52 protein-coding genes and 1 tRNA gene (2 of these 53 running past the window's edge) are annotated in these 57,671 nt (G+C 44.0%); 26 read left to right on the plus strand and 27 right to left on the minus strand.

Annotated elements, in window-relative coordinates:
- Window positions 1-118: the end of a 2,3,4,5-tetrahydropyridine-2,6-dicarboxylate N-succinyltransferase gene (locus MJ612_RS04195; RefSeq protein WP_187029739.1), read on the plus strand. The gene continues 695 nt to the left of window position 1, outside the view; only the last 118 of its 813 coding nucleotides appear in the window; the start codon falls outside the window, past its left edge; the stop codon is at window positions 116-118.
- Window positions 119-230: 112 nt separating this feature from the next.
- Here MJ612_RS04195 and MJ612_RS04200 read toward each other — a convergent pair whose 3' ends face one another.
- Window positions 231-623: a VOC family protein gene (locus MJ612_RS04200; RefSeq protein ID WP_187029742.1), complete on the minus strand. Its 393-nt coding sequence runs from the start codon at window positions 621-623 to the stop codon at window positions 231-233.
- Window position 624: 1 nt separating this feature from the next.
- Window positions 625-1,518: a 3-hydroxyacyl-CoA dehydrogenase family protein gene (locus MJ612_RS04205; RefSeq protein ID WP_187029744.1), complete on the minus strand. Its 894-nt coding sequence runs from the start codon at window positions 1,516-1,518 to the stop codon at window positions 625-627.
- Between the two features lie 415 nt (window positions 1,519-1,933).
- Between MJ612_RS04205 and MJ612_RS04210 the strand changes: the two genes are divergently transcribed.
- Together MJ612_RS04210 and MJ612_RS04215 are read left to right on the plus strand one after the other, a co-directional pair.
- The gene (locus MJ612_RS04210) at window positions 1,934-2,086 is read left to right on the plus strand and encodes a lmo0937 family membrane protein (RefSeq protein ID WP_162426218.1); all 153 of its coding nucleotides are present in this window, start codon (window positions 1,934-1,936) and stop codon (window positions 2,084-2,086) included.
- A gap of 66 nt (window positions 2,087-2,152) precedes the next feature.
- Window positions 2,153-2,302, plus strand: coding sequence for a lmo0937 family membrane protein (locus MJ612_RS04215; RefSeq protein ID WP_162345496.1), 150 nt, complete (start codon window positions 2,153-2,155; stop codon window positions 2,300-2,302).
- A gap of 82 nt (window positions 2,303-2,384) precedes the next feature.
- On the opposite strand, the gene MJ612_RS04220 is transcribed toward MJ612_RS04215, so the two are convergent.
- Together MJ612_RS04220 and MJ612_RS04225 are read right to left on the minus strand one after the other, a co-directional pair.
- Window positions 2,385-3,104 (minus strand): hypothetical protein, encoded by a 720-nt coding sequence (locus tag MJ612_RS04220; RefSeq protein ID WP_187029746.1) that lies wholly within the window; start codon window positions 3,102-3,104, stop codon window positions 2,385-2,387.
- A gap of 7 nt (window positions 3,105-3,111) precedes the next feature.
- Window positions 3,112-4,737: an ABC-F family ATP-binding cassette domain-containing protein gene (locus MJ612_RS04225; protein WP_187029748.1), complete on the minus strand. Its 1,626-nt coding sequence runs from the start codon at window positions 4,735-4,737 to the stop codon at window positions 3,112-3,114.
- A gap of 331 nt (window positions 4,738-5,068) precedes the next feature.
- Here MJ612_RS04225 and MJ612_RS04230 point away from each other — a divergent pair, with 331 nt between their 5' ends.
- Both MJ612_RS04230 and MJ612_RS04235 read left to right on the plus strand, forming a co-directional pair.
- Complete coding sequence (locus tag MJ612_RS04230) at window positions 5,069-5,539, plus strand: DUF4199 domain-containing protein (RefSeq protein WP_187029750.1); 471 nt, start codon at window positions 5,069-5,071, stop codon at window positions 5,537-5,539.
- A gap of 36 nt (window positions 5,540-5,575) precedes the next feature.
- Complete coding sequence (locus MJ612_RS04235) at window positions 5,576-6,034, plus strand: DUF4199 domain-containing protein (protein ID WP_187029752.1); 459 nt, start codon at window positions 5,576-5,578, stop codon at window positions 6,032-6,034.
- An 86-nt stretch (window positions 6,035-6,120) separates the two neighbouring features.
- On the opposite strand, the gene MJ612_RS04240 is transcribed toward MJ612_RS04235, so the two are convergent.
- Complete coding sequence (locus tag MJ612_RS04240; RefSeq protein ID WP_187029754.1) at window positions 6,121-6,351, minus strand: hypothetical protein; 231 nt, start codon at window positions 6,349-6,351, stop codon at window positions 6,121-6,123.
- A gap of 312 nt (window positions 6,352-6,663) precedes the next feature.
- Here MJ612_RS04240 and MJ612_RS04245 point away from each other — a divergent pair, with 312 nt between their 5' ends.
- Window positions 6,664-7,053 carry a hypothetical protein gene (locus MJ612_RS04245; protein WP_187029756.1) on the plus strand — a complete coding sequence of 130 codons (390 nt, stop codon included), beginning with the start codon at window positions 6,664-6,666 and terminating at the stop codon, window positions 7,051-7,053.
- Between the two features lie 24 nt (window positions 7,054-7,077).
- On the opposite strand, the gene MJ612_RS04250 is transcribed toward MJ612_RS04245, so the two are convergent.
- A complete protein-coding gene (locus MJ612_RS04250) occupies window positions 7,078-7,479 on the minus strand; it encodes a hypothetical protein (protein WP_187029758.1) in 402 nt (133 codons plus the stop codon).
- A gap of 254 nt (window positions 7,480-7,733) precedes the next feature.
- On the opposite strand from MJ612_RS04250, the gene MJ612_RS04255 reads away from it, so the two are divergent.
- Entirely contained in the window at window positions 7,734-8,549 is an 816-nt protein-coding gene (locus MJ612_RS04255) for a murein L,D-transpeptidase catalytic domain family protein (RefSeq protein ID WP_187029760.1), read from the plus strand.
- A gap of 86 nt (window positions 8,550-8,635) precedes the next feature.
- On the opposite strand, the gene MJ612_RS04260 is transcribed toward MJ612_RS04255, so the two are convergent.
- A complete protein-coding gene (locus MJ612_RS04260; RefSeq protein WP_187029762.1) occupies window positions 8,636-8,833 on the minus strand; it encodes a hypothetical protein in 198 nt (65 codons plus the stop codon).
- A 224-nt stretch (window positions 8,834-9,057) separates the two neighbouring features.
- Here MJ612_RS04260 and MJ612_RS04265 point away from each other — a divergent pair, with 224 nt between their 5' ends.
- Together MJ612_RS04265 and MJ612_RS04270 are read left to right on the plus strand one after the other, a co-directional pair.
- The gene (locus MJ612_RS04265) at window positions 9,058-9,867 is read left to right on the plus strand and encodes a M48 family metalloprotease (RefSeq protein WP_187029764.1); all 810 of its coding nucleotides are present in this window, start codon (window positions 9,058-9,060) and stop codon (window positions 9,865-9,867) included.
- A 468-nt stretch (window positions 9,868-10,335) separates the two neighbouring features.
- The gene (locus MJ612_RS04270) at window positions 10,336-11,247 is read left to right on the plus strand and encodes a diacylglycerol/lipid kinase family protein (protein ID WP_187029765.1); all 912 of its coding nucleotides are present in this window, start codon (window positions 10,336-10,338) and stop codon (window positions 11,245-11,247) included.
- Window positions 11,248-11,256: 9 nt separating this feature from the next.
- On the opposite strand, the gene MJ612_RS04275 is transcribed toward MJ612_RS04270, so the two are convergent.
- Window positions 11,257-12,477 (minus strand): metallophosphoesterase family protein, encoded by a 1,221-nt coding sequence (locus MJ612_RS04275; protein WP_187030750.1) that lies wholly within the window; start codon window positions 12,475-12,477, stop codon window positions 11,257-11,259.
- 12 nt (window positions 12,478-12,489) lie between these two features.
- Window positions 12,490-13,125: an LON peptidase substrate-binding domain-containing protein gene (locus MJ612_RS04280; RefSeq protein ID WP_187029767.1), complete on the minus strand. Its 636-nt coding sequence runs from the start codon at window positions 13,123-13,125 to the stop codon at window positions 12,490-12,492.
- A 151-nt stretch (window positions 13,126-13,276) separates the two neighbouring features.
- On the opposite strand from MJ612_RS04280, the gene mtgA reads away from it, so the two are divergent.
- Both mtgA and MJ612_RS04290 read left to right on the plus strand, forming a co-directional pair.
- A complete protein-coding gene (gene mtgA, locus MJ612_RS04285; RefSeq protein ID WP_187029769.1) occupies window positions 13,277-14,014 on the plus strand; it encodes a monofunctional biosynthetic peptidoglycan transglycosylase in 738 nt (245 codons plus the stop codon).
- Window positions 13,998-14,483, plus strand: coding sequence for a YybH family protein (locus MJ612_RS04290; RefSeq protein WP_187029771.1), 486 nt, complete (start codon window positions 13,998-14,000; stop codon window positions 14,481-14,483). The genes mtgA and MJ612_RS04290 overlap by 17 nt, the downstream gene beginning before the upstream one ends.
- 26 nt (window positions 14,484-14,509) lie before the next feature.
- On the opposite strand, the gene MJ612_RS04295 is transcribed toward MJ612_RS04290, so the two are convergent.
- The 6 genes from MJ612_RS04295 to MJ612_RS04320 form a co-directional block, all read right to left on the minus strand.
- The gene (locus tag MJ612_RS04295) at window positions 14,510-14,956 is read right to left on the minus strand and encodes an SRPBCC family protein (protein WP_187029773.1); all 447 of its coding nucleotides are present in this window, start codon (window positions 14,954-14,956) and stop codon (window positions 14,510-14,512) included.
- 37 nt (window positions 14,957-14,993) lie between these two features.
- On the minus strand, window positions 14,994-15,407 hold the full coding sequence (locus MJ612_RS04300; protein ID WP_187029774.1) for a hypothetical protein: 414 nt from the start codon (window positions 15,405-15,407) through the stop codon (window positions 14,994-14,996).
- Window positions 15,408-15,559: 152 nt separating this feature from the next.
- Window positions 15,560-16,702, minus strand: coding sequence for an App1 family protein (locus tag MJ612_RS04305; RefSeq protein ID WP_187029776.1), 1,143 nt, complete (start codon window positions 16,700-16,702; stop codon window positions 15,560-15,562).
- A 54-nt stretch (window positions 16,703-16,756) separates the two neighbouring features.
- A complete protein-coding gene (locus MJ612_RS04310; protein ID WP_187029778.1) occupies window positions 16,757-17,578 on the minus strand; it encodes a M48 family metalloprotease in 822 nt (273 codons plus the stop codon).
- A gap of 186 nt (window positions 17,579-17,764) precedes the next feature.
- A complete protein-coding gene (locus MJ612_RS04315; RefSeq protein WP_187029780.1) occupies window positions 17,765-20,614 on the minus strand; it encodes a M16 family metallopeptidase in 2,850 nt (949 codons plus the stop codon).
- Between the two features lie 84 nt (window positions 20,615-20,698).
- A complete protein-coding gene (locus MJ612_RS04320; RefSeq protein ID WP_187029782.1) occupies window positions 20,699-21,103 on the minus strand; it encodes a hypothetical protein in 405 nt (134 codons plus the stop codon).
- Between the two features lie 136 nt (window positions 21,104-21,239).
- Between MJ612_RS04320 and MJ612_RS04325 the strand changes: the two genes are divergently transcribed.
- The gene (locus tag MJ612_RS04325; RefSeq protein ID WP_187029784.1) at window positions 21,240-22,304 is read left to right on the plus strand and encodes a DNA topoisomerase IB; all 1,065 of its coding nucleotides are present in this window, start codon (window positions 21,240-21,242) and stop codon (window positions 22,302-22,304) included.
- 77 nt (window positions 22,305-22,381) lie between these two features.
- Here MJ612_RS04325 and MJ612_RS04330 read toward each other — a convergent pair whose 3' ends face one another.
- Window positions 22,382-23,941, minus strand: coding sequence for a hypothetical protein (locus MJ612_RS04330; protein WP_187029786.1), 1,560 nt, complete (start codon window positions 23,939-23,941; stop codon window positions 22,382-22,384).
- Between the two features lie 28 nt (window positions 23,942-23,969).
- Window positions 23,970-25,619 (minus strand): glucose-6-phosphate isomerase, encoded by a 1,650-nt coding sequence (pgi, locus tag MJ612_RS04335; protein ID WP_187029788.1) that lies wholly within the window; start codon window positions 25,617-25,619, stop codon window positions 23,970-23,972.
- Window positions 25,620-25,813: 194 nt separating this feature from the next.
- Between pgi and MJ612_RS04340 the strand changes: the two genes are divergently transcribed.
- From MJ612_RS04340 to otsB, 3 genes are all read left to right on the plus strand, one after another.
- Complete coding sequence (locus MJ612_RS04340; RefSeq protein WP_187029790.1) at window positions 25,814-25,999, plus strand: hypothetical protein; 186 nt, start codon at window positions 25,814-25,816, stop codon at window positions 25,997-25,999.
- A gap of 50 nt (window positions 26,000-26,049) precedes the next feature.
- Complete coding sequence (locus tag MJ612_RS04345; RefSeq protein ID WP_187029792.1) at window positions 26,050-28,788, plus strand: cation-translocating P-type ATPase; 2,739 nt, start codon at window positions 26,050-26,052, stop codon at window positions 28,786-28,788.
- 108 nt (window positions 28,789-28,896) lie between these two features.
- Complete coding sequence (gene otsB / locus MJ612_RS04355) at window positions 28,897-29,718, plus strand: trehalose-phosphatase (RefSeq protein WP_250419049.1); 822 nt, start codon at window positions 28,897-28,899, stop codon at window positions 29,716-29,718.
- A 138-nt stretch (window positions 29,719-29,856) separates the two neighbouring features.
- Here otsB and MJ612_RS04360 read toward each other — a convergent pair whose 3' ends face one another.
- Both MJ612_RS04360 and MJ612_RS04365 read right to left on the minus strand, forming a co-directional pair.
- Window positions 29,857-31,362, minus strand: a complete 1,506-nt coding sequence (locus MJ612_RS04360; RefSeq protein ID WP_250419050.1) for an exonuclease domain-containing protein — start codon at window positions 31,360-31,362, stop codon at window positions 29,857-29,859.
- Window positions 31,363-31,423: 61 nt separating this feature from the next.
- A complete protein-coding gene (locus MJ612_RS04365; protein ID WP_187029794.1) occupies window positions 31,424-32,575 on the minus strand; it encodes an AI-2E family transporter in 1,152 nt (383 codons plus the stop codon).
- A 344-nt stretch (window positions 32,576-32,919) separates the two neighbouring features.
- Here MJ612_RS04365 and MJ612_RS04370 point away from each other — a divergent pair, with 344 nt between their 5' ends.
- From MJ612_RS04370 to rplT, 8 genes are all read left to right on the plus strand, one after another.
- Window positions 32,920-34,782 (plus strand): DNA topoisomerase IV subunit B, encoded by a 1,863-nt coding sequence (locus MJ612_RS04370; protein ID WP_187029796.1) that lies wholly within the window; start codon window positions 32,920-32,922, stop codon window positions 34,780-34,782.
- Window positions 34,775-37,528 carry a DNA gyrase/topoisomerase IV subunit A gene (locus MJ612_RS04375; protein ID WP_187029798.1) on the plus strand — a complete coding sequence of 918 codons (2,754 nt, stop codon included), beginning with the start codon at window positions 34,775-34,777 and terminating at the stop codon, window positions 37,526-37,528. The genes MJ612_RS04370 and MJ612_RS04375 overlap by 8 nt, the downstream gene beginning before the upstream one ends.
- 53 nt (window positions 37,529-37,581) lie before the next feature.
- Entirely contained in the window at window positions 37,582-38,367 is a 786-nt protein-coding gene (locus MJ612_RS04380; RefSeq protein WP_250419051.1) for a tetratricopeptide repeat protein, read from the plus strand.
- Window positions 38,368-38,480: 113 nt separating this feature from the next.
- Window positions 38,481-39,587, plus strand: a complete 1,107-nt coding sequence (locus MJ612_RS04385) for a tetratricopeptide repeat protein (RefSeq protein ID WP_187029800.1) — start codon at window positions 38,481-38,483, stop codon at window positions 39,585-39,587.
- Between the two features lie 31 nt (window positions 39,588-39,618).
- Window positions 39,619-41,556 (plus strand): threonine--tRNA ligase, encoded by a 1,938-nt coding sequence (thrS, locus tag MJ612_RS04390; RefSeq protein WP_187029802.1) that lies wholly within the window; start codon window positions 39,619-39,621, stop codon window positions 41,554-41,556.
- 121 nt (window positions 41,557-41,677) lie between these two features.
- Window positions 41,678-42,202: a translation initiation factor IF-3 gene (gene infC / locus MJ612_RS04395; protein ID WP_187029804.1), complete on the plus strand. Its 525-nt coding sequence runs from the start codon at window positions 41,678-41,680 to the stop codon at window positions 42,200-42,202.
- Window positions 42,203-42,225: 23 nt separating this feature from the next.
- A complete protein-coding gene (rpmI, locus tag MJ612_RS04400; RefSeq protein WP_187029806.1) occupies window positions 42,226-42,420 on the plus strand; it encodes a 50S ribosomal protein L35 in 195 nt (64 codons plus the stop codon).
- 95 nt (window positions 42,421-42,515) lie between these two features.
- Window positions 42,516-42,860 carry a 50S ribosomal protein L20 gene (gene rplT, locus MJ612_RS04405; protein WP_162344375.1) on the plus strand — a complete coding sequence of 115 codons (345 nt, stop codon included), beginning with the start codon at window positions 42,516-42,518 and terminating at the stop codon, window positions 42,858-42,860.
- A gap of 128 nt (window positions 42,861-42,988) precedes the next feature.
- Here the strand turns inward: rplT and MJ612_RS04410 are convergent, their stop codons facing one another.
- The 7 genes from MJ612_RS04410 to MJ612_RS04440 form a co-directional block, all read right to left on the minus strand.
- On the minus strand, window positions 42,989-44,254 hold the full coding sequence (locus MJ612_RS04410) for an SdiA-regulated domain-containing protein (protein ID WP_187029808.1): 1,266 nt from the start codon (window positions 44,252-44,254) through the stop codon (window positions 42,989-42,991).
- A 75-nt stretch (window positions 44,255-44,329) separates the two neighbouring features.
- On the minus strand, window positions 44,330-45,604 hold the full coding sequence (locus MJ612_RS04415) for a sensor histidine kinase (protein ID WP_187029810.1): 1,275 nt from the start codon (window positions 45,602-45,604) through the stop codon (window positions 44,330-44,332).
- Window positions 45,601-46,278 (minus strand): response regulator transcription factor, encoded by a 678-nt coding sequence (locus MJ612_RS04420; RefSeq protein ID WP_187029812.1) that lies wholly within the window; start codon window positions 46,276-46,278, stop codon window positions 45,601-45,603. The genes MJ612_RS04415 and MJ612_RS04420 overlap by 4 nt, the downstream gene beginning before the upstream one ends.
- A 75-nt stretch (window positions 46,279-46,353) precedes the next feature.
- The gene (locus MJ612_RS04425) at window positions 46,354-46,881 is read right to left on the minus strand and encodes a GreA/GreB family elongation factor (protein WP_187029814.1); all 528 of its coding nucleotides are present in this window, start codon (window positions 46,879-46,881) and stop codon (window positions 46,354-46,356) included.
- Window positions 46,882-46,925: 44 nt separating this feature from the next.
- Entirely contained in the window at window positions 46,926-48,065 is a 1,140-nt protein-coding gene (locus MJ612_RS04430) for a putative sensor domain DACNV-containing protein (RefSeq protein ID WP_187029816.1), read from the minus strand.
- A 58-nt stretch (window positions 48,066-48,123) separates the two neighbouring features.
- Window positions 48,124-50,469, minus strand: coding sequence for a penicillin-binding protein 1C (pbpC, locus tag MJ612_RS04435; RefSeq protein WP_187029818.1), 2,346 nt, complete (start codon window positions 50,467-50,469; stop codon window positions 48,124-48,126).
- Between the two features lie 47 nt (window positions 50,470-50,516).
- Window positions 50,517-55,940 (minus strand): alpha-2-macroglobulin family protein, encoded by a 5,424-nt coding sequence (locus tag MJ612_RS04440; RefSeq protein ID WP_187029820.1) that lies wholly within the window; start codon window positions 55,938-55,940, stop codon window positions 50,517-50,519.
- Between the two features lie 154 nt (window positions 55,941-56,094).
- Here MJ612_RS04440 and MJ612_RS04445 point away from each other — a divergent pair, with 154 nt between their 5' ends.
- Window positions 56,095-56,616 carry a glycine zipper domain-containing protein gene (locus tag MJ612_RS04445; RefSeq protein WP_187029822.1) on the plus strand — a complete coding sequence of 174 codons (522 nt, stop codon included), beginning with the start codon at window positions 56,095-56,097 and terminating at the stop codon, window positions 56,614-56,616.
- Between the two features lie 118 nt (window positions 56,617-56,734).
- Window positions 56,735-57,190 (plus strand): YybH family protein, encoded by a 456-nt coding sequence (locus tag MJ612_RS04450; RefSeq protein ID WP_187029824.1) that lies wholly within the window; start codon window positions 56,735-56,737, stop codon window positions 57,188-57,190.
- Window positions 57,191-57,373: 183 nt separating this feature from the next.
- Here the strand turns inward: MJ612_RS04450 and MJ612_RS04455 are convergent.
- A tRNA-Met gene (locus MJ612_RS04455) sits at window positions 57,374-57,447 on the minus strand.
- A gap of 136 nt (window positions 57,448-57,583) precedes the next feature.
- On the opposite strand from MJ612_RS04455, the gene MJ612_RS04460 reads away from it, so the two are divergent.
- Window positions 57,584-57,671, plus strand: partial view of an START-like domain-containing protein gene (locus MJ612_RS04460; RefSeq protein ID WP_317233037.1) — the start only. The gene runs 317 nt beyond the window's last position; only the first 88 of its 405 coding nucleotides appear in the window; it begins with the start codon at window positions 57,584-57,586; its stop codon lies off the right edge, out of view.

Genomic DNA, 57,671 nt, shown 5'->3' on the forward strand with positions numbered 1-57,671 from the left:
ATTCCCTGCCGGCGATTTCCAGGTACCTTGTGCCCTGATCATCGGTCAGCGTAAAGAAAGCACTGACCTGAAAACATCATTGAACGATGCACTGCGCGATAACGCTGTAGCAGTTTAGTACAGTGAACAGTTAGCAGTTAACAATTTTTGTAAAAGAAGAAGGCCTTTGCTATAGTAGCAAAGGCCTTCTTTATTTTGTCAGAAACAGATTAAAGTTAACTGATAATTGATTACTGTCTTGAGTGAAAGGCGATTCGGTTGCCTTCGGTATCCAGTACCAAGCACATATAGCCGATTTCTTCGGTGATAATTGTTTTCTCCTTAAGTAACTTTCCACCTGCAGCTTCAACTTTAGCTAGTTCATTTGCTAGATCACCGGAAGGTGAGGAGAAGTAAACAATCGTACCATCAGCTGAAGGTTTGTAAAGGTCTTCGTTCTTCACTAAAGAACCGGATGCTCCCATACCATTGTCGCTCCACGGGAACCAGGCCATTTCTTCGTTTCCAAATTGCTGGCTCTCCAGTTCAAACCCAAACACTGTACTATAAAACTTAATGGCGCGTGGCATGTCGGTAACTGGTATCTCAAACCAGCCAACTACGTTGTTTTTCTCCTGGCTCATTTTAACGCTTCTTAAAACGATCAGCTACTACCAGTTCTTTACTGCCGTGCGTCCAGGAGTAGAAGCCTTGCCCGGTTTTCACACCTTTGTGGCCCGCCTGTACCATGTTTACCAGAAGCGGACATGGCGCATATTTAGGATTACCAAAGCCATCGTGCAGTACATTAAGTATAGATAAACACACATCCAGACCTATAAAGTCGGCCAGTTGCAGCGGGCCCATCGGGTGCGCCATGCCTAACTTCATAATGGTATCAATTTCTTCTACACCCGCTACGCCTTCATATAAACTATAGATCGCTTCGTTGATCATCGGCATCAGGATACGGTTAGCCACAAAACCAGGGTAATCGTTGCACTCTGTTGGCACTTTGCCCAGTTGCAGCGAAATATCCATTATTTGTTGCGTAACTTCATCAGAAGTAGAATAGCCACGAATGATCTCTACCAGCTTCATTACCGGAACCGGGTTCATGAAGTGCATGCCAATTACTTTATCAGGTCTGTCAGTAACAGATGCAATTTTTGTAATTGAGATAGAGGAGGTGTTGCTGGCAAGTATAGCTTCAGGCTTGGTAAAGCTGTTCAGGTCTCGGAAGATCTTCAGTTTAAGGTCTACGTTCTCTGTGGCAGCTTCCACAACAAGGTCAGCTTCTCTTACACCTTCCTGCATATTTGTGAAGGTGGTAATGTTATCTAACGTATGTTTTTTCTGCTCTTCAGTCAGGTTGCCTTTGGCGATAATGCGGTCTAAGTTTTTAGAGATAGTTCCTAAAGCTTTATTCAATGCTTCTTCTGATATATCTACCAGGGCTACCTGGAAACCATTCTGTGCAAAAACATGAGCAATACCGTTGCCCATTGTGCCTGACCCAATTACTGCGACTTTCTTCATAGGTTGTTTAAACGTATAGTTTGGTAATCTATGACAAAGCTAAAATAAAATCTCTTATTCTACAGATATATTCAGTGCAGTCTTAGTATACTTCAATATTGTGTATGATATGGGCTTTTGATAAGGCCAGATATTTAAAACGCAGCGCAATTATTTGAACCAGCTATTGGTAGCATGTTATGGCTATGTTTAAGTAATTATAAGGTGTTTGAGATATAGCTAGTTATGATTTGAAAAGGAAAGTAAGGATTTGGTGGATTAAAGGTTGTAACATTAGTTTATTTTATAAAAAGTGATCGCTCAATACATCCTTTATAATATATATGCGTAAAAGCTTAAACAAAAAAGTACAACTGCTGTGCTTAATCTAGACGTGATAAGGAGCAGTTGCCGATAAACTAAACTGAAAATAACAATGGGAAATTTACTTTATATTATAGCCGTAGTGCTTATAATTTTCTGGCTCATCGGTTTCTTAGGATTCCCGGATGCTGTTGGTGGCATTATTCACGTGTTGCTTGTACTTGCTGTAATAGCTGTGCTGCTGCGACTGATACGGGGAGTCTAACTTCAATTCAGAATAAACGTTAATACTAAAAAAGTACTTTACAACCTACATTAAACAATTAAAACTATGGGAAATTTATTGTATATTATAGCAGTTATCCTTGTGATTTTCTGGCTTATCGGTTTCTTGGGATTCCCTGATGCCGTTGGTGGTCTGATTCACATTCTATTAGTAATCGCCGTTATCATGGTACTGTTACGCCTTATAAGGGGCTAACGGAACATTGATCTATACACACGAAAGTAAAAGGACTGCCCTGTAAGGCAGTCCTTTTTATATTTTATACTCCAATGCTTAATTAACGTCTGAAAGGCAGATTTATACCTGCTCTGATAACCGGATTACTGTAAGGATTAACCGGATCGTCATTTACATTGTAGAGCAACAACAAATCAAAAGAGGCTTTGTCGCTGATACGCTGTCGGTATCCACCTCCAAACATAGGCATTGTCAGGTTTTTGCGGTGTTTCTCATATGTTGAGGGCGACGTTAAGATCAGGTATTCACGGCTTAATACTTCTACTTCGGCATGTGCCAGTAAAGCACCATCTCCAATATCAAAGAGTTCTACTTGCGTAAAAGCACGTCCGCCATAATTATGTAATGAAATACCTCCATCACTTATAAAATGGTAGACAGCACCTGTACCTATACTCAACTTGTCTGTTATTTTATACCCAATTATAGGAAGCAGGGTAATGTTGGTATAACTGCCGAATTGTAAACCAAGGCTACCTCCAAAGTATAGCTTATCTATAAAGTCTTCCTCTTCTTTTATTTCTTCCTGCTGCGCTACAACTTCAGGCTGTTGCTGTACCGGAGGTTTAGGCTGTACCTGTGGTTGTTTTTTAGGTGGTGTATAAACCGGTTGTTCGTTACCCGGAGGGCCGGTAGGCAACGCAGGCTTGCGCTTAACAGTGTCAGGTTCTACCTGTGCCAGCACACTCAGGCTGCAGCACAAAAAAAAGCAAAGTGCCAGCAGGCACTTTGCATAAAGAGGAGTCGTTTTAGCAGACATATAGGTGTTATACCGTTGCTGTTTCGTACATTTTTTTGCGCAGTTCGCGAATATTATCGTCCTGCAGGTACTCTTCGTAAGTCATGCGTTTGTCAATCATACCATTCGGGGTTAACTCTATAATACGATTGGCAATAGTATCCACAAACTGTAAGTCGTGAGAGGAGAACAATACCGTACCATCAAAATCCTTAAGCGAGTTGTTAAGCGCTGTAATAGATTCCAGGTCCAGGTGGTTGGTAGGGTCATCCATTACCAGGAAGTTACCAGACTGCAGCATCATTTTGGAGAACATACAGCGTACTTTCTCACCACCCGATAATACGTTCGCTTTCTTTAACGATTCTTCGCCGGAGAACAACATACGGCCCAGGAAACCACGAATAAAGCTTTCGTCTTTCTCAACAGAGTACTGACGCAGCCAGTCTACCAGGTTTAGGTCCGTATTAAAGAATTCAGCATTATCTTTCGGGAAGAAAGCAGTGTTTATAGTTGTACCCCACTTAAAGTCTCCAGTATCAGGTTTCACTTCACCGGCCAGTATTTTAAAGAACAAGGTAGCGGCAACGTCATTACGACCAAGTATAGCAATCTTATCACCTTTATCCACCATAAAGCTTACATCCGTAAAAATCGGCTGGCCTTCCACAGACTTGCTCAGATTTTCTACCTGCAACAGTTGGTTACCAGCTTCTCGCTCTGGTTTAAAAGCGATATATGGATATTTACGTGATGATGGTTGTATATCATCCACCGTAAGTTTTTCTAGTAATTTAGCACGTGATGTTGCCTGCTTGGATTTTGAAGCGTTAGCGCTGAAACGACGGATAAATTCTTCCAGTTCTTTACGCTTATCTTCTGTCTTCTTGTTGGCATCTGAGCGCTGCTTCAGGGCAAGCTGGCTAGACTCATACCAGAAACTATAGTTACCGGCATACATCTTAATTTTGCCAAAGTCGATATCGGCTACGTGTGTACAAACAGCATCCAGGAAGTGGCGGTCGTGCGATACAACTATAACTGTGTTCGGGAAATTACCCAGGAAGTTTTCAAGCCACATGATCGACTCTGCATCCAGGTTGTTGGTAGGCTCATCTAGTAACAGGATATCCGGGTTACCAAACAAAGCCTGAGCCAATAAAACACGTACTTTTTCGCTACCACTCAAGTCCTTCATCAGGGAGTAGTGCAGGTTCTCGCTAATACCCAGACCGCTCAGGAGTTCAGCTGCTTCGTATTCGGCATTCCAGCCTTCCATGTCGGCAAATTCGCCTTCCAGTTCGGCTGCGCGTTCGCCATCGGCATCAGTAAAATCAGCTTTGGCATAAATGGCATCTTTCTCCTGCATAATGTCGAACAGGCGCTTATGGCCCATAATTACCGTCTGCAGTACTGGAAACTCATCGTAAGCAAAGTGGTTCTGCTTTAAAACGGCTAGTCTTGCTTTGGCTGGTATTTCAACTGAACCAGTGTTAGGCTCAATCTCACCAGATAAAATCTTCAGGAACGTAGATTTACCCGCTCCGTTAGCACCTATCAAACCATAGCAATTGCCAGGTACAAATTTTATACTTACATCTTCAAATAATGTGCGCTTGCCATATCTCAAGCTTACATTGTTAGTACTGATCATGCGTCTTTATTAGAGAATTAAAATTGATTCTTGTTGCAAAACTACAAAATAAAAGCCGGGTTTAATGAAACGTGCGTTCAAGCATTTATGAAAATTGTCTGGCTGCAGGAAGGTAAATGATTTTATGCCAGTCTGTTCTGCTTTACGCGCTAAAAATTTTGCTTCAAATCACAACGTCGCTTATAGTTCTATAGTATATAGTTTAAATAATATTCAGTTGAGTGCACAAAGGTAGTGCTTAAATCGCCAGCTGGCGTTCTTTTCATAACCATTTCTGCAACTAAACTGTTCATTATAAGATGAGTATTGTATATAAATAAAACCGCGTAATATGGCAACTGGAAAAATATCTTATCAGAATGTGTCGATCAAATATGGCATCCTGGTTGGAATTGCACACATTGTTTACTTTTTGATAATGGGTGTTCTTGGATTACATGATGTTATTGAACTCTCTTTTATAAGTGGTCTTTTCCTGGTTATAGGTATCATAATTGCAATTTCAAAATTCAAGCGTTTAAGTCATGGTGCAATACGCTATTTTGAAGGACTGGGAATAGGAGCTACGGTAGGTGTGGTGTCATCTGTAATCTTGGCTATATTTCTTGCTATTTATATAAGTGTTTTTGACGCAACTTACCTGGAGAACCTGCAGGCAAGTGCGCTGTTCCCTGAAAGTATATCGCTGCTCTCGCTGATGTTACTGACTGTTATATATGGTACCATTCCCGGCTTCTTTATTGCCTTTATTGCAATGCAGTGGTTTAAGCGGGAAGGTCATTCAATGCCGGAGCGTGTATAATTACCATAATTATTAACTCTTAGCAGCTGCAACCCCATGGAAAAGATAGGCCTGAAGTATGGCTTGATTACAGCCGCCGGCCTTATAGGTTATTTCCTGCTGATGAACTTGTTCGGGCTGGCCCACATTCTTGAATTAAGGTTTCTGAATGCTGTTATCCTGACTATAGGTATTGTGCTTGCACTAAGAGCCTATAAAAAAATGAAACAAGGTAATATTGGTTACTTAAGCGGGCTTGGAGCAGCTTTTATGACAGCGCTTGTAGCTACTCTTATATTTTCGTCGTTCATGCTGTTATTTATCAAAGCGTTTGATGACTCTTTGATGGACGTGCTAACTGCAAACCGCATGGTAGGAGAGCGTGTGGCAAGTACGCCGGGCCTGGTCATTTTTATGGTATTGATGCTGGAAGGGGTGATATCAGGAGCGATGATTGGTTTTATAGCCATGCAGTTTTTTAAACGACCAGAGCATACGGTTCCCAATAGTCCCTGATCAGATTTTCCATACTATAAGTATAAAAGTAAAGGCCGCAGATTAGCTCTGGCGGCCTTTACTTTTATACCTGCTGCAGAAGTAGTTTATTTTACCATATTGTCTGGTCGCTGTATTATCTGTACTACTATTTCATGCATGTCTCCTTCGTTGTCTTTTAAACGGAAAGTAAGCTGTGGGTTATCCATAGTATGATCTGCTTTGATTTCTATTACCTGGGCCTTATTGATCTTATTTTCTAACTGGGGACTTAACTCATGAAATGCTTTTGCAAAATCAACTTCCAGTGTGCTGGGGTTATAGTGTAGTGTTCTCATATAATCTATCTGAATTTTGCCAATCTGATAAAGCTCAGGCCGGTGCTTGATAAAATACTAAACTGTATAGCTTTTTACTATATACCAGAATTAACAGGCTATGTTACCTTTATCACGTTTTATAAATCATATTCTTTATATGGTGTTGGTAGTATTTGAAATAATTATATTTTAACTGAAAGTGTTAGATTCTCTCCGGAAGTATAGTATATAAAAAATATACTAAAAGTAGCAGAACCTGATCTTCATTTTTCCGTTGAAGTAGCTTAGTAACACATCCTGTAGTTGACAGGCTTTTAATTCAGATACCCTATGAAGATTTATACACTAATTTTAGTACTTGCACTTATATCGACTACAGGTTTTTCGCAGCGATATACAAAAGGTGATGACAGTTTAGATAAGAAAGTATTAGCAGTAGAAGTAACGGGACCGGCGCTGCTAACTATGGAAATGATAAAAGAGCTGCAGCTTACAGTACCACAGCAAAAAGAAGTAGAAGAGTTAAACCAGCAACGTTACCAGCAGCTAATGGAAACAGAACTGACTGCAGAAGCCCGTCGTGATTTGGTTTTACAAAAGGTACACCTGCAGAATGATAAAGCGCTGAAGCAGGTTCTTTCTTCAGAACAGCTCAGACGTTTTCTGGAGCTGGAAGGCAGACAAAATGCTGAATATCTATCAGAACTGAATAATCAGTAAAGTATAAAATAATAAAGCCCGAAATTATTCGGGCTTTATTATTTTATCGGGGTTGTTATAAGTTATCTCTGATACTTTCCCTAATGAGTTGATACGAACCTCTGCTCTGTTTACATCAGTAAGAATTTTATTATCCTGGCATTGCGGACCAGCTTCCAAGTAATAATAGTAAATGCGCTGGCTCCGCTCCAGCAGATCTTCTTTATCCGGCTTACCTAATACATTGCGTACAATATATTCTTTCTTGCCATAAAGTTCTTTGCGTATCTTCTCGAATTCAGAGGATAGCTTAGCTCTATCTCCCTTACAAGCATTTTTATCAGCTTTCCACGTTTCACTGTCGAAGCCACGCAAACTTTCCGGAGTATAGCACGACCATACCATAAAACAAAGCAGCAGATACAGAAGCGGTGTTATTTTTTTCATGACGCAAAAGTAAAGTATAAATATTCAATTTGCCTGTAAAAGAGTTATTTTAGGTTTCTAAAAATTTTGAGAAATATACTATGGTTTAGGAAGAGGAATATACTAGAGATAGCTCTTATTACGTTGAACTAAATATAGATTTGATTTATCTCTTTAAGGAGTATTCGCCCGACTCTTTTTAAACCCTACGGAACAATTTTAATGGTTTTACCTGTTACAAAACGAACTTCGTAACCTAGAACCTATCAAAACCTATGTTGAGAACAGCTATCCTCTTACTAGCATTGAGTCTTTTGTCGTCAAACTCTCCGGAAGCCAACCCAATGGCTACTACCATTTTGCCGGCATCAATAGCAAAAAATTCTGCTACAACAACTATAAGTGGTGGTCTCTCCTTCGAACAGAAGCAAATTGCCTTTACCGAGCATGTGGAAGATATCTATGATGATGCTGACCTGAAAGGTAAAGGTTTATCCTTACCTGTGTTCCAGAAGGCTTTTATCGGTTTCATGAATCTGAAACAGCGCCAGAAGGTATCATCTTCCAAGTCTATACTTACTGTTGTTGATTTTACAAAATCCAGCCGTGAGAAGCGTATGTGGGTAATCGATCTGAACGAGAAGAAATTACTGTTTAATACCTTGGTAGCGCATGGCCGTAATACAGGCAACGTGATAGCAGAGAAATTCTCAAACCAGCCTAACTCTTATATGAGCAGCCTGGGCTTTTATGTTACCGATAATACATATTTCGGCAAACATGGCTTGTCTTTAAAGCTTGATGGTTTAGATAAAGGCTTTAACACAAATGCAAGAGCTCGTGCCATAGTTATACATGGAGCCGATTATGCTACTAAAGATTTTATTAAGCAGTATGGCAGATTAGGCAGAAGCCTGGGTTGCCCTGCTTTGCCTACTGAGATCTCTAAGGAGGTAATCGAAACTATTAAAAATGAAACGGTACTTTACGTACACAGCAATGATGCTGCCTATAAATCTGATTACCTTGACTTGAACCTGGCGGTTGAGAGCTTTGCGGCTGATCTGTCTGGTTTTGCACAGAATATTTAATAACTGACACGGCTGCGCCCGGTTTATAGTTACAACAAAAAGCCCCTGCCTTAACAGCAGGGGCTTTTTGTTGGCGTAATGTGTGTTTAGGTCTGGTCTTTTGTTGTTTTCACCAGGCTTATACCTGAGAAAAAGAAGATCAGCCCGATTATAAACGGAACTGCAGCTGTAAACTTACCTACAGCCACGCCATCGCCTCCCATTAAGAAGGCATAGGCACCCCAAATGATACCTATAATACCCAGTATAGTAAGTAAGGCACCAAACGTTCTTTTCATATTCATAGTTTTGTGTTTTAAGTCTATAGTTCAGCCTTAAAAGGCACTTTTCTGGTAATACGATAATTCTATAATTAAGTATAGCAGTTTATACCTGCACTTAGCCTGGCATTCATTAACATTCTACGATTTCTCTTAGCTAAAGTGTTTAAAAGGCGTATATACCGGAACAGCCATTTTATCAATACCATGATGTATGGCTCCAGGAATAATAGAGAGAATGAATAATCATGAGAGGATTAATAAAATTTATCATAGGCATACTTATCGCAGCCGTGTCGCTGGTAACGTATTGGTGCAATACAGAACAGAATGAGTTTACAGGGGAGGAGCAGCACGTAGATATGACAGTAGAGCAGGAGATAGCTCTTGGATTACAAGCTGCACCTGAAATGGCTTCGCAATACGGTGGTTTACATCCCGATCAGGAGGCTGCTAACCGTATCAAAGAAATTGGTCACCAGATTGTACAGCAAACCGACGCAGGTAAAACCCCTTATCAGTTCGATTTCCATTTGCTGGCCGATGAGCAGACGGTAAATGCTTTTGCATTGCCCGGCGGCCAAATATTTATAACGGCAGGTTTGCTCAAGAAACTAAGTACCGAAGGTCAGGTAGCAGGTGTTCTTGGTCATGAGATCGGGCATGTAGTAGCCAGACATTCAGCAGAACAACTTGCCAAAGCGAAATTAACCCAAGGGCTTACCGGAGCAGCTGCAATAGCCACCTACGACCCGGAAAATCCGGCTTCACAATCCGGGGCCATTGCCGCTGCCATGATTGGTAAATTAATGAATATGAGCTATGGTAGGGATGATGAACTGGAGTCGGACAGGCTGGCGGTACGATTAACAGGAGAGGCCGGTTTTGACCCAAGAGCGATGCTGGAAGTAATGCGAATATTAGATGAAGCCAGTGGCGGGGCACGTGGCCCTGAGTTTACACAAACCCACCCGAACCCGGGCAACAGGATAGCAGAAATAGAGCGTGCAATACAGGAAGAGTATCCAAATGGACTTCCGAATGGACTTATACCATAAAAAAAGTGCTAAAAACTAGCCTGAAATACAACCTTCCAAAAAACTTGGTGTATAAGATAGATGCAGTTTAACTGCAATTGCGCTCAACTACATGGCATTTTGCTGTGGGTACTTTTGATCTAAAACAAACTTAAACTTGAAAGTTACTATTAAAATGGCTACTAAAAACGAAAGTCAAAAAGGTTCTTCGAAATCAGGATCTTCTTCATCATCTACATCTTCGAAGACAAGTGCAAACAAATCTACTACTTCTAAGACTTCTGGTGGCGCTTCAGGATCATCTTCTGGTTCTGGATCTTCTTCAAAAAGCTCTGGCTCATCAGGATCAAAATCCGGAAAGTAGTATTGTAAGCTATAGCCACAACCGGCTACAGGAAAAACTAACCAAATTACAGGTTAGTTTTTTTTGTGCCTTACCTTAAAGCGGTAATAGCGTATCATTGGGTAACGAAGAAGCAACATAACCTTATGGAGGAATATAAAGCACCTGAAACTATTCTTTTTGTTATTAACCCAATTGCCGGGGATATAGATAAAACAGACCTGGAAGAAGATATTATTGCCATGTGTGATGAACATGGCCTTAACCATCATGTTTATAAAACAACCGGTGAGAATGATAGCCAGGAGATCAAGAAACAAATAACTGACCTGAAGCCCGATGCCGTATTTGCCGTCGGAGGAGATGGTACAGTTAGCCTGGTAGCAGCCTTGCTAATTGATACATCTACACCCTTAGGTATTATCCCGCTTGGTTCCGGTAATGGATTGTCGAAGGACCTGAACATACCACAGGATACCGAAGATGCACTGGAACTGATTCATCAGCATGTAGTCCGCAACATTGATACCCTGGATATAAACGGGCATCCTTCCATACATTTATCTGACCTTGGTTTTAATGCCCTGGTAGTGCAACGCTTTTGTGACGGTGAGACCCGTGGTCCTGGCTCATATGCATGGATTGCGCTGCAGGAATACCTGAGTTACGAACCTAAATTCTATACTATAGAAACAGAAACAGAACGATTTGAAGGGGAGGCTTTTATGGTTACTATAGCCAATGCAAATGCCTTTGGAAGCAACGCCGCCATAAACCCAACCGGTATATTAAATGATGGACGTTTTGAGATCTGTTTGATTGAGCGTTTCCCGAAATCTGCCGCTCTTGGCATTCTTTACAAACTATACACCGATAGTATTGATGATTCTGTTTATACTCGAAAGTTAACCTGCAGATCTGCTACTATTTATAATACAGAACACGAAGTAATGCACATAGATGGCGAACCGGTAGATCTGGGAGAGGTGGTGAAAGTACAGATAAAGCCAAAGAGCCTGAAGGTGTTATTGCCAGTTCCCTTACCTGAAGATGAATAGGATGGTTTGTTACACAAGTGCCTGTTGTGGGACCACTATACTTTCCAGTTTTTTGCGGAAAACAACTTCACTGGCTGTGTCCGTTTTATCCGAAGATACCACATGCATTTCCAGCCAAACTTCGCCGTTTTGGTAATAATTTAGTATAGCAAAGCCTGGTTGTTCTAATGTAAAGGTTGCGCTTCCGCCTTTCTTCACAAACGATGTTTTACTGCCAGATCCGCTTACCAGGTAATGGTTTCCACGCTTTTCGAAGTGTTGCAGGTTGTGGTCGTGGCCGGCGACATAAATAATGTTCTGATACCGGTGAAATATCTGTAGTAGCCTTTTGCGCATCTGTTTATACCTCTTATGCGACATATCTTCGTAAGCTCCAAAAAATTTACGATAGAACGGGTATAGCGAACCAAGTATAGGCAAAGGTATCAAGAAGCGTTTATTAGCCGCAGTAAGCGGGAACAGGTGCTGTTTGATAGTGAATTTGCCACCATGTAATGCGTTACTGTAAAGCGGGTGATGTGCCGCTATAACTATACGCTGGTGCCTGTTTCGCCGGAGTAGATTATTCAGATCGATGTAAAATTCTTCTATATCGTTGTAGGGGCAGTTATACTTTGCACCCAACGGTTTTTCGCCACGTTGTACCCACCATTGTGTATTTATGACGAGCAGCAGCAGACCTTCTGCCAATTGCATTGTTACAGGGCCGGGGCAGCCATGCGGAGGCAGATAACTCTCCTGGCTTTGCAGTGCTTCGGTAATATACTTTTCCTGGCGTAGCATGTACTGGTATCCATCAGCACGGCCTTTGTTCCAGTCGTGGTTACCACTCAGAAAAGCGCATCTTGTTTTATAGTCCTGAAGTTGCTGCAGTATAGTTTGCAAGCGTGCCTCTGCCATTGCGCGGTGCCGATGCCCTTCAGGTGGCAGACCTACGGGGTAAATATTATCACCCAGAAAAACGGCCATACCCGCAGTTTTATTCATTTCCTGCCATTCCCTGAATATAGCCAGAACAGGATCAGTGCCGTCGGTTGCAACAGCGCCAACATCACCTAGTATCGCTAATGAGTAGGCTTTTTCAGCTTCTGGAGGGAGTAGGGTTTGCCGCCAGCCTACATCTGCCAGTTTATAGTATGGTTTACGCCTGTATTTCCATTCCTGCCAGTAGCTGAACAACAGAAAAATTATGAACAGAGAGGGTACTATAATCAGGAAGTAAACAAGCATCAAATTTATACTTTAAAAGTTAGGCGGAGTAAGCGATTTAAAATGACCGTTCAGCTTTACACGTTCTTTCAATCGTTCTGTTTCCAATACAATGGGAAGTATATTTTGCAGGTGCTGCAGAATGGCTTCTTGCCGGTCACTTTCGCGTTTCATTTGCAGCAGTGCGTATTCCTGTTGCAAGTTAAGACCTAACTGGTGTGCTATTGTAAAACTGGAGAAGGAATCATCCAGATCCATAGCCAGGCTCTTCAGGCTTAGTGCTTCGTAAAGCTGCTTCATCAGCTCCTTTATTTTTGTCTTGGTCACAATATCTTCCGTGGTGTCATAAACAACAGGTTCAATTTCGCCGCCTGCATAAAGTCTGCCTGGTACTGTTTTATCAAATTTCAGAATTTTAAAGGTACGCAACCCTTTGCTCCGGATGTCCATTTCGCCATTGTCATACTTCTTTTCTATACTCAGTATTTCCACCTCAGTACCATAATGCCCCACAGCATTCTGAATATAAGTCGGGATTCCGAAGGTCTTATCGCTCATCACGCAATCGAGTACAAGCTGCTTGTAACGCGGTTCAAAAATGTGCAGGTTCAGCTTCTCGCCGGGGTACACCACAATATTCAACGGAAATAAGGGCAGGTAAACAGACATAGCGTAGCAATTTATTTTATCTACAGGCAAAAGGTGCAGTATGTTTAGCGCATACGTACGGGGCCTATAAATCAGTTGAGTAGAATGTAAAATTTGGCTGAAAAAATCCTTTGAAAGCTATACCTTTGCGGCCTTAATCTGTAAAGCTTTTATGAGCAAAAAGCGTTTTGGCCTGCGCCAGCTAAAGTTAGTTTTTGTAAAGTTGGTACTTAGTATGTTCCTGCTAAGTATAGTCTGGGTATTGTTGTATAAATGGATAGACCCGCCTGCTACTTTGCACATGATTAAACGCCGTGCCGAAGCAGGGAAAGCTGATAAGAATGATCCTGAAATAAAACATACTTTCGTTTCGCTGGATGAGATGTCGGAGCAGTTGCCGCTTGCTGTAGTAGCTTCTGAGGACCAGTTATTTTTACAGCACCACGGCTTTGATGTAGAAGCTATCCTGGATGCTTTTCAGCGTAACCGGAAAGGTGGTAACATTCGAGGTGGCAGCACAATCAGCCAGCAGGTATCAAAAAATGTATTTCTTTGGCACGGGCGCAGTTACTTACGCAAAGCCGTAGAGGCTTATTTTACAGTGTTGATAGAACTGATCTGGGGCAAAGAGCGCATCATGGAAGTATACCTGAACATAGCTGAGATGGGGGATGGAGTGTTTGGAGTAGAAGCAGCCAGCCAGTTATACTTTAATAAACCTGCCAAAGATGTAGGGCGTAAACAGGCGGCACTTCTGGCGGCCGTGTTGCCAAACCCAATAAAGTATAGTGCTAAGAACCCAAGTGGTTATATCCTGCGTAAACGTGGCCGCATCGCCCGCGCTATGGGCCGACTCGGTGGCACGACTTATATCAAATCTATACTCCCTGCTTATGAAGAACAGAAATAGCCTTTTTATACTTGCTGCTTTTGCTGCACCGGTTATACTTGGCAGCTGTCAGACAACAAAACCAGTGGCTACAACAACGCAGCAAACTATAACCAATACCGAAAGTATAGCCCAGGTAAAACAAGTGTTGCAGGAGCAGGCAGCCAACTGGAGCGCCGGCGACCTGGAAGGTTATATGCAGGGCTACTGGAAATCGGACTCATTGCTGTTTATTGGCAAGAGCGGCTTAACTTATGGCTGGCAACAAACCTTGGATAACTACAAACGCAGCTACCCGGATGTATCAGCAATGGGTAAACTTACTTTTGACTTGAAAGAAGTGCGGCCGCTTTCGGAAGAGAACATTTTGGTGGTAGGGAAGTGGCACCTGCAACGTGAAGAAGCCAAAGGTAATTTAGAAGGCCATTTTTCTGTTATCTTCCAACGGTTTTCTGATGGTTGGAAAATTCTAGCGGATCATTCGAGTTAAGAGCACTGTTTCGGGAAGTATAGCTATCAGTTAACAGCTTGTTCCAGATATTTCTTCAGCGTCTCCAGTACCACTGGCCAGGCCTGACTTACTGCTTCGTAATACCAATCCCAGCCAGGGCTTTGCTGATAACCTTCCTGACACAAGTATAAAGTTGTAGTGCTGTTATTTTCTTGTGTTGCTGATACCGTTAACACCATAGGGCCCAAGATGGGCTTCACTGGATTTAAGTATACCAAGTTCTCAACTATAAGCAACGCATCAGGTTGATAGGTTCTGATTGTTCCAGAGCTTATGTATCCAAAACCTTCCTTAGTAATATTCCAGGTAAGTACATAAAGGCCACCGACTTTTCTTTCTATCAGCGAACGTTCTACGCCCCACCAACCGCACAGCAACTTTTCATCTATAAAAGCAGCGATTACAGATGCCGGACTTGTCTTTATACTGATAGTTGCCTCTACCTTCCTCAAGTTAAATTTAGTTAATCAATTATAGTTACTAAATCACTTAAGATGCAGATGTCTTTACGGTGGTTACTGCCAGTTTCAGGCTCAGGAAGGAAAGTATAAAAGTAAGTGGCGTAAAGATGATCTTCTCAAAAAAGTTTATCGAAAAGAAATTACCTACGGTATTCATCAGGAAAAGTGTGAACATAGCCCATAGTGCTATTTTTAAAATATCTGCAGGTATTTTCAGTTTAAAAAGACCGGCATAAACCACTACCACTGCTATCATTACTAAGTTTAATGTAACAGAAATCGCTTCAAAGCGCAGCATTTCAGAGTAACTGTTAAGTCTGCCGCCCCACACCATTTCATAAGGTATAAGCCCTACTAATATTGCTGTATGAAACGCTACCATCAGCGATAGAATTACCAGTATACCATAAATTGCAAAAGGTTTTGAAATATACTTTAGCATGTGCTTAATATTAAGATAAAGTAGTTTCTGGTACGTTTATTTAACCGGGCAAAAACTGTTGCTAAAGATATAGAGAACTATACTTAAAATAAAAAGACCGGCAAAGTTGGTTTTACATTTCGCCGGTCTAATGCCATAGTTATACTTAAAAATTACTTATCACCCGCAGTATCTACTTCCACTTCTTTCTCTACTTCTTTCACTTCTTCCACAAAAATAAAGCCGTTGGCTGCGGCGTGTTTAGCGGCTTCGTCGGTTTCTTTTACCAGTAACATTTCTACATCTCCGCCACCTTTCTTCAGTTCGTCAACTATACCTACTACTTTACGGGTATGCTTTTCAATGTTCACGTCTCTTATGTAAATGGCCATAATACGACCCGGATGCTTTTTAACTACTTCGCTATAGATGGCTGCGTCCTGTTGTCCGCTATCGCCAATAAGTATAAAATCCAGGTGCGGGTAGGTTATGAGGATGTTCTCTATCTCTTTATACTTATGGCTCATGTGGTCGGAATGGCCAAGCTTGTTTTCATCTATACCAAAGTCGCGGAGCAGGAGTGGACCTTGCGGGATCTCATTTAATTCCAGGAAGTGGTACAACAGGTCGTAGTTGTTCCAGGGGCTGCTGCTTACGTAAAAGAACGGGTTGTTTCGTTTGCCGTTACGGCCTAGCTGTAAAGCCTTGTAAAACTGCGAAACTCCATGAAAAGGGATGCGGGTATGGGCATTATTCAGCAAAATATTTTTTCCGGATTCCAGTAAGCTGGTGGCACCGGTGCGCATAATGGTATCGTCAATATCTGAAATGATACCATACTCAGCATCGGGCGGTGGAACCAGAACATGAGCAGTGGCTTTTACTTCTTCTGTAAGTTCTAAGGGAGCATCAATCAGCTTAAGCTCTATGTCATGCCAGATGTCTTCAAGTACCAAAGGAGTTTTAGGCTCCAGGTTCAGTACAAAATAACCCTCCACGTCTGTCGTGATCTCATGAAACTGGTTATTGAAGCAAAGCTGCACCCGCGCATTAGGCACCTCATCCGACTCGAAACGGCGGTACATGTTCATCAGGTTTTCCCACAACGTATCCTGTTGTTCTGATTGGGTTATACCTTTATCCTTCAGCACCCTGCCTTTTACATAGAGCCTGTTTGGCGTACCATAGCTGCGGTAAGGTACAATTTGCAGTGGCTGCATCATGTTAAGCTTTCTTTTAAGCTTAAATGAGAGCATATCTATTTTTTCTTCTGCTTTAAGTATGGCTTTTACGCCTGTTTGCTTCAGTTTTTTCATAGTATACAAGTATCAAAAAAGCCTGCAGAAGTGGCTGCAGGCTTTTTACTGTTATTAGTTCAGCGCATTCTTTAAAGCTGTAAAATCGCTGTCAGATGCTGAGGCAGTGCTGCATCCCTGTTCCTTTGCTTTCTGCTGTATATTCTCTATACGGTTTTCAGGGTTAGGGTGTGTGCTCAAAAACTCAGGGGGTGTACCCTGTGCAGCCTCTTCATTCATTTTAATAAAGAAACCGGCAGCGCCATCGCAGGCATAATATTCTGTGCCACCCAGGTATTCTACTGAGAAATTGTCTGCTTCTGTTTCGGCGTCGCGACTGAATTTAAGACCAGCCAGTGTACCGGAAAGCTGTCCTGCAATTTCTTTTAAAGCACTTGGGTTATTACCTAGCGCAATAGAGAGCAGCAGGTTTATGCCATATTGGCGTTGCAACTGCTTTACGCTGTGGCGTTGGTCGGCATGAGCTATTTCATGGGCAATAACGCCGGCAAAATGGTCTTCGTCGTTCAGGTATTTTATAAGACCGGTAAACACATAAATGTGGCCACCTGGTGTAGCAAAGGCATTTAGCTGGCTATCGTCTTTTATAATTTTAACATCCCAGGTAAACTCTTCGCGATACTGTACTTCTCCGGAGTTAAGAACACGGTTCACGATACGGTCCATGTATGTATAAGCCTGCTGATTTGTAGCATTACGCTCCAGTAGCTTTCCTTGTGCTTTATAAGTAGAGTCCACTTCGTGGGCTACCTGGTTACCTAAGTTAACGTCATCCTCAATCGAGAAAAGTACTACATCGTTTCCGTCGCAAGAGTAAAGGGTTAATGCACTGGCAGCCGCCAGGCCGAGGGTAAGTAGAGTTCTTTTAAGTTTCATGTGTAATAAGTTTGGTATATATAGTGCAAACGCACTACAAAGTCTGTGCCTTAAAAAACGCAGAGTAAGCCCCTTTACGCATGTGGCAGTGCTACAGGTTGCAAAAAGATATAGTGAAAGCTAAATTATTAGTGCAATAAAAAAGCCCCTGAAGTTATCAGGGGCTTTCCAGTGTGTAGTATGGGTTTATTTTACGGAAGATGTACCTACCGGGTTACCGTTCGCATCAAGCTCTACAATCTCGTAGTTCAGCTTCTGTAATTCTGACATTACTTTCTTTTTATCGCCTACAACTACAATGTGCATGTTATCTACAGGCAGGTGCTTGGCAGCCAGCGCATCAATATCCTTCTTGGTTATTGTGTTTAGGATCTGCGTTTGCTTCGCCACGAAGTCTTTCTTAAGATCGTACTCAAGTATACGGCCTAAGAAACCTGCTTTCTGACCAGGAGTTTCATACTTACGCGCATCAGATTGACCAATAGAGTTCTTCATGAACTGTAGTTCAGCCTCTGTGATACCTTTGTTTTTGAAATCTGTGATCTCTTTCATGAACTCTACAACCGAAGCAGCTGTGGCATCGGCACGCACACCAGCCGAGGCCGTGAACGGACCAGCATACTTGCTGCCACCAAAGCCAGAGCGGGCACCGTAAGTATAGCCTTTGTCTTCACGCAGGTTCAGGTTGATGCGGCTGTTAAAAGCACCACCCAGGGCAAAGTTCATCAGGCCTGTTTTATAGTAATCGCCGGTTGCATCGTAAGGCATTGCCACATAACCGATACGTATCTCAGACTGGGCTGCATCCGGCTTATCTACAAAGTATAGTTTTGTCTTCGCAATAGCAGGTGCTTTTTTATCTGCAGGAATAACTACATTTTTCTTCTCCCATTTCTTCAGGAAGTCAAGTTTGCCAAGTATATCTTTCTCAGCAATATCACCCACCACAACCAAATTGGTAACAGAAGGAGAGAAGCTTGCTTTGTAGAACTGCTTCACATCATCCAGCGTGATGCTGTTTACTGTTTCAGCAGTACCGGATGTAGGGATAGCTTCGATGTGGCCTTCGCCGTAAAGCAGTTTGTAGTATACATCGTTAGCAATTGTTACTGGCTGCGTAGACTGGTTAGCTATACCTTCAAGCTGCTGCTTCTTCAAACGATCGAAATCATCCTGCGCAAACTTCGGACGGAACATACGCTCTTCTAACAGCGCAAGTGTCTTATCCAGGTTTTTCTTCAGGGACTGAACAGTTACATAGGTGTCTTCAGAACCTGAACTGATACGGATAGAGCTACCTAGTTTGTTCAGCTCGCTACTGAACTGTTCTGAAGTATAGTTTTCAGTGTCTTCGTTCAGTAACGCTGCAGTTAAAGATGCAATACCCGCTTTGCCTGGGTTAGCAGCAGAAAGTCTGTGGCCACCAGCAATTGATAACTGTAATGTTACAGTTGGTATTTCATCTGATTTAGTACCAATCACTTCCAGGCCATTCTTGAATTTGGTAGTATAGTAATTTGGTACAGTTACAGCAGTTGCCTGACCCGCTACAGGGCGCTTGGTACGGTCAAACGTATCAACTGCTTTGGTATACTTCAGGTTACCGTATTCCTGTGGCATTGCCACCGATTTGTTGGTGTCTACCGTATAGTTATCTGCTTTGGCAACCAGGTCTTTTTTACCTTTAGGCACTACGCTAAGCAATACCGCAGGCTTACCTTTGATGTACTGGTTGTAAACACGGATTACATCGGCTTTCGTAACACCTTGAATGCGACGAAGCTCTTCCTGAATATAGTTAGGGTTGTTACGGAACGTTTCGTAAGCAGCCAGCTGTGATACTTTACCACTTACACTTGCAAGGCTATTAACCAGGTTTGATTCTACAGATGCTTTGTAACGCTGTAAGTCTTCGTCAGTAACACCACGCGTTTCAAACTCAGCAATAGATTTACGAAGCATATCTTCAGCAGCTGCCAGGTTGTTGTTCGGGAATGCCATTAAAGAAATTCCAAACTCACCAGCCAGCTCAGAAGTAGAGTTAGATGCAGAGGCAGAAAGTGCTTTCTGATCTTTTACAATGTTTTTATAGAAGATTGAGTTCTTACCCTGGCCAATGATCTCAGCAAGTACATCCAGTGCAGGCTCGTCTTTGTGGCCGGCTTCAGGTGTTGGGAACGTCATACGCAGCATCGGGAAACGCACGTTATCTTCGTAAGATACATAACGGTCTTTCTCCAGTTGCGCCATCATCGGCTTCATGTCCTCCACAGCAGGGCCGGCAGGTATAGAGCCAAAGTATTTCTCAACAAGCTTTATAACTTCAGCAGGCTTCACATCGCCACCAACAGTTATAGTTGCATTGTTAGGGCCATACCAGCGCAGGAAGAAATTTTTAAGGTCGTTAACATTTACACGATTCAGGTCTTCCAGGTAACCTATAGTTGTCCAGGAATAAGGGTGACCGTACGGGTAAAGGTTTTTAGAAGTCAGTTCGTAAACTAAACCATAAGGACGGTTATCGTAGTTCTGGCCACGCTCATTCTTAACGGTTTCGCGCTGTACTTCAAATTTCTTTTGAGTTACAGCATCCAGCAAAAAGCCCATGCGGTCAGCTTCTAACCAAAGTGCAGTCTCTAATTGATTGCTTGGTACAGTCTCAAAGTAGTTAGTTCTGTCGCGGTTGGTTGTACCGTTAAGCGTACCACCTGCATCAGATACAACTTTAAAGTGTTCTTCGTCGGCTACGTTATCAGAGCCCTGGAACATCATGTGCTCAAAAAAGTGAGCGAAACCAGATTTGCCTACTTCTTCGCGGGCAGAACCTACGTGATACGTTACATCCACGTGCACAACAGGGTCAGAGTGATCTTCGTGAACAATGAGAGTAAGCCCGTTGGCAAGTTTATATTTTTCGTAAGGAATAACCAGCTCGTCGCCTTTTTTGGTTACTTTCTCTACCTGTTTAGTTTGTGCATCGGCAGCGCCTACCACGCTGGCTGTAAGTACGATGCTCAAGCCAATTTTTTGCAGCATAAGATTTAGATTAGTTTGGTTAGTTTTGCTTTGACTAATATAAGTATAGCAGGTTTAATATCCTGTGTTAATTTATACCAACTCTTATTTTGTATCGACCAAAACTTGTTTGGCAAACATAACAGATACTGTCAGCGTCAGCAGCGATATGATCAGCATGGCAGTTGTCAGCAAAAAAGCCATGCCGGCTGTCTCGGTAGTTAAAGCATCGCCGCTTTCCTGCACCATATTAAGTAAGCGAATAAAGTAGGTGCCGGCACGCCACCCCAAAAGTATAGTTAATAAACCGGCCTCTCCGGCGCCAACTATAAATGCCCATCGTTTACCGCGTTTCAAAAAATGGCCTGCCGTAAGGGCTATAAATCCGCCTATACCTCCTGTTATTAAAGCTGTGTTGGCCTGCTCGCCAGCTATGTCCACGGCTACAGCGCCACACCCTATCAGAAATGCGCCGTAAAAAGCGTACAGGTACGAGATATTTTTATGCATACAAGTATAGTTTAAGGTTAGTGTCTGCAAAATAGCAGGTGATTCTGAAAGTATAGCAAAAAGTATAGATAACTGCCGGAATAACCTACAACTTTTAAGTATAAGTATAGTATGAAGTGCAGGTAATTAACTACAGATGGCAAGAAAGAACGAGATACATGAATTACATGGTGATCCGGCGAAGTCGGCGGAGGTTGCCGGGCTAAGGTATACGTCAGATGAAAAACCCGGCTATACTCGTAAGAAAGCTGGCAAAGGTTACCAGTACCTGGACACAAAAGGAGAGCGCGTAACGGATGAGAAAGTCCTCGAAAGAATAAATAAACTGGTTATTCCACCCGCCTGGACAGAAGTATGGATCAGCCCAAGTGCAAAGGGCCACCTGCAGGCTACCGGGCGAGATACTAAAGGACGCAAACAATACATTTACCACCCTGACTGGAACAAGGCCCGCAACCTGACCAAGTTCGGAAGAATGCTGTCTTTTGGAAAGGCTTTGCCGAAGCTCCGTGAACAGATCGAAAAAGACATCAATTCCAAACACCTGGACCGCAGAAAAGTAACCGCATTGGTGCTTTCTATTATGGATAATGCCATGATCAGGATCGGTAACCGGCAATATGCCAAGTCAAACGATTCTTACGGATTAACTACGATGCGTGACCGGCATGTGAAAATTAACGGCAGCCAGGTAAAATTTACGTTTCGGGGTAAGAAAGGAGTAGAGCATGACATCGACCTGAAAGATAGACGATTGGCACAGCTGATCAAGAAATGCAAAGATATACCCGGCTACGATCTGTTTCAGTATTACGACGAGAATGGCGAGCGGCAGGTACTTGAATCAGGAGACGTGAACGAATACTTGCGTGAAGCCACAGCACAGCCGTTTACTGCAAAGGATTTCAGAACCTGGGGAGGCTCCGTTAGAATGGTAAAGTGCCTCGAAAATGTACTGGAGGAGAACCCTGAGATGGAAAAAGAGAAATGCATTAAAGAAGCCGTTAAAGATGTTGCCAAAGGGTTGGGTAATACCCCAAGTGTTTGCAGCAAATATTACATTCATCCGGAAGTGGTAAACTTGTTCAGAGAAGATAAGCTGCTGAACTACCTTCGTACCCATGATGCCACAAAATCAAAAAATGAGTACCTCTCCGGCACCGAAGAATTGGTGTTAAAGATGCTTCAGAAAGCGGGTTGAGAATTACAAATTACTTTAAGCAACTATAGTTTGAGTGGAATAACTCGTTATTTAGAACTCTAGACTCAGAACTCTTATTAGTTTCCTTCGCGGTCGTAGGCGTGTACTCTTACATCGCGGGTAGTGCGGTTCCTGGCTTCTGTGCCCAGGTTCAGGATGGTGCCTCGTTCTGTGTCGTATACTTCTGTCATTTTGCGTCTGCCTGCTACATCAGAATTGTCAGTTATGGCATCTTCGCCTAAACCTCCATAAATCTTCACAGGTATACTTTTCTTTACAGTACCTTCTACAACAAATGTATCATCGGCAGCCAGACCATGAAGTATAAGTAACTCGGTTTCGGAAGTATAAAAGTTGCGATGATAGATTTGATAAGCAGGGGCTTGAGGGGAAGCAGGTCTTGTAACAGTAACTTCTACTCTTTTATCGTCTAGTCTGTTGATTTTGAATTCCTCCTGCATATCAGAGCCAGCTATAGTTACTTCTTCTGCCAGCAGCTTATACATTTCTTCAGCGGCATCCGGTAACAAATCTCTCCGGCTTTTCAGTTTATCAGTTATCTCTTTGCCAACAAGTTTATAAACCGGAGGTGGCAATTGTAGCACAGCACGTTCAATCACCTCATCTGATAAAGCGGTTTGCATTTGTTTAGCTATCTGCTTCCAGTCAGCGGCAGTAAGTTCATTGAGTAAGCGCTCATCTATAAACCTGGCATTTATCATCAGTGCTTTTACATCGGAAAACTCATTGTTAAAAGTTTGTAGTTTGCGTGCCATAAATCGGCTGGTGGCTATAAACGGAACTACCCCGTCATCCATTTTCAGGAACACCTGATCGCGATCTTTCGGAATCGGCTCAAAGTACGTTTCGGTTCCTTGTTTAACTATAGCCCAATCCCACTGACCTTTATGGCGGTCCCAGTCTCCTAAAAAAACATCGAGCAACCGGGCCCGAGCGAAAGCTTTTTGGTTAAAATGGTGAGTGTTGGTGTTGTATCTTAAATTTAAAGCATCATCTGAGCTGTTAAAATCTAGGACATTAGCCATGGTTGGTTTTCTGTCTGCTGTAGATTTATACTTTTCTTCAAGTATAAAAACTTTGCCTTGTGCCAGCTTGCTGTATTCCCCTAAACTGGTATCGGTTTTAGCTACATAGTATAAAGTCGGATTGGTATGATAAACACCAACAGCCTCAGCAAGTATAGGGACAACCAGCGCGCCATACGGATTGGATGCCGAGGTCTGGTCGCGGAGCACATTGGTAACAAATGTTGGCTTCCAAAAGTCATACAGCACATGTACCGGATCTTTATCAAGGGATCTTAAGGCATACCGCCTGCCAAGAGAATCTTCGAGCTCAAAACTGGTGGTCTGGAAGCCGCCACCTTTCTCTGTTAAGTATAAGCCGCCGTTTAGTTGCTGCATGTTAAACACGGGCACCTTTACAGGCTCTGCCCATACCTGCCGATAATGGTCTCCCCAGAATAAGCGGTGCAACCAGCCGGAAGTATAATGCCTGCCGGCTGTTACCCATACGCTATCAGCTGGGGCAGCTTTTTTAATATGTGCATCTTCCTGGAAAAAGTCTTCATCGGCACAACTGCTCAGCGTTGTGCCGAGCAGGAGCAGGAGTGCCAAGTGCCTTAACCGGAAGTGCATTTACAGCTTAATTGAGATGCCCTTTGTAGTAATTTATCAGGTTTGCCGTGGAAGAATCATGGTCTGCTGTTTTGTTGCTAAGCAATTCCTTTTCTATACTTGTGGCTAGCTGCTTGCCAAGTTCCACTCCCCACTGATCGAAACTATAAATGTTCCAGATTACCCCTTGTACAAAGGTTTTATGCTCGTACATTGCCAGTAAGCTACCCAGGTTGTAAGGCGTAAGCTGGCGAAGCATAATAGAAGTAGTTGGTTTATTGCCTTCAAAAAGTTTGTGTGGCAGCAACGTTTTCAGTTCATCGGCAGCCATGTTTTTCTGTTCCAGTTCCTGGCGTACTTCCTCCTGATTTTTACCGCGCATAAGTGCTTCTGTCTGGGCAAAGTAGTTAGAAAGTAAGAGCGGCTGGTGTTCCCCGATAGGGTTATTGCTCACGGCAGCTGCTATAAAGTCGCAAGGTATAAGTATAGTGCCCTGGTGGATGAGCTGGAAGAAAGAATGCTGACTGTTGGTGCCTGCCGCTCCCCATATTACCGGCTGCGTCTGGTATGTTACAGGATTGCCGTTGCGGTCTGTACTTTTGCCGTTGCTTTCCATCAGCAGCTGCTGCAGGAACTCCGGCAGCAGGCGCATGTACTGGTCATACGGAAGTATAGCATGTGACTGGCAGTTAAAGAAATTGGCATACCAGATACTAAGCAGTGCCATCAGCACAGGTACATTTTGTTTTAAAGGCGCCTCCCGGAAATGCTTATCCATTGCTTCGGCCCCGCGCAGCAGTTCTTCAAACCTGTTATACCCCAAAGCACATGCAATAGATAAACCAATGGCTGACCACAGCGAGAAACGACCGCCTACCCAATCCCAGAAGCGAAAGATATTTTCAGGGGCAATTCCAAATTTCTCAACTTCAGCAGTGTTGGTAGATAAAGCCACAAAGTGCTTACTTACATGTGCCTGCTCTTTGGCATGCTCCAGGAACCAGTTGCGGGCAGTATGGGCGTTGGTAATAGTCTCTTTGGTAGTGAACGTCTTAGAAGCGATTATGAACAGGGTAGTTTCCGGATCCAGTTTTTTCAGCACCTCTGCAGCATCAGTACCATCTACGTTCGATATGAAGTGCACTTCCAGGTTTGGGTGCTGGTAGCTTTTAAGCGCTTCGCAAACCATTTGCGGGCCCAGGTGAGAGCCGCCTATACCTATATTTACTATATGGCGGAAAGATTTACCAGTATAACCAGTTAGCGTACCGTTATGGATGCTGTCGCAGAAAACCTGCATTTGCTGCTGCACGGCACGCACTTCTTTCAATATATCTTCCCCGTCTACCTGTAACTCCCTATCAGTAAAGTTTCGCAGTGCAGTGTGCAGTACAGCACGATCTTCTGTCACATTTATCTTCTCACCCCTGAACATACTTTCTATGGCAGCGGGGACTTCCATTTCTTCGGCCAGTTTTACCAGCAGATCAATTGTTTCTTCTGTGATGCGGTTCTTCGAAAGGTCAAACAAAAACTCTTCGAACTGAAGCGAAAGTTTTTCAAACCGTTGTGGATCTGAAGCAAACAGACTACGCAGGTGCTGGGGCTGCAAATCAGTATAGTGTGCCTGCAGTTGCTGCCAGGCCTCTGTTGATGTGGGCGAGTAATTTTTTAGCATATGTGCCTTTGTATAGGTATGGTTGCTGTCTGCGCTCAACTACTCTTTTTTACAACTATAGGTTGCGGCAGTCAGGGCATGATTATGTTATGAATCAGGCTTAAGGTTTACCCTTAGAGCTAACTACCGTATGTATAAATGAGTTAATGAGCCAGGTGAGATGCCTGTCAATTGTTCTATAAATTTAAATTAGCATGAAAGACCCTAATAAAAGCAGTCAGCAGGACAAAGATAGAAAAAAGCCTATACTACGCGAAGATGATGGGAAACGATTACCGCCCCAGCCTAGTGCGTACGGAGTAGGAAGCGCCCATCGTAATGCAAGACCGGAACAGGAGCCGGATATGCCGCCGCATGAAAGAACAGAAGGTATTCCTTAATCTATATACTTGAAAAACAGCTTTCCTGAGTATAAGCCTGCACTATGTCTATGGACCAGAAATTTCCTTTTTATACGTTGGAAATGCAGGGCGTACTGGACAAGCTACAGACAAAGCTGGACGGATTATCAGATCAGGAAGCTGCTGAGCGCCGGAAATTATATGGCTACAACGAACTTACGGATAAGGAAGGGGTTAGCCCGGTTTATATTTTCCTGAAGCAGTTCGCAGATTTCCTGATCCTGATATTGTTGATTGCTGCTGGTGTGGCCTGGTATGCCGGGCAACGCGTGGATGTTTATGTAATACTGGGAGTAATCTTCTTTAATGCTATACTTGGTTTTCTGCAGGAGTACCGCGCCGAAAAAGCCATACTTGCCCTGAAGCAGATGATTAAGCAACAGGCTATGGTTATCCGGAATTGTAACACGCATCCTGTTGCGGCCCGTGAACTGGTACCTGGCGATATTATAGTGCTGGAAGAAGGGGACAGTATACCTGCCGATGCCCGCCTCCTTTCTCTCAAGAACCTGCAGACAATAGAAGCATCGCTTACCGGTGAGTCACTTCCGGCAGAAAAACAGCTAACGCCTTTACCTTTAAATACCCTTTTAGGAGATTGCAGCAACATGCTCTGGAAAGGCACTTATGTGGCGCGAGGTACAGCTACTGCCGTTGTAACAGCTACAGGTTCCAATACTGAATTAGGTAAAATATCAGGTTCTCTCAGCAGTATAAAAAAAACCAGTACCAACTTCAGGAAAAAGACAGAGCGACTAGCCAAGCAAATGGCCACCATAGCAATCTTTGCCTCTGTTGTTGTTTTTCTTATCGGTTACTTTGTGCGGGGATATGCATTCGACGAAGTTTTACTGATCACAGTAGCATCCCTGGTCTCTGCTATACCGGAAGGCATGCCGGCCGTTATCTCAATTGTACTGGCGATAGGAGCTAAACGCATGGCCGATCAGCAAGCCATCATCCGTGAGTTTACAGCCACCGAAATGTTAGGTTCTGTTTCGGTTATTCTTACAGATAAGACCGGTACACTCACACAAAGCATCCTTACTGTTAAAAGAATATACCTGGGAGATGGATCAGAATATGAGGTAACTGGTAGTGGCTATGTTCCGGAAGGCGAAATCAGAAAACAGGGCAACGTTGTTGTGCCGGCAGATGACGTGGTGCTAAGTAAACTGCTTTTCATTGCCAGGGTCTGTAATAATGCCCGCCTTCACAATTCAACTGCTGTACAACAGAACTGTGCTTCTCCGGAAGTATCCGGTGACCCAACCGAGATAGCTTTACTTATACTTGCCAAAAAAGCTGGGGCAGATAATTATTTGTCTCTGGTTCAGTTAGATGATCTACCATTTAATTCTGATCAGAAATTTAGGGCAACAGCTGTAACACTTAATAACAAACATGAACTACTGTCGGTAGGTGCACCTGAAAAAATACTGGACCTCTCTACCCATATACTTACACCGGATGGAGCTATACTTTTAAGCCATGAAGTAAAGCAGCAGATAAAAGACAGGATGAATGCCTGGGGCGATGAAGCCATACGTATTCTTGCACTTGCTTACAAACCTATAGAACCTCTGGATGGTGAACTTACTGCGGAAGATGTACAGGACCTGGTATGGGTAGGAATAACCGGAATAACGGATCCGCCAAGGGAAGGTGTGCAGGAAGCAGTGGCAGCCTGTAAATCGGCAGGCATACGGGTAATGATGGTAACCGGTGATTATAAAAAGACAGGTGCAGCCATTGCCCGCGAAGTAGGTATCCTGCATAAACATCTTCCTGAAAATAATTACCCTGAAGCAGTACAGGAAGATGATCTTGCTGTAGACGATAATTGTTTTGAAAAACTGGTAAATAATGTAGCTGTTTTTGCGAGGGTGAGTCCGGGTACTAAACTGCGGATTGCAGAACATTTACAGAAACAGGGGCACCTGGTGGCAATGACTGGTGATGGCGTAAATGATGCACCAGCTTTAAAACGAGCTGATGTAGGCATTGCTATGGGTATAAGAGGAACGGATGTTGCCAAAGATGCTGCCCAGATCGTTTTATCAGATGATAATTTTGCTACTATAGTCCGGGCCATCCGCGAAGGCAGAATTGTATTTCAGAATGTGCGGCAATCCAGTTTTTTTCTACTCACTACCAACTTTGCCGATGTATCTGTTTTTATAGTTGCCATTGCTATTGGCTGGCCTTTTCCGCTTACTGCTACGCAAATCCTCTGGGTCAACCTGATAACGGATGGTGTAATGGAACTGGGGCTAGCTGCCGAACGTGGGCATGGCAATATTATGGCGCAGAAACCTGTTCCGCGAGATGCCAACATACTGGATAAATCTATAATACCTTACCTGTTGCTGATGAGCAGTATCATGCTGGTACTTGCTTTAAGTGTTTTTGCCTATTATCTCCCTCAGGATATTGCCTTAGCACGCACAGGAGCTTTTATTGTAATTGCTATGACGCAGGTTTTTAATGCCTTTAACATGCGTTCGCTGGAGCGTTCTTTATTTGAGATCGGGTTCTTTACAAACAAGTATGTAAACCTGTCTTTTATCGTATCCGTGGCATTGCAACTGGTTGTTATTTATTCCTCATTCCTGAACGATATCTTCCGCTTCGAAAAAATGCCACTAACAGATTTGATAGTTCTTTTTATACTTTGCTCTTCTGTAGTCTGGGTAGCAGAAATTTACAAGTACCTGAGCTTTTACAGAGGTAAGGCCGCTAAACAAAAAGTTATACTTCCAGCCTGAAAAGCAAATTTGGAATAGTGTGGTAACAGGTTTATACTTACTTCGTACAGCCATGCATTACCAGTAACTACTAGTATAAGTATAATTTTAATTCAAGCCATATACATTGTGAAAGACAAACCTATTGCGAAGACAGAAGCGAATAAACTACCATCAGCATTACATGCTATGCCACAATTGCTGAAAGGTAAAAAGCCTGCTGTTTTCCTGGATTATGATGGCTGTCTTACGCCGATCGTGCCACGCCCGGAGCAGGCTAAACTTAGTGATCAGATGCGGGATACGTTGCAGAGGCTCTCAGCTCTCTGTTTTGTCGCTGTGGTAAGTGGCCGCGACAGAGCTAATGTGGAGCAGTTAGTGCAACTAAATGAATTATACTTTGCAGGCTCTCATGGCTTTGATATAACCGGACCAGATAATATGCAGACTGAGCCCGGTGGGGCCAAAGAAGCTTTACCGGCTTTAGATGCAGCCCAACAGGAACTGCAGCATAAGTTACAACAGGTAGATGGCGTACTGGTGGAGCGTAAACGCTATGCCATAGCCGTGCATTTCCGGAATGTGCCCGATGAGCAGGTTGACCATGTAAAGCAGGTTACAGAAGATATCATCCACCAGAATCCGCTGCTAAAGAAAGGACTTGGCAAAAAGATCATCGAGCTCAAACCAAACCTGGACTGGCATAAAGGTAAGGCTGTACTCTGGCTGCTAAAAGAGCTGAAACTGGATACACCAGAAATCTTACCTGTCTATATTGGAGATGATATTACAGACGAAGATGCCTTTGCAGCCCTACAGGGTAATGGAGTAGGTATACTGGTTGGCGAACACGATGATCTGACTGCCGCTACCTATAGGCTTGAAGATGTAGATGAAGTTCAGGTTTTCCTGGAAAAGATGATTAAGGAGTTAGAAAGTCAGAAAGTTTAGGAGTTAGTGAGTTAAAGAGTTAACAACTATTACCTTATGACAAAATAAGCCTGTCGCTACTTGAAGTGACAGGCTTATTTTGTTTATACCTGAATTTAAAGCTAAACTCTCTAATTCATAATCTCTTCAACTTCTAAACTAGTCAAAGACTATAACTTTGTCTTTGTGCTTGCTGCGCATGTGGTTTCGGATGATCTGCTGTATGTCTTTGTTGTCGTTGTAGCGGGTAATAGCAGTTTTAAAATCTTCCAGCGTTGAGGCAGAGAAAGTCTCGTCTACAAAGCCGAATCCAAGGTATGTACCGTGCTCTACTACCACCACTGTCTTTTCGCCCGGCTCACGTCCTTTGCTAAGAATAACAAAGCTGTTGTGCTCATAGGTAATCGAATCTATAGCAGCATTAACGCGCATATTATAGGTTTCTGGTCCTTCTTTGCCAATGCAGGCGCCGTTGCACTGGTGCACCTGGTAATCAAAACAGGCACCTGCGGTTTTATACAGATCACACAGCTTCTGGCACAGGTTATACTTGCTCACTTTATGAAACAGAAAACCTTTGGCCTTGTAGTGGTTCGATAGTGCAATAAGCGGCGTCATGCTTACATTATCCGCTTTATTTATACTTCCATAAGTCAGGCGTTTATATCCTTTCTCGTCTTCGTAAACAAAGATGCCGGTATTAAACACACTTCGCCGCTGCTGTCGGTTATAATGCGGTTTCATCCGCTTTATCTCCGCCGACTCATACAACAAAGCGACCAGTTCATTACCCATTAATTCATAGGTGATATCGGCAATGTTGTTTTTAAAATCCAAAGACTTCCTACTCTTATAATCAATATTGAAGTGCTGAATAATGCGCTTTTTGATGTTGATGCTTTTGCCTACATAGATCACCTCACCAGCTTCGTTGTGGAAGTAATAAACACCCGGTACCATTGGCAAAGCATCTACCTGTTCTTTACTAATGTTTGGCGGCAGTAACGATGTTTTGATCTCCTGCTTCAGTACCTGCGAAGTATGTTCGGCAGCCATGTTCATGTTGCCATCCACCACCGGACGGTTGATCTTGATCAGCTTATCGAAAAGTATAGCTGTCGCTTCGGCATCACCAATCGCGCGGTGTCGTTGCTTCAGGTCTATATCTATACTTTTGCAGAGCTTGCCTAAACTATAAGAGGGCAAACCTGGAATAAGTGCACGGCTCAGACGCACGGTACACAAGGTTTTGCGCTGGAAAGTATAGCCCAGGTCAGCAAATTCTTTTTTAATGAAAGAGTAATCGAAGCGTACATTATGGGCCACGAAGATCTTGCCCTCGGTAAACTCTACAATCTCTTTGGCTACTTCATAAAACTTAGGCGCGTCCTGCACCATCTCGTCCGAAATACCGGTAAGCTGCGTTATGAAATAGGGGATAGGGCGCTGCGGGTTTATGAGCGTGTTATACTTGTCCACGATCTTCTGACCGTCATGTATAAAGATTGCGATCTCCGTAATTTTGTCCTGAGCAGGCTGTCCGCCTGTTGTCTCAATGTCAATGATTGCGTACAAATGACTCGGATTTAGGTCTGTTTCTGTAGTAGCGCAGGCAGGTGCCGGCAGCTCTTCTCTTAAACCAATATTTTTAGTAATCCGTTTCAATTTGGTATTCGAACTATAAAGTCTGCAAATCTGTTTAGCAAGTGTGGGAAGTATAACTTTGTCAGGCTGCTTTGTTCTCATCATCGTTCCGCTTGCCACGGCCCAGTCCATTCCATATTTCCTGCAGCCAGTTCGTTACTTTCCGGTGCCGTTTAGGTGCTACATCATCAATATCTGCCAGCAAGAACCCAATCGGTTTTAGCGGCTCATATACATCAAACATCACTTTAAGCATGGCAATAAACGGAATAGATAAGATCATACCGGCAGCACCCCAGATCTCTCCGCCAATAAGTAAGGCAACTATAGCCGCAAAAGGATTTATACTTACTTTGGATCCGACAATATAGGGGGTTATAAAATTACCTTCCAGGAATTGCACAAAAGCAAATACTAACACTACTAACACAGCATCAATTAAATGGCCGGTGGTGGCAAGGGTAAACAACGCGGGTAGCAGTGCCCCGATCATGATCCCGATATAGGGAATGATGGTAAGTATAGAAGCAAAGATTCCGAAGAAGATAGCATATTTCACCCCAAGTATAAGCAGGCCGGCCGAGTTCAGTAATGATACGATCACGATCACGATCATCAGCCCGGAAATGTAACTCTGCACCACGCTTTGTATGTTGGACACCGTCTGCATCATGCTGCTGCGGCGGTCTTTGGCAACAAACTGGAACATGAACTGCTGCAGGTGGTCGCGGTAATATAAAAGGCAGAAAACAAAGATCGGAACCAGTGTAAATGCAGCAATGGCACCGGTAGTAATAGAAATTGTGTTCCCTAAAAAAGTGGTGGCAATATCCTGTAAGCTTCCTACGGCATTGCGCACCAGCTCGCTTTTACCGGAAGGTATGATCCCGAATTTTTTAAACAGGAACAGCTGTACCTTATCTACTAGGTTACCAATGTTATCGCCTATTGTGTCTAGTTCTGATGTTAAGCTGAGTAACTGCACAGACAAAAACCAGATCACAAGCGCAAGTATGACCACGATCAGGACGATGCTTAAAAGTATAGCCAACGGCCTTGGTATCCTGAACTTATATTCCATGTCCCGGATTAGGGGCAACAGTAGCAGGGCAAACAGCATGGCAAACGCAAGCGGCACCAGCACCGACTGAAACATCTGTAACAGCCAGATCAGCAGGATGATACCAAGTATAATAACAGTATACTTAAAATATACAGGCAGTTTTATTTCCATTCAGTAGAACATGTAGCTGTTACAAGCTTGTTTGTGTTTAAGTCAGGCTATTCCTTTGGCTCCTAATATACAAAATTTAGTATATATTTATGCTAAAAAAATTAGCTTATTGTATCAGTAAAATATCTTTTGTTTTGTGAACTGTAAGTGATTTTTTATAGTTGTATATCCTATAGGATAAGCAGTAGCTACTTGTAATAAGAATTAAAAACTAAAAAAATTAGTAAATATTTTTTGTTACTTTGTGGTTGAGGAGCGCAGCGGAACTAATATTGCATGTTGTCTCTTATATTTCCTATATTTCCGAGTAATTCCACCGAATCAAATACACTTACGCTTACAGAATGGCAGAGTTAGAGCACAATTATAACGAAGACAGCATTCGCTCGCTGGAGCCGCGCGAGCACATCAGGTTACGCCCTGGTATGTACATCGGCAAGCTTGGAGACGGTTCTTCGGCCGATGACGGTATTTACATTTTGGTGAAAGAGGTAATCGACAACTCCATCGACGAACACGTGATGGGCTTCGGTAAAACCATCGACATCAAGATCTCAGACCACAAGGTACAGGTGCGCGACTATGGCCGTGGTATTCCGCTGGGTAAAGTGATCGACTGCGTGAGCAAGATCAACACCGGTGGTAAGTATGACAGCAAGGCTTTCCAGAAATCAGTGGGTCTGAACGGTGTGGGTACAAAAGCGGTAAACGCATTGTCAAGCCACTTCCGCATTCAGTCGGTTCGTGATGGTCAGATGAAAGCAGCTGAGTTTGAGCGTGGCGTTTTAACAAACGATCTGCCACTGGAGCAGACTTCTCAGCGCAACGGTACCCTTACTACGTTCACGCCGGACGATACCATCTTCAAGAACTACCAGTTTAACCTAGAGTACCTGGAGAACCAGATCTGGAACTATGTATACCTGAACGCTGGCTTAACTATAAACTTCAACGGCAAAAAGTTCTACTCAGAAAATGGTCTCCTGGACCTGCTGCGTAACAAAGCCGATGAAGAAACTATGCGCTACCCGATCATCCACCTGAAAGGGCCGGATATTGAATTGGCGCTAACACACGGCAATGACTACGGTGAAGAATACTATAGCTTTGTGAACGGCCAGTATACTACTATGGGTGGTACACACCTTGCTGCTTTCCGTGAGGCGGTGGTTAAAACGGTGCGCGATTTCTTTAAGAAGGACTACGATGCTGCGGATATCCGAGGCTCTATTATAGGTGCTGTATCGCTCCGTGTACAGGAGCCGGTGTTCGAATCACAGACGAAGACAAAGCTTGGTTCTATCGAAATGGGACCAGATGGTCCTGCAGTTCGTGCCTATATCAACGATTTTGTTAAAGAGGCCCTTGATAACTACCTGCACAAGAACCCGGCTACTGCAGAAGCCCTGAAGAAACGAATTGAGCAGAGTGAGCGCGAGCGCAAGGACATGGCCGGTGTTAAAAAGCTGGCGAACCAGCGTGCTAAAAAAGCGAACCTGCACAACCGCAAACTGCGCGATTGCCGCCTGCACTTCAACGAAGACAAGCACGAGAATTCACTGCTGTCTACGCTCTTTATAACAGAGGGTGACTCTGCAAGTGGTTCTATTACCAAGTCCCGTAACGTGGACACGGAAGCTGTATTCAGTTTAAGAGGTAAGCCATTGAACTGCTTCGGCATGAAGAAGAAAATCGTTTACGAAAACGAGGAGCTTAACCTGCTGCAGCACGCCTTGAACATTGAAGAAGGATTGGATGGGCTGCGTTACAACCGCGTGGTAATCGCAACTGATGCCGACGTGGATGGTATGCACATTCGTTTGCTGCTGCTTACGTTCTTCCTGCAGTTCTTCCCGGACCTGGTGCGTAACGGTCACGTGTTTATACTTGAAACGCCGCTGTTCCGTGTTCGCAACAAGAAAGAAACGATCTACTGCTACAACGAAACCGAAAAGCAGGAAGCAATACAGAAGCTGGGCAAACGCCCTGAAATTACCCGATTCAAAGGGCTTGGAGAGATCTCTCCGGATGAGTTTGGCAAGTTCATTGGCGATAACATCAAACTGAAGCCGGTGATTTTGCAGAAGGATACTACGATCCAGAAAATGCTGAACTACTACATGGGCAAGAACACGCCGGAGCGTCAGCAGTTCATCATCGAGAATTTGAAGATTGAGAAAGACATAGTTGAAGAAATTTATGCATAACGACGATATAAACGAAGAATTGCACAGCCACGAAGAAGAGGAGTTGGAAGTTGCGTTTACAGATGGCGAAGAAGAAGTCATCCATAATGTAACGCCTGTTTCTGGTCTATATGAAAACTGGTTCTTAGATTATGCTTCTTATGTAATTCTGGAGCGTGCAGTGCCAGCTATCGAAGACGGCTTAAAGCCGGTGCAGCGCCGTATCCTGCACGCCATGAAAGAAATGGACGATGGTCGCTTTAACAAGGTGGCTAACGTGATAGGTCAAACCATGCAGTACCACCCGCACGGCGATGCCTCTATTGGCGACGCGATGGTGAACCTGGGGCAAAAAGACCTTCTGATTGAAACACAGGGTAACTGGGGCGATGTACGTACCGGCGACAGTGCAGCGGCACCACGTTATATCGAAGCGCGCCTTTCCAAGTTTGCTTTGGATGTGGTATTTAATCCGCAGACAACGCTTTGGCAGCTAAGCTATGATGGCCGTAAAAATGAGCCGGTAACATTGCCTGTTAAATTCCCGCTACTGCTTGCACAGGGCGTAGAAGGTATAGCCGTAGGTCTTTCTACGAAGATCATGCCGCACAACTTTAAGGAGCTGATCAAAGGTTCTATTGATGTGCTGAAAGGGCGTAGCACTACATTGCTGCCTGACTTCCCGAACGGAGGTATGGTAGATGTTACCAACTATAACAATGGTATGCGCGGTGGCAAGATACGTGTGCGTGCAACCATTGAAAAGGTTGATAAGACCATGCTCATCATTCGTGATGTGCCTTATGGTGTGACCACGACTGGCCTGATGGAATCGATCGTGAAAGCGAGCGAGAACAACAAGATCAAGATCAAGAAGGTGATTGATAACACAGCTGCTGATGTAGAGATACAGGTGCAGTTGCCACCAGGTGTGTCGCCTGACCTGACGATGGACGCGCTTTACGCTTTCACGGATTGCGAAGTGTCTATCTCTCCAAACACCTGCGTGATTATTGACGATAAGCCGCACTTCCTGAGTGTGGATGAGTTGCTCCGTATTTCTACTTTTAAAACGGTAGACCTGCTGAAACGTGAACTGGAGATTCGAAAAGGTGAGCTTGAAGACAAGTGGCACTATTCATCTCTGGAAAAGATATTTATCGAGAACCGTATTTACCGCGACATCGAAGAATGCGAAACCTGGGAAGCAGTTCTTCAGGCGATTGATAAAGGACTTGATCCGTTCAAAAAGCTTCTTCGTCGTGAGGTAACCGAGGAGGATATCATTCGCCTGACGGAGATCAAGATCAAGCGTATCTCTAAGTTTGACTCTTTCAAAGCGGATGAATATATCAACAAGCTGGAAGAGGAAATGGCTGAAGTGGATGATAACCTGGCGAACCTGATCCGCTACTCGATTGCTTACTTTGAAGGCTTGCTGAAGAAGTATGGCCAGGGCCGTGACCGTAAAACACAGGTTAAAACCTTTGATGTGATTACGGCGCAGAAAGTAGCCATCGCTAACCAGAAGCTTTACATGAATGCCAAAGACGGCTTTATCGGAACCAGCCTGCGCAAAGATGAATTCGTGTGCGACTGCTCTGATATGGACGACATCATCGTGTTTCGTAAGGACGGTAAATTTACGGTAACCAAAGTCGCTGATAAAACTTTCGTTGGTAAGGACATTATTATGGCTGGCGTTTACAACAAGAACGACGAGCACATGGTCTACAACATGATCTACGTGGATGGCAAGTCCGGTATTTCGTTTGCGAAACGCTTTGCCGTGAAGTCTATCACTAGAGATAAGGAGTACGACCTGACAAAAGGAGAGAAGGGCTCGAAGGTGCATTACCTGACAGCTAACCCGAACTCTGAATCTGAAGTGGTAAGTATAACGCTGGCACCACAATCAACAGCACGTATTAAGCAGTTTGATTTCGACTTTGCTGAACTGATGATTAAAGGCAAAGGCTCAAACGGTAACATCGTAACGAAGTACCCGATCAAGAAAGTGGTGCAGAAGAGCCTCGGCGATTCTACGCTGGGTGGTCGTGAGATTTTCTACGACGAAGTGATCGGCCGACTGAACACCGAAGGCCGTGGTCGTTACCTGGGTTCATTCAATACAGAGGATACGATACTGGTAATTTACGAAGACGGTACTTATGAGCAGACTACTTTTGACCTGAGCAACCACTATACAGTTGAAAAGATCAAGGTGCTGCAGAAGTTCGATCCGGAACTTGTGGTGTCAACTATATATTATGAAGGGGACAATAAAACCTACTATGTGAAGCGTTTCAGAATAGAGACTTCTACGGTAGGTAAGAAATTCACCTTTATTTCAGAAAGCAAGAACTCCAGGCTGGAAGCTGTTTCCACTCACCCTGAGCCGTTGGCTGAGATCAAATTCAAGCGTAGCCTGCGTGGCGACAAGGAATCTGAGAAAATCCTGTTAAGCGAATTTATTGATGTAAAAGGCTGGAAGGCCATGGGTAATAAGCTCAATTACTTCAAGATTTTTGATGTGACAGTGCCGAAGCAGGAAGTGGTAGAGTATGAGGAAGACAAGCCGAAAGCAAAGAAAGCTGCTGCTAAGCGTGAACCGGTTACGCTTCCATCTGAGCTGAAAGAGTTGGCTGAGGAAGCTGCCCGTGCAAGCGGAACTCAACCTGATGCGCTGATTGCCGTAGAAGAAAACGTACAAGAAAATAGTGCAAAAAAAGCTATTAAGGAAAAGAAACAGTTAAACCTGTTCTAATCTAAGTCCAATTTTGCTAATTCTTGTTTCATAATTCTCCTACTAAACTAATTATGAAGCGACAACTCCAGGTTTGGATGTTTTTGTTGATGCTGGGCCTAGCAGGTGCACCAGTGTGTGTGATTGCTGGTTCCGGAGCAGGTACAGAACAACTGCTGAAGAAGGCTGAAGAACTAATGCTTAATTACCGCGACAGCGAAGCACTTGCTATGTATGAGGAAGTGCTTCAGGCTGCTCCGGATAACTATACAGCTCTCTGTAAAGCAAGCTTGCTAAATTGCAGGATAGGCGAACGTGTTACGGATGATGGCACCAAGATAGCTTTTTATGTGAAAGCTAAGGAATATGCCAGCAGAGCTTACGAGCTGAACCCAAATGATTCTGAAGCTAATTATGCTATGGCTCTTTCTTTGGGTGCAATGGCAATGGTTTCAGGTCCGAAACAGCGCTTGGCAGGTATAAACCAGATGAAGTCGTTCCTGGATGCAGCACTGGCAAGTAATAACAAACATGCCGGAGCCTGGCATTTATTGGGACGTTGGTATTTTAAAATGGCTAATCTTAATTTTGCAGAATCTGCTGCTTCGAAGATGTTTTTCGGAGGAGTATGTGGTGAAGCAACAAATGAAGAGGCAGCTACAGCTATACAAACAGCCATAAAGTATAACCCAATGAACATCCAGTATTATTATGATCTGGCTGCTGTTTATAAAGAGATGAAAAGCACGGATGACTGCACGGCAACACTGGAGCAGGCAATAGCTTTACAGGTTACTACCCGGGATGAACTTGAACTCGCCCGACGGTGTAAGATCATGTTGCAGCAGTATAAAAAATAACTGCTGCTCTATAAAGAATAGAAGCCTGCTACCAGACGTAGCAGGCTTTTTCTTTTTGCCTATACTTACCTGTAATCAAAAATTACATAAATATTACCTAATTTAGCGTTCTGATGTATCGCCTGAAATTATATATGCAGTACCTGAAGAAGAAAGCAATAACTGCTTTGCTTGCGATTATACTTGCAACTATAGCAGGCTGTAATCTGAATCAGGGGGCAGGGGAACAGATGGTGAACCTGGAGAAAGTATCAGACGACGGAGAAACACAGTTAGCAAATCTTACTACAGCGATAGCCCGAAACAGGCAGGATGCGAGTTTATACTCACGCAGGGCAAAGATCTATTTAAAAAAAGATGATCTTGAGAAAGCTTTAGCTGATGTGAACAAAGCTATTGAGTTGAATAAGAATGAGATGGGGTACCTGTTCCTGAAAGCGCAGGTGCTGCGGGCAATGGGTAATGTTAAGGAATCATTACCTTTGGCTTTGAAAGCAGAGCGAAACTCCTACCAGAGTGTCTCTTTGTATGTGTTATTGAGCGACTTATATCTGCAACATAAAGAGCCACAACAAGCTGCCATTTATGCTTCAAAAGCACTTGCTCTTGCGCCTCGTAACGAATATGCCTTGTACTACAACGGCCGTGTGGCGGAGGTAACCGGTGATACAGCCCGGGCTTCAAACAACTATAGATTAGCTCTGAGAGAAGCTCCTGATTTTGCCGAAGCCAGACGTGAATTGGCCGGTGCCCTCATAAACCTGAAGCTTTACAGTGAAGCAGCTGTGCATATAACTAAAGCTATGAAACAGGTCCCTAAAGATGCGCAGTTGTGGTTCTACAGAGGCCAGTATTATGAGGCTATTCAAAAGTCAGATAGTGCACTATGGAGTTATACTAAAGCTATAAGTCTGGCGGATACCTTGCAAAATGCACAGTACCAGGCCGGACAGTTGTTGTATATGCGTGGCGATAACGCTGGAGCCATCTCACATCTGGAGAAAGCTGCCAAAGAATTTGGACATCATATAAAGTATATTACCATATTAGCCAGTGCCTATGAACGAACTGGTCAGAATATAAAAGCGTTAGAACAGTACCAACGGTTGGATGCTTTACAACCAGGTTATACTTTTGCAGATCAAAGTATAGCACGCTTAAAAGCTAAACTTACAAGGCCAGCGCCTATAGTTGCTGATACTGCCGGTACTACAGAATAAGAAATTTCATCACGAGTCAATAAAACTATACATGATCAACATCACATTACCAGATGGCTCTGTTCGCCAATATCCGCAAGGGGTGACAAGCTACGAGATTGCACTTAGCATTAGCGAAGGTCTGGCGCGCAATGTGTTAGCCGCCAAAGTAAACGACTCTGTTTGGGACGCCACACGTCCGATTACGGAAGACGCTACCGTGCAACTGCTCACCTGGAACGATGATCTGGGTAAGAATGCTTTCTGGCACTCATCAGCACACTTGCTGGCAGAGGCCCTGGAAGAACTATACCCTGGCGTGAAGTTCGGTATCGGACCTCCTGTAGAAAATGGTTTCTACTACGATGTGGATCTGGGTGACCGTACTTTCTCGCAGGATGATTTTGCCAAAGTAGAGCAGAAGATGCTGGAACTGGCTCGTAATAAAAGCGAATTTAAGCGCCGCGAAGTATCTAAAGCAGAAGCTACAGAATACTTTACAAAAAAGGGCGACGAGTATAAACTCGACCTGATCAAAGATCTGGAAGACGGAAGTATAACTTTTTATGAGCAAGGTAACTTTGTAGACCTTTGCCGTGGACCACACATCCCGAATACTGGTTTTATAAAGGCTGCTAAATTAATGAATGTGGCTGGCGCTTACTGGCGTGGCGATGAAAGCAAAAAGCAGCTGACCAGAATTTATGGCGTTACTTTCCCGAAACAGAAGGAGCTGACTGAGTACCTAGAGCGGCTTGAAGAAGCCAAGAAGCGCGACCACCGAAAACTTGGTAAGGAGCTTGAGCTTTTCGCTTTCTCTGAGAAAGTAGGTATGGGCTTACCACTTTGGTTGCCTAAAGGTACATTGCTGCGTGAGCGCCTGGAGCAGTTTATGCGAAAGGCCCAGGTAAGAGCAGGTTACCAGCCGGTAGTTACACCGCACATTGGTAGCAAAGAGCTTTATGTTACTTCAGGCCACTACGAAAAGTATGGTGCAGACTCTTTTCAGCCGATCAGGACGCCAAATGAAGGGGAGGAGTTCTTCCTGAAGCCAATGAACTGCCCGCACCACTGCGAGATCTATAAAACCCGTCCGCGTTCTTATAAGGAGCTTCCGGTGCGCCTGGCAGAGTTTGGTACTGTATACCGGTACGAGCAGAGTGGTGAATTGCATGGCTTAACCCGAGTTCGTGGCTTTACGCAGGATGATGCCCACATTTTCTGCCGACCGGATCAGGTGAAGGAAGAATTTATGAAAGTAATTGACCTGGTGCTTTATGTATTCAGTGCATTAGGTTTTGAAGATTATACTGCCCAGATATCGCTTCGTGACCCGGAAAACAAGGCTAAGTATATTGGTGCCGATGAATTATGGGAGAAGGCTGAGAATGCCATTATTGAAGCCGCTGCCGAGAAAGGTCTGCGTACTGTAACCGAATTGGGCGAGGCTGCGTTCTACGGACCTAAGCTTGACTTTATGGTGCGTGATGCACTAGGCCGTAAATGGCAGTTGGGAACTATTCAGGTAGATTATAACTTACCTGAACGCTTCCAGTTAGAATATATTGGTGCCGATAACCAGAAGCATCGCCCGGTAATGATTCACCGTGCGCCATTTGGATCTCTGGAACGTTTCGTAGCGGTATTGATAGAGCACTGTGGTGGTAATTTCCCACTGTGGCTGAGCCCTGAGCAGTTTGCTATACTTCCGATTTCTGAGAAGTACCAGGACTTTGCGCAGCAGGTTTATGATAGATTGGCAGAGATGGATATTCGTGGTTTTGTAGACAACCGGGATGAGAAGATCGGTCGTAAAATACGCGATGCGGAAGTTAGAAAGGTGCCATACATGCTGATAGTAGGGGAGAAGGAGCAGGAAGAAAATGCTGTTTCTGTACGCCGACATGGGGAAGGTGACCTTGGCTCAATGGCAGTTGATGCATTTATCGATCTGTTTCAGAGCAAAATAGCTGAAATGCTTAACAATTAATGAAAGAATTTTCATTTTGAATTATAAATTGCGATATTCGCACCCTGATTGTAGAATTTAAAAGATTTAAGGAGGTAAAACCATAGCTACGCCAAATAAGCGCTACATCCCACGAGGAAAGGTGGAGGAGCCATACAAAGTCAATGATAAGATAACTGCCCGCGAGGTAAGATTGGTTGGAGACAATGTAGAGCAGGGAGTGTTCCAGACACGGGACGCTCAACGAATAGCAAACGAGCAAAATCTTGACCTGGTTGAGATATCGCCAACTGCTAACCCACCGGTATGCCGTATTATCGATTACTCGAAATTTAAGTACGAGCAGAAGAAGAAGACCCGTGAGATGAAAGCCAAGGCTCAGAAAGTGGTTGTGAAGGAAATCCGTTTCGGTCCTAACACAGATGACCACGACTTTGAGTTTAAGCTGAAGCACGCAAAATCTTTCCTTGAAAGTGGATTTAAGATTAAATCTTATGTGCATTTTGTTGGTAGAACAATCGTGTTTAAAGAGCGTGGCGAGATCCTGTTGCTTAAATTTGCTCAGGCGTTGGAAGACGTAGCAAAAGTTGAGCAGTTACCGAAGCTTGAAGGAAAGAGAATGTTCCTGATGCTGGCACCTAAGGTTGCAGCCCCGGTTAAAAAGTAATTCGTTTAATCAATTATATACACATGCCAAAAGTTAAAACTAAATCTGGTGCAAAGAAGCGTTTTTCTTTGACAGGTACTGGCAAAATTAAGCGTAAGCACGCTTACAAAAGCCACATCCTGACCAAGAAAACGACAAAGCAGAAGCGTAATTTAACACACGCAGGTCTTGTTAGCTCAGCTGATATGGACAGAGTGAAGTTAATGCTTCAAATCTAATTCGAGGAATTAGAAGGTTAATTAATTAGTATAAACCCAGTGTCTGGTTTTTTGAAGATTAAAGTATAATCACCAGCCGCTAAAACTGTAAAGAAATGCCTAGATCGGTAAATGTCGTTGCAGCACGACACAGAAGAAAGAAAATAATGAAAATGGCCAAAGGTTACTTTGGCCGTCGTAAGAACGTTTGGACAGTAGCGAAAAACGCTGTTGAAAAAGGTTTAACTTACGCATACCGCGACAGAAAGCAGAAGAAAAGAGACTTTCGCGCGCTTTGGATCCAGCGTATCAACGCAGGTGCACGCGAGCACGGTCTTTCTTATTCAGCATTAATGGGCGCCCTTAAGAAGGCTAACATCGACCTGAACCGCAAAGTACTTGCTGACCTGGCGATGAACCACCCAGAAGCTTTCAAGAGCATCGTTGATAAAGTAAAGTAATTTACTTCGTTATATAACATGAAAGGGCTTAACTTCGGTTAAGCCCTTTTCTATTTACCTGTATCTACTACATTTGCACTCCTGCGCCGATTACCAACTATAGATCGGGCATAAATTGCTTGTATACTTTAAATACCCTGAGCAAATTTTACAATAACACCTTTCCCTTTGGTGCCGCCCTCGCTGGCAATATATAATTCGCCTTTATCACTAAAAGTCATACCTTCCGGCTGGCGGAGTAGTTTTTTATCCAGTTGAGTTGTTTTTAAGATCTTGCCCTGCTCATTTATGATATGCAGGCGTGAGTTTACCGCATCCAGTAAGTATAAATCGCCTGTTACAGGATGTATCTCAAAAGAGGAAGGCTGTAGTACATCATACTTGTTCTTCTTTTTCTTTTTTGTACTTGTCAAGCCATCTTGTGCCAAAGAAATATGAAATACTGGCTCTTGCTGCATTGTTTTGCTGCTTAGCGAGAAAGTATAAATGCCTTTGCTATCACCAAGCTTGGTATCGAAACCCTTGCAGGCCAATAACAGGCGGTTATTTTTTGCATCGTAGGCAAGGCCTTCTGTATTCTGTGTGCCAGCCAGTACAGTTTTATGCTCTGTTACTGCAGGCTTACCATTCCTGAAATTCTGAACTTCAAGTAAGGTACCATCGCTGCGAAGTATAAAAGCATCCTGCCCGATCAAGGAAATACCTTCATAATCACCAGGGCCAGCAAAACTGATCTTATCAGTAACCTGTTTCTTTACCGGGTCAAATAAATGTATGGCCCCTTCTTCGTCCTGCACACAGGCAATCAGTCCATCTGGTAATAAAGCTATACCTGATACTTCTCGCAGGTTAGCTGGTAATTCCCATCGCTCTGAGGGTTCACCTAATGTATTTGCAGTTTTACTCAGAAATTTTGCTGGCAGGAGTGATGCTTCCTGTTTATTTACTTTTGCTGAAGCCTGTTGCTCTATTATCTTACCGGAAGCATCGAAGTGTAGCTCAAGCTCATCCATGTTATCTTCCAGTTCCACTACATACCTTGAGTTTCCATCCTGTTGCAGTCGGTGTGCCTCATCTAATTTATAGTTAGCATAATTAGCCTGCAGTGTTTCAAGTATAGTTTTAGGTAAATGGCGCTGATCTATTTCTTCAGTGTAGCTCACAAGTTTGCCATCAGCTGTAAACAAGGCAGTTCTCTCCAGGCCACTTAGCTTAAATTCAGCTTCATAGTTTCCGCTATCTGTGTCCCAGTCAACCTGCTTTATAGTTGGGTAACGCTCAGCAAATTGTACTTTAACTGCTTCCGGTACTTCCGTATTTCCCCAGATGGAGTTACAGGCACTACCTGCTAGCAATGTGGCAAGTGTGAATGCATATAGGCTATATTTTTTCATAATGATTGTCTTTTATAGTAATTACAACCGAAGTTTACGACCCAATTCTGAAGACAATCTGTAGCTGTTTGTTTATTAGCGGTTTTTGTTTGAGAAATTTATACAAAGCGTGTGCATGCCATCCTGGTAGGTGTAGCTTGGTTGCAAACTATAAACTGAGCAGATTTTATTTACTAATGCAAGCCCGATACCCAATGAACCTGACTTGTTACTTCCGCTCACAAATCTGCCGAACATGTTGTCAGGAGAGTTCTGAATTGCTTCGCCGGTGTTCTGGATACAAAGTTTAGCTTTGGTTAAGGCCACTTTAATTATACCATTAGGCTGGTTATGTTGAATAGCGTTAATAAGCAGGTTAGATACCAATACTTCGGCAAGGCCCCGGTTCATGTGTACAAACACTGGTTTTGTTATACTTTGCTCCAGTTGCAGGCCGTGCATGTCTATTAATTCCTGTAGCTGTTCGGTTTGCTGGGCAAGCAGTTCATGTAAGGCTACGTCTTCATTTTCCTTAAACTCACGATTCTCGATACGGGTAAGCAGGATCAGTGACTTGTTTAGCCTGGCCAGCCTTGTAACGGAATGATGCATCTCTTCCAGCAACTTGGCCTGGTCAGTTGTAAGGGTAGCTGACTGCATAAAAAGCTCCAGTTTACTGTTAACAATAGCCAGTGGTGTTTGAATTTCATGCGATACATTCTCGGTAAATTCCTTCAGGTTCAGGTAATCAGCATGAATTTTATTTGTCATAGCCTGTAGTACACTGTTCAATTCCTGGAATTCCGTTGTGTTGGAAGGCTTAAGCTGAAGCGGCCCGTACTGCGATAAACTATAGCGCTTTATTTTTTGCAGAGTATTATAGAAGTTGCGCCAGGTATACTTATTAATACTATAGTTTACAGCTCCTAACCCAACCAGCAGCATCAGGAAAGTCCAGCCCATGGCAAATACGGTACTTTCAAACAGGTCGTCAAAATCCATCACAGACTTCATGATGGTATACTGATAGACCCTGTTGTTTTGATAGGCAGTGAAAGTGAGCCGGCGGTATGGGATGCTTTCTTCGTCGTAGGAACTATAAATAAGTGTATCGGTCAGGGATTCGAGAACAGGAGTGGCGTTGGTTACTTCTTTTACAAGTATAGTTTCGGTAACGCCTGAGGTAACGTGGGGCAACGTGTTGGTGCGACGGATAAAGGCAAGTATGTTTTCCTTATCGGTGAAAAGCTGATCATCTACTTCGTCGTAGATCTCGCCCTGAAGTATGAGATAATAACCGATGCCACCCAGCAGGAATACCACGAACGACACCAGCAGGTAATATAAACTTGTTTTGGTCAGGATTCTCATGGATTTACAAACTTGTAGCCTAACCCATACACTGTCTGGATATAATCCTCGCCGCCGGCTTCCATAATTTTACGCCGAAGGTTCTTGATGTGCGTGTACACAAAATCCAGCGAATCGAGTGCTTCTACATGATCTCCCCACAAGTGCTCGGCTATAGAGTCTTTGGTGAGTACACGGTTCCGGTTTGCTAGAAAGTATAGCAGCAGGTCGTATTCCTTTTTAGTTAGTACCAGTTTTTTACCCTGCACCTGTGCTTCAGCAGCATCCGGAAAAACTTCCAGATCACCTATCTGTACCGTTTTTTGGCCATTAAAATTTCGCCTTCTGATTATAGATTTGAGACGGGCATTCAATTCTGATAAATGGAAAGGTTTGGTCAGGTAATCGTCGGCGCCTAATTCCAGTCCTGTAATTCTATCATCTAATGCGTTTTTAGCAGAGATAATAATAATGCCGGTTTCAGGAGTGTTTTCTTTGAGCAGTTTTACCAAATCAAGCCCATCGCCGTGGGGCAGGTTCAGGTCTATGAGCACGCAAGTATAAGGCATATCGGCTGCCATCAACTTGGCTTCCCTAAAATCATATGCGGAGTCGCAGGTATAGCCTTCCTGTTGCAGGTAGGTAACTATAGACGCATTCAGGGCCTGTTCGTCTTCAATGATCAGTATTCTCATAGAGCAAGGGTAAGGGCGGCAATGTATTAACCGATTCTGAAGCAAATCTGTTTTGGCACTGTTTTATACTTTAAGCTATTGATTTCCGTCGTATGAGATGTGGGTTATTTCGGCTACTTCTTCATCTTTACCAAGCCGTAATGTTATAGTTTGCCCCACCTTTGCTCCGGTCACAATTTTGGCGATAGGGGCTACAAAAGCTATACGACCCTGTTCTACAGATGCTTCGTCCACACCCACTATCGTAAAGGTTCTTTCAAAGCCGATATTCTTTCCTTTTATAGTTTTAAGTGTAACTGTGGCTCCAAAACGTACCTGGTCAGCGGGTTGGTCTTTTGCTTCGATTACTTTGGCAGATGTGATGCGGGATGTGAGGGCTGCGATACGGCCGTTAAGTATAGTTAGCTGGCGTGTACGTTCCGCTTCGTTATCCCGGTTGGCTTCAGCCTGACTTCTTTCTGTTTCCAGTTCTGCAAGTTCGTTACGTAATTGGTCCAGGCCGCGCGGCGTTACGTAGTTGGTAACACCTGGTGGTAAGGCTGCCCTTGGCGGTATAATTGGCGCTTCGCCGGAATCGTCTTCTTTTACAAATGCTCTGCTCATGCCCGTTAGAACGCAGGCTGTGCAGGTGAGTTACAAAGTATAGCTTATAGCAGCAGTGTATCTATAAGGTGGGCGTGTACCATTTGCTTGCGCGATGACCAGGAGAAGATTGTAAAACGTCCATCCTGTGAGGCTACCAAACCAAGGGAGTCGCGTTGGTCGTGTACAAACTGCGCTACCGACAAATGCCGGGTACCGCCATTTTGTGCCGGATGCAGCTGTTTTTCTGTATCGCCTATCACCGGTTCTGTCACAATCATTTCATCAACTGGTTTGCTTCCTGCCGCGCGGCCTATTTTTGCGCCAAATGCCAGCAGGTTGTACTTGTCGTTGATGATGGTGGCACCGTCAACTGCGGTTAGCCCTGCTAATGAATCAACTTCTCTATTAAGTGCTACTTGCCAGGTGCCTTTTGCCAGTTCTTCCGCTTTGTTCTGAACCAGGTCAGCAAGTCCTGAAAAAGAAGGTTCTACGGCATATAGTAGAGGTTTTACAATGGATGCTTTCCAGGCATCAGACGCAGAAGGCACAACCAATAAGGAGCCACCCCGCTTATGCGCACGCATAGAAACGGCCAGCTGCACCAGTACATTGGCTGACACATCAGTAAATAGTGTTTCAAATCCCAGTAATGAGGTCAGGAAGCCGGGACAATCTTCCAGGGCTGTATTTTGCTCGTCTATGATCTTAACCTGGTCGCCTTTCAGTACTGCCACGTTTGCAAATTTTCCGAACCCATCCAGCCGTTTGTGTTTCACTACAAGCAAACCCGGCTCCGGCACATCTACCACAAAACTTAAACTAGGAATGGATCGGGTAGCGCCCCAGATATAAAGCTCGCCATCTTCTTCCCAGACCCCAATGTGGATGCCGGGGCGCTCTACACCCGGTGCAAGTTTTGTTAGTGTAGCCGGCGTAAGTGGTAATCGCTGCTGAAATATAACAGGAAGCTGTGCCTGTTCCGGCGACAAATAGGATAGCGATATTTTGATGATGTGGCCTTCTTCGCGGCGCAGACTTGCCCAAAATGCCACGTCGATAATTTTCTCAATAACATAAGCAGAGGGCACAGCAGCCAGTGGCTGATAATTTAAGACTTTTGCACTGCCTGATTGCTCTATAAAATGCTGTTCTATAGTTTGGGCAACTATGGTGGCTGCCTGGTAAGTTGTTGCTGAGATCATGCTTTAATAAACAGGTATAAGCTTCTAAAGTTATGCTGCTTCTCGTCTATAGTTATACTTACAGAAACTGCACGGTAATGTAGCTGTTCGTGTTGCGTCCCTGGTCGTCGGTGCAGGATATCTTATACTTTCCAGCTCTCTGTGGCTCAAAGAATACTTTCTCGTTAGCTGCTGCAGTCTTTATAAATCTATCATTGATATACCAGTGTACCTGTTTTACTTCGTTGTGGGCGTTGCAGTGTAGCATCAGTTTCTGCCGCTCTTCCTGTTCCAGGATATACTCCATTTCTGCAGTTGGTGATGTAATAACAGGTGCAAACTCCTGGAAAATACGGCTGCAGTTCGGGTTATGGCCAGGTATGCGCTGGTATGGGATATGTTCTGAGTCATAAAAGGTCAGGATTTCCGGGGCATAGTTCGGATACCATTTTTGTGTGATGCCGGACAATGGCTGACAACTGGTACAATAAGCATACTTTTCATCAGCAGAAACAGCTACTTTTTTGAGGTGTGAGCACTTGGCAACAGGAGAGATGCCAGGTATAAATGTATCCATCACCAGGTCATGGCAAAAGCTGTTGCCAGGCTGGCCGTTTTCAACACATACAGCTCTATTGGCAATGGTTTTAGGCGGTGAGAACCATTTATTCGGACTGTTGTAGTCGATGGCGTTAAAGATATCAAAAAGCAGCGGAGTGGCGGAGTCTGTTCCATTTAGTTCGGGCACGCCCTCGCCGGAAAAATTGCCAACCCACACCCCAACAGTAAACTTCTTATTATAGCCAATGCTCCAGGCATCTTTGCGGCCATACGATGTTCCGGTTTTCCAGGCTATTTTAGGCAGATGTGCACTGTTCTGGGCATTGTGCGGCAGGTCCGGACGAAGCAGCTGGGTAAGCGTCTGGTTGATCATGTAGGCTGAGGCAGGAGAGAATACCTGTTTCTCCGCCATAGTTGTGTCCTGTTGCAGCCACCGGATCGGGCTATACTTTCCCTGGTTGGCAAAGGCGGCATAAAGTGCAGTTAGTTCTTCCAGCTTAACACCGCAGCCCCCAAGTATAAGCGATAACCCTAACTGGTCACCATTTTGCTTCAGGTCTGTAAAGTCGGCCTGTTGCAGTTTTTTTACAAAGGTGTACACACCCACTTGGTCCAATAATTTTACAGCCGGCACGTTCAGCGACGTAGCCAGGGCATGTTCTATAGTTACGTTCCCATTATAGTTTCCGAAGTAGTTCTGTGGGCGGTAGCCGGCATAATCAATGGGTACATCGCTGATGATAGTTTTAGGTGTAACCAAGCCTTTATCTATAGCTGTGGCATACAGGAAAGGCTTTAATGTACTACCTGGAGAGCGCAAAGCCCGCACACCATCTACCTGCCCGCCATGTGCCGCATCAGAGAAATCAGCAGAGCCCAAATATGCTTCTACTGCCTTTGTTTCGTTATTAATGACCAGCACGGCTGCATTATGAATGTTCTGGTAACGCAGCCGCTGCATGTAATTATATGCTAATTGCTCTACTTTTTCCTGCACCTGCCGGTTAAGTGTGGTTTTGATGATCGGCTGATTTTTATACTTGCTGAACATGCGGTAGGCAAAGTGCGGCGCTACTTTAGGAGCCTGCAGACGGGTAGCTTCCAGTGGTTCGTGTAAGGCATCTTCAACTGCATCTTCCTTAAATGCTTGCTCTTGTTTATAATAATTCAGCCATTTGTTACGGAACTCTACAATACGGGCATTTTGCTCCCCGATGCGCAACGAAGAAGGCTTGTTTGGGATAACTGTTAAGGTAACGGCCTGCGCCAGGCTCAGCTGCTTAGGCGATTGCTGAAAGTATAAAACAGATGCCGCTTTTATACCTTCGATATTACCTCCGAACGGTACCAGGTTCAGGTAAAGTTGCAGGATCTCGTCTTTGCTATAGGTATACTCCAGTTGCAGCGCCCTGAATATTTCTGTGAGTTTATTAAGATATGTTCGCTCTTTAGGGTATAGCAGTCTTGCCACCTGCATGGTTATAGTAGATGCTCCGGAAGTAGTTTTACTTTGCGTAACATTGTTGATTGCAGCCCGAACTATAGCCACAGGGTTTATACCCGGATGGAAATAGAAATATCGATCTTCCTTCAGCAGCACCGCTTTCTTCAGCACAGGGTTAATTTCACCCGCTTCCAGTTGCATCCGCCATTTGTCGTCGCTGCTCAGAAACGCATTGATAACACTGCCATCCGAAGCTGTAATTACCGGTGAATATGAAACATTTATAGTTAGTGGGTATAGCTGGTTCAGAACTAAAAATGAAAGTATAGGCAACAGCAAGACCAAAGTATAACTCAGCCACCTCCTGCTTTGCTTTGGTAGCCGTTTTATCAGTTTATACTTCAGGGTTAGCTGTTTCATAGATTGTTCAGACGCTGTGAGGTCAGTATCTTCAAATTCCTTAAATCTTACTTCACCATTACTGTACCTGCCCCATGATAACTATGGTATTCGGCATTATACATGGCATCGGCACCAACTGGGCCTAACCTAAAAGTACCTTTTGATGCAGCGCGAACCTGGTAAAAGAAGTACTGCTCAGTTGGCTTGGCTGTAGTATAAATATTGATTCTGTCGTCACGTATGTCGGTATGATCCGGGATGGCAGGTTGCTGCTTTTGTATCCAAACAAACTCCCGCTCCGACATCAGTCGTGGGTTTTCGATCTCAAAGCCAGCTGGTAACATATCCGTAATGGCCACATTCGGTATGGTTCTACCATCTAAGGATTTTAGTGCAATTCTAACTATAACTAGGTCATTCTGCTTAAAAGTATTGTTACTGATCTGCTTTCCATCCCGGTTAAAGAAGGCTTTGCGGACCTGCATATAGCTATCTTCCTGTTTATACTTGCCGCTCTGGCTAATACCTTCCATCTCCCAGAAATAATACAGCGTGCCTTTACCAGTACCGCGAAGTGAAACAGTGCCAGACTTTAACTTTTCCTGCAATACCAGGTCTCTACCATTATAAGTACCAATTACTTTACCGTTCTGCATAACCTGTGCTGTTGCGTTGCCTGCACTTCGTTTTGCCAGTTTCCCAAGCGCCATTAACGCAAAAGCCCGTTCCTGTGTGTTGTACCAGCGTTTCGACCGCAGTTCTTCTGATAAGTGCCTTGCCAAAGTAGCTACCTGCGGATTATCTTGATCTGCTTCTATCAGGCTGTTCAGCGAAATAGCCATGTCGCGCATCGGGGAATAGAAGCTGCCATCCAGGGCACGAACGGACGTTTCGCCTGAGAAGGAGCGGGGCAGGATCTGGTTAAAGCTTTCGCGGCGACCGTTAATAGCGTAGGTACTGGCCAGCAGGTAGCGGCTGTCCAGAGAGAGCAGTTCAGGCTTGGCTTTATAGTAGTTCATGGTTGCCCAATCAGGTTTGCTGGCTATACTTAGCACATATAGCGAATAGGCTGTTTCGCGCGATGCAATGTACTTGCTCTGCACCTGCCGGGCGGGGTTATAGTAGCGGTACTCTTCCATGCCCTTGCCTTTTACTTTGCGCTGCAGGTAAGTCAGGGCTTTATCCAGTACCTGTTGTGTTACCGGGTATCCGGCCTTTTTCGCTTCCAGCAGGAAGTGTGTGGCATAGGTGCTGCTCCACCAGTCTGTCTGTTCAGCGCCGGGCCAGTAAGTAAAACCACCATCGTATTGCTGCATCAGTTCTATTTTAGTGATAGCCTCCTGCACCAGGTAGTTCGGGTTATAGGTTCTGTTTTTCTGTGTCTGCTGCAGCGATTTTGCCAGATCTGTATAGTACAGCAGCGGGAAAGCAGTGGATGTAGTTTGCTCCAGGCAACCATGCGGGTAGCGTAGCAGGAAGGTAATATCATCTGTAAACTGCGCCAGTGGCGAATTGCTGATCACTAATTTTGATGCTACGGATGAAGGTATAAAATCATGTGTGAGCTTTATATCCGCAGTGCCGCCATCTTTTATACTTCCGGCATCTGTTATTTTAGTTAAAGGTGCTGTTGGCCTTACTGTAATGTCGGTGTTGTTGCTGAATTTCTCCCCCAGTGCATTAACGGCTATTGTAACTTTTGCCTGACCTATACCTGGCGCAGCTACCAGTTTATAGGTTACCTGGGCTTCGGAGTTCGGATTTATACTTGCTGACCGGGTTGCGGGGCCAAACACACGTAAAGGTCCTGTAACTGTTATTGCGCTGCTGGCAGTTGCTTTTTTAGCTGTCGTATTGCTGAGCGTAACTGGTACTAATAGGGTGTCTTTCGGGCTTACAAAACGTGGCAATGCCGTACTGATCACAACAGGGTCTGAGACGCGCATCATCTTTTCTGCTGAACCAAATGCACTGCCTTTGTAAGCAACGGCCATTACGCGCACAGCTCCCGAAAATTCCGGGATCTTAACTTTAACTGTAGCTTCGCCGTTGCTGTTGGTTTTAAGGTGGCCACTCCACAACGATACCAGTTTGACTCTTTTTGATGTAAGTGGATTGATGCGTTTCTCCAGGTCATAGCCATCACCGCCTACGCTGGAACGGCCGCCCAATTCCGGGAAGAGGTAAGGATAGAGGTCGTATGCTTCGGTTTCCAGTGCACGTTTCTGGTAAAAATACCCGTGCGGGTCCGGTGTTTTATAGTCTTTCAGTTGCAGGATGCCTTCATCTACTACAGCCAGCGTTACTTCCGCATTAGGGGCGGTCTTTATTTTTACCTGCTGCAGCTTGTTTGACCGGGATACTTCGGGTGCTGCAATGGCTACATCCAGCTTTGTGCTTTTTGCAGTTACGGTTACAGGTTTAAAACCACGGGCTATTGTTAGCGGCATGCGGTTGTCTTTTACCTGTCGGATAGCAGTTGCAGTAATGTAGGCTGTCGGCAGGTGTTCACTAAGTATAGGCAAGGTGAGCGATGCAGCTTTTTTATCGGTTTTAAGGTAATAGTGGCTCAGCACTTTGTCCTGCTCCACGGTTACCAGTATTTTACCGGCAAAAGGAGATTTGAAGAGTACTTTTGCTTTATCACCAACTTCATAGGTTTCTTTGTCCAGGGCAATGTCTACTACGCCTTCGGTGTTCACGGCAAAAGATGTACTTTCGGTATCGCCCCAGCCATAGGCATAAAACTCCTGCGCCACATAGTTATATGCGCCCGGCCGCATCACCCGCAGTTCATACTCACCTGATGATACAGGCGTAAAGTTAAAGGTGCCGCCACCGGCAGGTATAGTTATCGTTTTATTGAGCACCACATTTTCTTTGCGCTGCGATTTATAGTTATAGTTGTCAGAGTAGCGCTCAATAACAGACTCATAAGTATAGCGCACCAACTGCACGCGGGCAGTAGTGGAAACAGGTTTGCCATTTCGGTTCAGGGCCAGCAGCGGAATATTCATCTGGCGTCGGGTACTTACATAACTATCAAATTTGCGGATACCATAAAATGCCTGTTGCGTGCTCACATCAAACTTGCTCAGCCTGTTCACCGGCCTTCCTGATTCATCAAATACCGTAGTATAAACCGACCCATCCAATAAACCTATATCCTGGTAACCGGTAAGCTCAAATGTTTCCTGGCCTTTGCCTTGCGCATCTGTTTGCCCTTGTCGCACGCTGTTCTGGATGTCTACTGTACCGGATGTTTTAATATCGAAGTTATAGTCCGGGTAGTTTTTGGGTTCGAAGATTTTCTTTTTCAGGCTAAGCTGTATTTCGTAGTTGCGGTTTGCTGCCGGCGGACCAAACAGGTTTTGCGCCGTCAGGTTAACGATAAGTTTATCGCCCGGTACAAAAGCAGTTTTATTAAGGGTGGCAGTTACTTTCAGGCGGTCCGGCATAAACTCTTCCACGCCAATTTTATGGGAGTTCAGCAGTACATCGTTTCCGGAGTATACTTCTATAGTATAAGTACCCGTAACGGCTGCGGTGTTAAGTATAAAATTGGCTGTTGCGGCGCCTTCCTTATTCAGTTTGCCTTTTATACTTCGATATTCTTTACCATTTGGCAGCAGCAGTTTTATTTTTACAGGCAATCCGGCTATAGTTTTCCAGGATGGAGTTCTGATAACAGTATTTACATGCACGGTATCACCAGGACGGTACAAGTCGCGGTCGCCATAAATAAAGGCATCATAGTTAAGCTCGCCCAGGCGTTTACCACCTACATCAAACCGGGATGTGTTTACCTGAGTCTGGCTGTAAGGCATATAGTTAAAGTCATTTCCAAGACGGGCAGTTATCAGGCCCATTTTGAAATCAGGAGCGGCTTTATTGATGTTGCTGAAACGGGCTACGCCATCTTTATCGGTAGTGGCTTTATGGATGACCTGGTTGTTGGTACTGATAAAACGAATTTCTACGCCTTCCATTGTTGTCGCATTCCGGATAGAGTTGGCAAATACCACCACATCATTTTTGCCCTGCTTCGCTATCAACCCGATATCTGAAACCGAGACTATTTTAGAATCCTTCAGCCAGTTCTTGTCAGTGCTGGAAACTGTTATCACATACAACCCTTTAAACTGGCTGTCGAAATCAAGATCGTTCAGGTCTAGGTTCAACAGGCGGCTGCTTCCTTGTTTACGCAGGCTTTTGGTATCGTACTCCCGCTCAAATATGATGTTGCCGTTATTGTCGTTTACATCATAGTAAGAACTTTCGTAATATTCTTCGGCTTCTTCGTCGTAAAAGCCATCATACATTTTGCCGTCCTGCAGGTAGCGCAGTATGTTGTTCTCGTATACTTTGCCTATACTTACTTTTATGCGCGGCACCTGCACCAGGTTAAGGGCAATATCACGGGAGCCCTGGCTGCTGAGGTAAATGCTTTTAGGGTTAGCAAATGCTACAGTTGGCTGCAGCGTCTGGAACGTAACCGGATGCCTGTAATCTCTTCCTAGCTCTTTACCCGCAACGCCTGCCAGGTTTCCGCTTATAGTTAAAGTATAGTTTTCCTGACCTGAGAAATTACCTTTTAGCACTAATCCGTTTTCCAGTCTTTCCACCGTAAACTCGCGCTGCGGGTCTATACTTACTGTACTTCGCAGATCAGCATTACTTATTGGTTGGGTTGTAAAAACATAAATGCGTTCCTGGCCTTCTTCGAAAGCGGTAGCTACTTCTGTTACCTGCATCTGGCGGCGGCTCGGCAGCTCAACTTCCCTTTCTATAGTTAGGGTGGTCTGGTATGTACTGCCCGGCATGGTTAGCCCTTTGTTTATACTTAACAGCACAGGTATCGCTTCATCTGTTGCCTGACTAACGCCCTTTAATTTCACAGCTATACTTTCGCGATTGCTGCTTACTACTTCAATCGGTAGGCCGGTTCTGCCCTGGTAAACGCGCAGGTTCTCCCGCAATGATGGTAGATCTACAGGGTAATTAAAACTGAGCAGCAGGTTAGCCTCCAGCTGTGTGGGGTTGTTTTCGTTCAGGGTCCAGTAGGTTTTGGTTTTTGTTAATGCCACATAGGGGGTATGAAACGTGAAGCCCTGGCCAGCCGGTATTTTATACTTAGTTTTTGAATGGTGAAGCAGGTTATCGGTCAGCTCGGCCTGGTAATTGGTGCTGGGCGCAAATGGTCGGGAAGGGGAGAAGACCAGTTCGTCAGGCGCCGTCCATTTAAACTTGCCAGGTACAGCCGGATTGAAGCTTATATAAGGTATAGTATCCCAATCGTTCAGTAACGAATCTGGTACAAGCTCTTTATCAAATTTAAATACCAGATTTTGCTCCTGTGCTATTTGCTGCTCAAAGTTTCGGCTTTCTAACAGCAGTTCATCGCTTTTGCCTTTGCAGCTGCTTATAAAGACAAGTATAAGAATGATATACCAGAATGGTAAAGAGCAGGATAAGGATGTTTTTTTCATAGAGGAGAAAGAAAAATGTCCTGAACAGGTACTTAAATATAAAAATGTTTACCAAAACAAAGAATGTTTTAGTGGAGGTTAATTTTTTGGCACACGAATTGCAACTACCCTCTACAGTTGCGTATAAAGATTTTTTAACTCAAAAATGAATGTTATGAAAAAGGTAATCAGTTTAGCTCTAAGCCTTGTATTGATAGTTGCTGTTGCTTTTAGTGCATCGGCACAAACAGAACGCAGAGGCTGGAGCCCTCAGGCAAAAGGTGCAGTTATTGGTGGTGCTACTGGTGCTGCTGCAGGTGCAATCATCCATAAGCGTAACCGCGTTGTTGGTGGTGCTGTTGGTGCAGTAGTTGGTGCAGGTGCCGGTTATGGTGTTGGTAAGATCATCGATAACAAGCAGAAGAAAAAAGAAGCAGAGCGTATTGCAGCCGCTAACCGTGCAGCCGCCGCTAACAGAGCAGCTAATGCAAGAATGGCTTCATCAAGCAGAAGATCTTCTGCTCCTGCAAGTACTAAAGCTTCAACTAATGCACTGGTAGCTACTCAGCAGCCTGCTTTAGCTTATAACACAAACTCTATGGCTTATTTAGCAGACAACATGTTCCTGCCAAACCCTCACTTCGGTGACAGAGATAAGCCTTATCATACTTCTGAATACAGAAGAAAAAGCTGGTAATTAATACCTTTACCCATAAAAAAAACCAGTCAGTCATGACTGGTTTTTTTTTAATTCGTATAAGCCCAAAAATATATATGTGTTTTTGTATTTAAGTATACACTAAAAAACTAAAATTATGAGATCCTTAATTGCAATGCTTGCAGTAGCATTCTTGTTCACATCCTGCCAGAAAACCGAAGACGTTAAAGTGGTACAGGACCTGAATAAACAATTTATTGATGCCTGGAACAGTGAAGACGACAGTAAAGTGGAAGCCATGCTAGCCGAAGACGTAGACTTTGTGCAGGGCGAGATCCATTATAGCGGCAAGTCTGAAGTAGCTGATAAGTGGGTAAACGAAACCATTGAAACTATAGAAGACCTGCGACTGAATGTGGTAAGTTCTGGTATTGATAAGAATATAGCGTACGAAGCCGGTACATTTAGTGTGGATGTGAAACCTGAAGCTCCGGGTCAGCCGGGTGGCGAAGGCGAAGGTAACTTTATACTTCTCTGGAAAAAAGGGGAGGACGGAACCTGGAAACTTAGCTATGCCCAGTTAGAAGATTTGCCGGTACAGGCCAAAATGTAACAGCTAAAACTATAAGCTATAAAAAGAGCCGCCTTGGTAGAAAAGGGCGGCTCTTTTGTTAACTATTCTATCAAATCGGCTAAAGTATAAACTATAACCAGAAGTATAGCTGGAGCTAACTGCCACAGCTGTAGTTACCTAAAGCAAAAAAGCCTGCCGGTGTAAACCAGCAGGCTTTTGTTGTAGCGGGGAGCAGAATCGAACTGCCGACCTCAGGGTTATGAATCCTGCGCTCTAACCATCTGAGCTACCCCGCCGAATTGTGATGCAAAAGTAGGAAAAAGATTTAATTCTGCACAATACCTGAGCCAGAAAAAAAATATTTTATTTTCGATATATTAATAGAATCAAAAAATAACACTATACTTACTCAATCACTTACTATTATGCTCTATGATGAGATCTACAAAAACTAAATTTATTGCCGAATATCCGATTAACGCTTCTTCAAGATTACTGTACCCATACTTAAGCACTGCCA

The sequence above is a fragment of the Pontibacter deserti genome (assembly GCF_023630255.1).
Lineage (GTDB): Bacteria > Bacteroidota > Bacteroidia > Cytophagales > Hymenobacteraceae > Pontibacter > Pontibacter deserti.

Excerpts from the sequence above, each read along its gene's own strand:
- MJ612_RS04270 (WP_187029765.1), top strand. The coding sequence starts at position 10,336 with ATGGAGGAATATAAAGCACCTGAAACTATTCTTTTTGTTATTAACCCA.
- MJ612_RS04245 (WP_187029756.1), top strand. The coding sequence starts at position 6,664 with ATGAAGATTTATACACTAATTTTAGTACTTGCACTTATATCGACTACA.
- MJ612_RS04430 (WP_187029816.1), bottom strand. The coding sequence starts at position 48,065 with ATGATCTCAGCAACAACTTACCAGGCAGCCACCATAGTTGCCCAAACT.
- MJ612_RS04425 (WP_187029814.1), bottom strand. The coding sequence starts at position 46,881 with ATGAGCAGAGCATTTGTAAAAGAAGACGATTCCGGCGAAGCGCCAATT.
- MJ612_RS04235 (WP_187029752.1), top strand. The coding sequence starts at position 5,576 with ATGGAAAAGATAGGCCTGAAGTATGGCTTGATTACAGCCGCCGGCCTT.
- MJ612_RS04415 (WP_187029810.1), bottom strand. The coding sequence starts at position 45,604 with ATGAGAATCCTGACCAAAACAAGTTTATATTACCTGCTGGTGTCGTTC.
- MJ612_RS04205 (WP_187029744.1), bottom strand. The coding sequence starts at position 1,518 with ATGAAGAAAGTCGCAGTAATTGGGTCAGGCACAATGGGCAACGGTATT.
- thrS (WP_187029802.1), top strand. The coding sequence starts at position 39,619 with ATGATCAACATCACATTACCAGATGGCTCTGTTCGCCAATATCCGCAA.
- MJ612_RS04265 (WP_187029764.1), top strand. The coding sequence starts at position 9,058 with ATGAGAGGATTAATAAAATTTATCATAGGCATACTTATCGCAGCCGTG.
- MJ612_RS04445 (WP_187029822.1), top strand. The coding sequence starts at position 56,095 with ATGAAAAAGGTAATCAGTTTAGCTCTAAGCCTTGTATTGATAGTTGCT.
- MJ612_RS04365 (WP_187029794.1), bottom strand. The coding sequence starts at position 32,575 with ATGGAAATAAAACTGCCTGTATATTTTAAGTATACTGTTATTATACTT.
- MJ612_RS04225 (WP_187029748.1), bottom strand. The coding sequence starts at position 4,737 with ATGATCAGTACTAACAATGTAAGCTTGAGATATGGCAAGCGCACATTA.
- mtgA (WP_187029769.1), top strand. The coding sequence starts at position 13,277 with ATGAGCAAAAAGCGTTTTGGCCTGCGCCAGCTAAAGTTAGTTTTTGTA.
- MJ612_RS04380 (WP_250419051.1), top strand. The coding sequence starts at position 37,582 with ATGAAGCGACAACTCCAGGTTTGGATGTTTTTGTTGATGCTGGGCCTA.
- MJ612_RS04250 (WP_187029758.1), bottom strand. The coding sequence starts at position 7,479 with ATGAAAAAAATAACACCGCTTCTGTATCTGCTGCTTTGTTTTATGGTA.
- MJ612_RS04385 (WP_187029800.1), top strand. The coding sequence starts at position 38,481 with ATGTATCGCCTGAAATTATATATGCAGTACCTGAAGAAGAAAGCAATA.
- MJ612_RS04240 (WP_187029754.1), bottom strand. The coding sequence starts at position 6,351 with ATGAGAACACTACACTATAACCCCAGCACACTGGAAGTTGATTTTGCA.
- MJ612_RS04230 (WP_187029750.1), top strand. The coding sequence starts at position 5,069 with ATGGCAACTGGAAAAATATCTTATCAGAATGTGTCGATCAAATATGGC.
- pgi (WP_187029788.1), bottom strand. The coding sequence starts at position 25,619 with ATGCTAAAAAATTACTCGCCCACATCAACAGAGGCCTGGCAGCAACTG.
- MJ612_RS04200 (WP_187029742.1), bottom strand. The coding sequence starts at position 623 with ATGAGCCAGGAGAAAAACAACGTAGTTGGCTGGTTTGAGATACCAGTT.
- MJ612_RS04340 (WP_187029790.1), top strand. The coding sequence starts at position 25,814 with ATGAAAGACCCTAATAAAAGCAGTCAGCAGGACAAAGATAGAAAAAAG.
- MJ612_RS04220 (WP_187029746.1), bottom strand. The coding sequence starts at position 3,104 with ATGTCTGCTAAAACGACTCCTCTTTATGCAAAGTGCCTGCTGGCACTT.
- MJ612_RS04305 (WP_187029776.1), bottom strand. The coding sequence starts at position 16,702 with ATGAAAAAACTGAAGCAAACAGGCGTAAAAGCCATACTTAAAGCAGAA.
- MJ612_RS04410 (WP_187029808.1), bottom strand. The coding sequence starts at position 44,254 with ATGAAAAAATATAGCCTATATGCATTCACACTTGCCACATTGCTAGCA.
- MJ612_RS04280 (WP_187029767.1), bottom strand. The coding sequence starts at position 13,125 with ATGTCTGTTTACCTGCCCTTATTTCCGTTGAATATTGTGGTGTACCCC.
- MJ612_RS04320 (WP_187029782.1), bottom strand. The coding sequence starts at position 21,103 with ATGCATAAAAATATCTCGTACCTGTACGCTTTTTACGGCGCATTTCTG.
- MJ612_RS04325 (WP_187029784.1), top strand. The coding sequence starts at position 21,240 with ATGGCAAGAAAGAACGAGATACATGAATTACATGGTGATCCGGCGAAG.
- MJ612_RS04370 (WP_187029796.1), top strand. The coding sequence starts at position 32,920 with ATGGCAGAGTTAGAGCACAATTATAACGAAGACAGCATTCGCTCGCTG.
- MJ612_RS04260 (WP_187029762.1), bottom strand. The coding sequence starts at position 8,833 with ATGAATATGAAAAGAACGTTTGGTGCCTTACTTACTATACTGGGTATT.
- MJ612_RS04215 (WP_162345496.1), top strand. The coding sequence starts at position 2,153 with ATGGGAAATTTATTGTATATTATAGCAGTTATCCTTGTGATTTTCTGG.
- MJ612_RS04440 (WP_187029820.1), bottom strand. The coding sequence starts at position 55,940 with ATGAAAAAAACATCCTTATCCTGCTCTTTACCATTCTGGTATATCATT.
- pbpC (WP_187029818.1), bottom strand. The coding sequence starts at position 50,469 with ATGAAACAGCTAACCCTGAAGTATAAACTGATAAAACGGCTACCAAAG.
- MJ612_RS04255 (WP_187029760.1), top strand. The coding sequence starts at position 7,734 with ATGTTGAGAACAGCTATCCTCTTACTAGCATTGAGTCTTTTGTCGTCA.
- MJ612_RS04375 (WP_187029798.1), top strand. The coding sequence starts at position 34,775 with ATGCATAACGACGATATAAACGAAGAATTGCACAGCCACGAAGAAGAG.
- MJ612_RS04345 (WP_187029792.1), top strand. The coding sequence starts at position 26,050 with ATGGACCAGAAATTTCCTTTTTATACGTTGGAAATGCAGGGCGTACTG.
- MJ612_RS04210 (WP_162426218.1), top strand. The coding sequence starts at position 1,934 with ATGGGAAATTTACTTTATATTATAGCCGTAGTGCTTATAATTTTCTGG.
- MJ612_RS04290 (WP_187029771.1), top strand. The coding sequence starts at position 13,998 with ATGAAGAACAGAAATAGCCTTTTTATACTTGCTGCTTTTGCTGCACCG.
- MJ612_RS04450 (WP_187029824.1), top strand. The coding sequence starts at position 56,735 with ATGAGATCCTTAATTGCAATGCTTGCAGTAGCATTCTTGTTCACATCC.
- MJ612_RS04310 (WP_187029778.1), bottom strand. The coding sequence starts at position 17,578 with ATGAAACTTAAAAGAACTCTACTTACCCTCGGCCTGGCGGCTGCCAGT.
- rpmI (WP_187029806.1), top strand. The coding sequence starts at position 42,226 with ATGCCAAAAGTTAAAACTAAATCTGGTGCAAAGAAGCGTTTTTCTTTG.
- MJ612_RS04420 (WP_187029812.1), bottom strand. The coding sequence starts at position 46,278 with ATGAGAATACTGATCATTGAAGACGAACAGGCCCTGAATGCGTCTATA.
- MJ612_RS04300 (WP_187029774.1), bottom strand. The coding sequence starts at position 15,407 with ATGCTAAAGTATATTTCAAAACCTTTTGCAATTTATGGTATACTGGTA.
- rplT (WP_162344375.1), top strand. The coding sequence starts at position 42,516 with ATGCCTAGATCGGTAAATGTCGTTGCAGCACGACACAGAAGAAAGAAA.
- MJ612_RS04275 (WP_187030750.1), bottom strand. The coding sequence starts at position 12,477 with ATGCTTGTTTACTTCCTGATTATAGTACCCTCTCTGTTCATAATTTTT.
- MJ612_RS04315 (WP_187029780.1), bottom strand. The coding sequence starts at position 20,614 with ATGCTGCAAAAAATTGGCTTGAGCATCGTACTTACAGCCAGCGTGGTA.